General features: G+C 52.3%; 60 protein-coding genes (2 of these 60 running past the window's edge). 31 read left to right on the forward strand and 29 right to left on the reverse strand.

Annotated elements, in window-relative coordinates; genetic code table 11:
- The 7 genes from U5L07_06150 to U5L07_06180 all read left to right on the forward strand — a co-directional run.
- On the forward strand, nt 1-923 hold the end of the coding sequence (locus U5L07_06150) for a diguanylate cyclase (protein ID MDZ7831314.1). The gene continues 3259 nt to the left of window position 1, outside the view; only the last 923 of its 4182 coding nucleotides appear in the window; its start codon lies off the left edge, out of view; its stop codon occupies nt 921-923.
- Nucleotides 924-935: 12 nt separating this feature from the next.
- Nucleotides 936-1088 (forward strand): hypothetical protein, encoded by a 153-nt coding sequence (locus tag U5L07_06155; protein ID MDZ7831315.1) that lies wholly within the window; start codon nt 936-938, stop codon nt 1086-1088.
- 68 nt (nt 1089-1156) lie between these two features.
- On the forward strand, nt 1157-1387 hold the full coding sequence (locus U5L07_06160) for a hypothetical protein (GenBank protein ID MDZ7831316.1): 231 nt from the start codon (nt 1157-1159) through the stop codon (nt 1385-1387).
- Nucleotides 1384-1836: a four helix bundle protein gene (locus U5L07_06165; protein ID MDZ7831317.1), complete on the forward strand. Its 453-nt coding sequence runs from the start codon at nt 1384-1386 to the stop codon at nt 1834-1836. The genes U5L07_06160 and U5L07_06165 overlap by 4 nt, the downstream gene beginning before the upstream one ends.
- Before the next feature lie 56 nt (nt 1837-1892).
- Nucleotides 1893-3059, forward strand: coding sequence for a class II aldolase/adducin family protein (locus tag U5L07_06170; protein ID MDZ7831318.1), 1167 nt, complete (start codon nt 1893-1895; stop codon nt 3057-3059).
- A complete protein-coding gene (locus U5L07_06175) occupies nt 3056-3964 on the forward strand; it encodes a MoxR family ATPase (protein ID MDZ7831319.1) in 909 nt (302 codons plus the stop codon). The genes U5L07_06170 and U5L07_06175 overlap by 4 nt, the downstream gene beginning before the upstream one ends.
- Nucleotides 3965-3972: 8 nt before the next feature.
- Complete coding sequence (locus tag U5L07_06180) at nt 3973-5367, forward strand: VWA domain-containing protein (protein MDZ7831320.1); 1395 nt, start codon at nt 3973-3975, stop codon at nt 5365-5367.
- Nucleotides 5368-5521: 154 nt separating this feature from the next.
- Here the strand turns inward: U5L07_06180 and U5L07_06185 are convergent, their stop codons facing one another.
- The 3 genes from U5L07_06185 to U5L07_06195 all read right to left on the reverse strand — a co-directional run bounded on the left by U5L07_06185 (nt 5522) and on the right by U5L07_06195 (nt 7365).
- Entirely contained in the window at nt 5522-5869 is a 348-nt protein-coding gene (locus tag U5L07_06185; protein MDZ7831321.1) for a cytoplasmic protein, read from the reverse strand.
- Between the two features lie 181 nt (nt 5870-6050).
- Nucleotides 6051-6803: a hypothetical protein gene (locus U5L07_06190; protein ID MDZ7831322.1), complete on the reverse strand. Its 753-nt coding sequence runs from the start codon at nt 6801-6803 to the stop codon at nt 6051-6053.
- A 19-nt stretch (nt 6804-6822) separates the two neighbouring features.
- On the reverse strand, nt 6823-7365 hold the full coding sequence (locus U5L07_06195) for a TIGR00725 family protein (protein ID MDZ7831323.1): 543 nt from the start codon (nt 7363-7365) through the stop codon (nt 6823-6825).
- 326 nt (nt 7366-7691) lie between these two features.
- Here U5L07_06195 and U5L07_06200 point away from each other — a divergent pair, with 326 nt between their 5' ends.
- Nucleotides 7692-8849: an acyl-CoA dehydrogenase family protein gene (locus U5L07_06200; GenBank protein MDZ7831324.1), complete on the forward strand. Its 1158-nt coding sequence runs from the start codon at nt 7692-7694 to the stop codon at nt 8847-8849.
- Here the strand turns inward: U5L07_06200 and U5L07_06205 are convergent.
- Entirely contained in the window at nt 8824-9684 is an 861-nt protein-coding gene (locus U5L07_06205) for an NAD(+)/NADH kinase (protein MDZ7831325.1), read from the reverse strand. The two genes, U5L07_06200 and U5L07_06205, sit on opposite strands and share 26 nt — an antisense overlap.
- Nucleotides 9685-9882: 198 nt before the next feature.
- On the opposite strand from U5L07_06205, the gene U5L07_06210 reads away from it, so the two are divergent.
- On the forward strand, nt 9883-10584 hold the full coding sequence (locus U5L07_06210; GenBank protein ID MDZ7831326.1) for a hypothetical protein: 702 nt from the start codon (nt 9883-9885) through the stop codon (nt 10582-10584).
- A gap of 157 nt (nt 10585-10741) precedes the next feature.
- A complete protein-coding gene (locus tag U5L07_06215) occupies nt 10742-11596 on the forward strand; it encodes a ferritin-like domain-containing protein (protein MDZ7831327.1) in 855 nt (284 codons plus the stop codon).
- A gap of 171 nt (nt 11597-11767) precedes the next feature.
- Here U5L07_06215 and U5L07_06220 read toward each other — a convergent pair whose 3' ends face one another.
- Complete coding sequence (locus U5L07_06220) at nt 11768-12028, reverse strand: fructose 1,6-bisphosphatase (GenBank protein ID MDZ7831328.1); 261 nt, start codon at nt 12026-12028, stop codon at nt 11768-11770.
- A gap of 120 nt (nt 12029-12148) precedes the next feature.
- On the opposite strand from U5L07_06220, the gene U5L07_06225 reads away from it, so the two are divergent.
- The 5 genes from U5L07_06225 to minE all read left to right on the forward strand — a co-directional run bounded on the left by U5L07_06225 (nt 12149) and on the right by minE (nt 16455).
- Nucleotides 12149-12388 (forward strand): hypothetical protein, encoded by a 240-nt coding sequence (locus U5L07_06225; GenBank protein ID MDZ7831329.1) that lies wholly within the window; start codon nt 12149-12151, stop codon nt 12386-12388.
- Between the two features lie 260 nt (nt 12389-12648).
- Complete coding sequence (locus U5L07_06230) at nt 12649-14499, forward strand: acyl-CoA dehydrogenase (protein MDZ7831330.1); 1851 nt, start codon at nt 12649-12651, stop codon at nt 14497-14499.
- Nucleotides 14500-14615: 116 nt separating this feature from the next.
- Nucleotides 14616-15305 (forward strand): septum site-determining protein MinC, encoded by a 690-nt coding sequence (locus tag U5L07_06235; GenBank protein MDZ7831331.1) that lies wholly within the window; start codon nt 14616-14618, stop codon nt 15303-15305.
- A 53-nt stretch (nt 15306-15358) separates the two neighbouring features.
- Nucleotides 15359-16168: a septum site-determining protein MinD gene (gene minD, locus U5L07_06240; GenBank protein MDZ7831332.1), complete on the forward strand. Its 810-nt coding sequence runs from the start codon at nt 15359-15361 to the stop codon at nt 16166-16168.
- Nucleotides 16168-16455 (forward strand): cell division topological specificity factor MinE, encoded by a 288-nt coding sequence (gene minE, locus U5L07_06245; protein MDZ7831333.1) that lies wholly within the window; start codon nt 16168-16170, stop codon nt 16453-16455. The genes minD and minE overlap by 1 nt, the downstream gene beginning before the upstream one ends.
- A gap of 9 nt (nt 16456-16464) precedes the next feature.
- Here the strand turns inward: minE and U5L07_06250 are convergent, their stop codons facing one another.
- Both U5L07_06250 and U5L07_06255 read right to left on the reverse strand, forming a co-directional pair.
- The gene (locus tag U5L07_06250) at nt 16465-17235 is read right to left on the reverse strand and encodes a hypothetical protein (protein ID MDZ7831334.1); all 771 of its coding nucleotides are present in this window, start codon (nt 17233-17235) and stop codon (nt 16465-16467) included.
- Nucleotides 17235-18080: an amidohydrolase family protein gene (locus tag U5L07_06255; GenBank protein MDZ7831335.1), complete on the reverse strand. Its 846-nt coding sequence runs from the start codon at nt 18078-18080 to the stop codon at nt 17235-17237. Before U5L07_06255 ends, U5L07_06250 begins: the two co-directional genes overlap by 1 nt.
- Before the next feature lie 182 nt (nt 18081-18262).
- On the opposite strand from U5L07_06255, the gene U5L07_06260 reads away from it, so the two are divergent.
- Together U5L07_06260 and U5L07_06265 are read left to right on the forward strand one after the other, a co-directional pair.
- Nucleotides 18263-18832: a pyruvate kinase alpha/beta domain-containing protein gene (locus tag U5L07_06260; protein ID MDZ7831336.1), complete on the forward strand. Its 570-nt coding sequence runs from the start codon at nt 18263-18265 to the stop codon at nt 18830-18832.
- Nucleotides 18832-19323 carry a tRNA (cytidine(34)-2'-O)-methyltransferase gene (locus U5L07_06265; GenBank protein MDZ7831337.1) on the forward strand — a complete coding sequence of 164 codons (492 nt, stop codon included), beginning with the start codon at nt 18832-18834 and terminating at the stop codon, nt 19321-19323. Before U5L07_06260 ends, U5L07_06265 begins: the two co-directional genes overlap by 1 nt.
- Before the next feature lie 2 nt (nt 19324-19325).
- On the opposite strand, the gene U5L07_06270 is transcribed toward U5L07_06265, so the two are convergent.
- A complete protein-coding gene (locus U5L07_06270; protein MDZ7831338.1) occupies nt 19326-19688 on the reverse strand; it encodes a hypothetical protein in 363 nt (120 codons plus the stop codon).
- A 339-nt stretch (nt 19689-20027) separates the two neighbouring features.
- On the opposite strand from U5L07_06270, the gene clpB reads away from it, so the two are divergent.
- Nucleotides 20028-22652, forward strand: a complete 2625-nt coding sequence (gene clpB, locus U5L07_06275; protein MDZ7831339.1) for an ATP-dependent chaperone ClpB — start codon at nt 20028-20030, stop codon at nt 22650-22652.
- A gap of 82 nt (nt 22653-22734) precedes the next feature.
- Here clpB and feoB read toward each other — a convergent pair whose 3' ends face one another.
- The 3 genes from feoB to U5L07_06290 are packed head-to-tail and all read right to left on the reverse strand — an operon-like array spanning nt 22735 to nt 25864.
- Nucleotides 22735-24921, reverse strand: coding sequence for a ferrous iron transport protein B (feoB, locus tag U5L07_06280; protein ID MDZ7831340.1), 2187 nt, complete (start codon nt 24919-24921; stop codon nt 22735-22737).
- Nucleotides 24902-25159 (reverse strand): ferrous iron transport protein A, encoded by a 258-nt coding sequence (locus U5L07_06285; GenBank protein MDZ7831341.1) that lies wholly within the window; start codon nt 25157-25159, stop codon nt 24902-24904. The genes feoB and U5L07_06285 overlap by 20 nt, the downstream gene beginning before the upstream one ends.
- A gap of 15 nt (nt 25160-25174) precedes the next feature.
- Nucleotides 25175-25864, reverse strand: coding sequence for a transcriptional repressor (locus tag U5L07_06290; GenBank protein MDZ7831342.1), 690 nt, complete (start codon nt 25862-25864; stop codon nt 25175-25177).
- Between the two features lie 560 nt (nt 25865-26424).
- On the opposite strand from U5L07_06290, the gene U5L07_06295 reads away from it, so the two are divergent.
- The 3 genes from U5L07_06295 to U5L07_06305 all read left to right on the forward strand — a co-directional run bounded on the left by U5L07_06295 (nt 26425) and on the right by U5L07_06305 (nt 31531).
- Complete coding sequence (locus U5L07_06295) at nt 26425-28041, forward strand: carboxyl transferase domain-containing protein (GenBank protein MDZ7831343.1); 1617 nt, start codon at nt 26425-26427, stop codon at nt 28039-28041.
- Nucleotides 28042-28170: 129 nt separating this feature from the next.
- Nucleotides 28171-29664 carry an acetyl-CoA carboxylase biotin carboxylase subunit gene (gene accC / locus U5L07_06300; GenBank protein MDZ7831344.1) on the forward strand — a complete coding sequence of 498 codons (1494 nt, stop codon included), beginning with the start codon at nt 28171-28173 and terminating at the stop codon, nt 29662-29664.
- A gap of 271 nt (nt 29665-29935) precedes the next feature.
- The gene (locus U5L07_06305; GenBank protein ID MDZ7831345.1) at nt 29936-31531 is read left to right on the forward strand and encodes a SidJ-related pseudokinase; all 1596 of its coding nucleotides are present in this window, start codon (nt 29936-29938) and stop codon (nt 31529-31531) included.
- A 20-nt stretch (nt 31532-31551) separates the two neighbouring features.
- On the opposite strand, the gene U5L07_06310 is transcribed toward U5L07_06305, so the two are convergent.
- From U5L07_06310 to U5L07_06320, 3 genes are all read right to left on the reverse strand, one after another.
- Nucleotides 31552-31926, reverse strand: coding sequence for a type II toxin-antitoxin system VapC family toxin (locus tag U5L07_06310; protein ID MDZ7831346.1), 375 nt, complete (start codon nt 31924-31926; stop codon nt 31552-31554).
- 364 nt (nt 31927-32290) lie between these two features.
- Complete coding sequence (locus tag U5L07_06315; GenBank protein MDZ7831347.1) at nt 32291-32593, reverse strand: hypothetical protein; 303 nt, start codon at nt 32591-32593, stop codon at nt 32291-32293.
- Nucleotides 32571-32834, reverse strand: coding sequence for an AbrB/MazE/SpoVT family DNA-binding domain-containing protein (locus U5L07_06320; GenBank protein MDZ7831348.1), 264 nt, complete (start codon nt 32832-32834; stop codon nt 32571-32573). Before U5L07_06320 ends, U5L07_06315 begins: the two co-directional genes overlap by 23 nt.
- Nucleotides 32835-34007: 1173 nt before the next feature.
- On the opposite strand from U5L07_06320, the gene U5L07_06325 reads away from it, so the two are divergent.
- Nucleotides 34008-36266 carry a PAS domain S-box protein gene (locus tag U5L07_06325; GenBank protein ID MDZ7831349.1) on the forward strand — a complete coding sequence of 753 codons (2259 nt, stop codon included), beginning with the start codon at nt 34008-34010 and terminating at the stop codon, nt 36264-36266.
- 786 nt (nt 36267-37052) lie between these two features.
- Here U5L07_06325 and U5L07_06330 read toward each other — a convergent pair.
- From U5L07_06330 to U5L07_06355, 6 genes are all read right to left on the reverse strand, one after another.
- Nucleotides 37053-37367 carry a CcdB family protein gene (locus tag U5L07_06330; protein MDZ7831350.1) on the reverse strand — a complete coding sequence of 105 codons (315 nt, stop codon included), beginning with the start codon at nt 37365-37367 and terminating at the stop codon, nt 37053-37055.
- Entirely contained in the window at nt 37367-37618 is a 252-nt protein-coding gene (locus U5L07_06335; protein ID MDZ7831351.1) for a type II toxin-antitoxin system CcdA family antitoxin, read from the reverse strand. Before U5L07_06335 ends, U5L07_06330 begins: the two co-directional genes overlap by 1 nt.
- A 463-nt stretch (nt 37619-38081) precedes the next feature.
- On the reverse strand, nt 38082-38723 hold the full coding sequence (locus U5L07_06340) for a hypothetical protein (protein MDZ7831352.1): 642 nt from the start codon (nt 38721-38723) through the stop codon (nt 38082-38084).
- Nucleotides 38724-38749: 26 nt separating this feature from the next.
- Nucleotides 38750-39286 (reverse strand): ORF6N domain-containing protein, encoded by a 537-nt coding sequence (locus tag U5L07_06345; GenBank protein ID MDZ7831353.1) that lies wholly within the window; start codon nt 39284-39286, stop codon nt 38750-38752.
- A gap of 102 nt (nt 39287-39388) precedes the next feature.
- Nucleotides 39389-39679, reverse strand: coding sequence for a CRISPR-associated endonuclease Cas1 (locus U5L07_06350; protein MDZ7831354.1), 291 nt, complete (start codon nt 39677-39679; stop codon nt 39389-39391).
- A gap of 216 nt (nt 39680-39895) precedes the next feature.
- A complete protein-coding gene (locus U5L07_06355; protein MDZ7831355.1) occupies nt 39896-40786 on the reverse strand; it encodes a methionyl aminopeptidase in 891 nt (296 codons plus the stop codon).
- Nucleotides 40787-40970: 184 nt separating this feature from the next.
- Between U5L07_06355 and U5L07_06360 the strand changes: the two genes are divergently transcribed.
- Together U5L07_06360 and U5L07_06365 are read left to right on the forward strand one after the other, a co-directional pair.
- Nucleotides 40971-41219, forward strand: coding sequence for a hypothetical protein (locus tag U5L07_06360; GenBank protein ID MDZ7831356.1), 249 nt, complete (start codon nt 40971-40973; stop codon nt 41217-41219).
- A gap of 36 nt (nt 41220-41255) precedes the next feature.
- A complete protein-coding gene (locus U5L07_06365) occupies nt 41256-41444 on the forward strand; it encodes a conjugal transfer protein TraB (GenBank protein MDZ7831357.1) in 189 nt (62 codons plus the stop codon).
- Here U5L07_06365 and polA read toward each other — a convergent pair.
- Genes polA through U5L07_06380 form a run of 3 tightly spaced genes read right to left on the reverse strand, consistent with a single transcriptional unit; the run spans nt 41441 to nt 45493 of the window.
- Nucleotides 41441-44122: a DNA polymerase I gene (gene polA / locus U5L07_06370; GenBank protein ID MDZ7831358.1), complete on the reverse strand. Its 2682-nt coding sequence runs from the start codon at nt 44120-44122 to the stop codon at nt 41441-41443. The two genes, U5L07_06365 and polA, sit on opposite strands and share 4 nt — an antisense overlap.
- Nucleotides 44112-44759: an HAD-IA family hydrolase gene (locus tag U5L07_06375; GenBank protein ID MDZ7831359.1), complete on the reverse strand. Its 648-nt coding sequence runs from the start codon at nt 44757-44759 to the stop codon at nt 44112-44114. The genes polA and U5L07_06375 overlap by 11 nt, the downstream gene beginning before the upstream one ends.
- A gap of 5 nt (nt 44760-44764) precedes the next feature.
- On the reverse strand, nt 44765-45493 hold the full coding sequence (locus U5L07_06380; GenBank protein MDZ7831360.1) for a DUF1573 domain-containing protein: 729 nt from the start codon (nt 45491-45493) through the stop codon (nt 44765-44767).
- 165 nt (nt 45494-45658) lie between these two features.
- Between U5L07_06380 and U5L07_06385 the strand changes: the two genes are divergently transcribed.
- The 5 genes from U5L07_06385 (at nt 45659) to U5L07_06405 (ending at nt 49908) form a co-directional block, all read left to right on the forward strand.
- Entirely contained in the window at nt 45659-45949 is a 291-nt protein-coding gene (locus tag U5L07_06385; protein MDZ7831361.1) for a four helix bundle protein, read from the forward strand.
- Nucleotides 45950-45952: 3 nt separating this feature from the next.
- Nucleotides 45953-46150, forward strand: a complete 198-nt coding sequence (locus U5L07_06390) for a hypothetical protein (protein ID MDZ7831362.1) — start codon at nt 45953-45955, stop codon at nt 46148-46150.
- Between the two features lie 172 nt (nt 46151-46322).
- Nucleotides 46323-47381 carry an AI-2E family transporter gene (locus tag U5L07_06395; GenBank protein MDZ7831363.1) on the forward strand — a complete coding sequence of 353 codons (1059 nt, stop codon included), beginning with the start codon at nt 46323-46325 and terminating at the stop codon, nt 47379-47381.
- Between the two features lie 14 nt (nt 47382-47395).
- A complete protein-coding gene (locus tag U5L07_06400) occupies nt 47396-48544 on the forward strand; it encodes an MFS transporter (protein ID MDZ7831364.1) in 1149 nt (382 codons plus the stop codon).
- Nucleotides 48545-48651: 107 nt separating this feature from the next.
- Entirely contained in the window at nt 48652-49908 is a 1257-nt protein-coding gene (locus U5L07_06405) for an FAD-dependent oxidoreductase (GenBank protein MDZ7831365.1), read from the forward strand.
- Nucleotides 49909-49943: 35 nt separating this feature from the next.
- On the opposite strand, the gene U5L07_06410 is transcribed toward U5L07_06405, so the two are convergent.
- The 6 genes from U5L07_06410 to U5L07_06435 all read right to left on the reverse strand — a co-directional run bounded on the left by U5L07_06410 (nt 49944) and on the right by U5L07_06435 (nt 55048).
- Nucleotides 49944-50201 carry a hypothetical protein gene (locus U5L07_06410; GenBank protein ID MDZ7831366.1) on the reverse strand — a complete coding sequence of 86 codons (258 nt, stop codon included), beginning with the start codon at nt 50199-50201 and terminating at the stop codon, nt 49944-49946.
- 324 nt (nt 50202-50525) lie between these two features.
- Entirely contained in the window at nt 50526-51698 is a 1173-nt protein-coding gene (locus U5L07_06415) for an MltA domain-containing protein (GenBank protein MDZ7831367.1), read from the reverse strand.
- Between the two features lie 40 nt (nt 51699-51738).
- Nucleotides 51739-53184 carry a DNA recombination protein RmuC gene (rmuC, locus tag U5L07_06420; protein MDZ7831368.1) on the reverse strand — a complete coding sequence of 482 codons (1446 nt, stop codon included), beginning with the start codon at nt 53182-53184 and terminating at the stop codon, nt 51739-51741.
- 213 nt (nt 53185-53397) lie between these two features.
- Complete coding sequence (gene moaC, locus U5L07_06425) at nt 53398-53883, reverse strand: cyclic pyranopterin monophosphate synthase MoaC (protein MDZ7831369.1); 486 nt, start codon at nt 53881-53883, stop codon at nt 53398-53400.
- Nucleotides 53884-53907: 24 nt separating this feature from the next.
- Complete coding sequence (locus U5L07_06430; protein ID MDZ7831370.1) at nt 53908-54267, reverse strand: molybdenum cofactor biosynthesis protein MoaE; 360 nt, start codon at nt 54265-54267, stop codon at nt 53908-53910.
- A gap of 160 nt (nt 54268-54427) precedes the next feature.
- Complete coding sequence (locus U5L07_06435; protein MDZ7831371.1) at nt 54428-55048, reverse strand: molybdenum cofactor guanylyltransferase; 621 nt, start codon at nt 55046-55048, stop codon at nt 54428-54430.
- 327 nt (nt 55049-55375) lie between these two features.
- On the opposite strand from U5L07_06435, the gene pyrR reads away from it, so the two are divergent.
- Entirely contained in the window at nt 55376-55918 is a 543-nt protein-coding gene (gene pyrR / locus U5L07_06440; protein MDZ7831372.1) for a bifunctional pyr operon transcriptional regulator/uracil phosphoribosyltransferase PyrR, read from the forward strand.
- Nucleotides 55908-56364, forward strand: partial view of a MogA/MoaB family molybdenum cofactor biosynthesis protein gene (locus U5L07_06445; GenBank protein ID MDZ7831373.1) — the 5' portion only. The gene runs 68 nt beyond the window's last position; 457 of the gene's 525 nt are visible here — the first part of the coding sequence; its start codon is at nt 55908-55910; its stop codon lies beyond the right edge, outside the window. Before pyrR ends, U5L07_06445 begins: the two co-directional genes overlap by 11 nt.

Here is a 56364-nt window from a genome sequence, read left to right on the forward strand (position 1 = left end):
AAACCGAAACCGAACCGGATCGCTTAAATGATATCGCGCAGCTCTGCTATGAGGCAGCGAAAAATTTTATCCTGTTCGGCGAATTTTCTCTGGCCGCATGGGTAACGACCCATATCAGCCGGCACCCCGAGCGCAGCCGGATCAAAGCCCCTGAAATGCCGGCCAATGTCCTGGAGGCCGCGATTTACGGCCTGGCCGCCGGGGACAACCAACAGCAGCAATCCGCTTTTGAACTTTTAAGCAGCATGGGCACAGCCGTTCGCCCCTATCTCTTAAATGTAATCAAGCAGGATATTGATCTCCGGGTGCGGCGCCTGGCCGCCCAGCTGATCAAACATCAGGGGCCGGAAGGCGCTGCCGCCGTCAAACGCGCACTGACCGGGGAGCATTTTGCCGAAGACCGGGCCCGCATCCTTGACGTGATTGATGCGGTGACCGAGGATATCCAGACGGAATTATCGTTTGCGCTCTCGGATGCCAAAAAGGTGGTGCGCCGGGCCGGCGGCCGGCTGGCCGAGCGTATGAACAGTCCGGCGGTCCGCCGAATGCTCGTTGAGCTGGCGCAGCGGGAAAACCCGGAAACCGCCGCTGCGGCCATCAATCTTCTGGGCCGGTTAAAGGATCCGGAGGCGGCTGATACGCTGACCCTGATCCTTGATCAGTCAGAGAACGAGGCGGTGATGACCGCTGTCTGCCGGGCGATGGGGCAAATCGGGGATGACGCTTTTATCCTGCCGCTTCAAAACGTGCTGCGGGCCAGGCGGGGCATCCTGTTCAGAAAATCGCGCTCCTCCCAGATCCGGGTGGCAGCCGCCTATGCGATCGCCCAGATCAATGATTCCCGGAGCGAAAAAATTCTAAAAGCCCTGAAAAAGGACAAAGACCCCCGGGTTCGGGAAGCCGCCCGGAATCTGACGGATTAGGTTTTAAAAACCATGACAACAAACCATCGCGACTATATTATCTGCCCGCATAAAAAGGGGCAGCCCCGCAAACATATCGCGGTATGCCGGAGCTGCCGCCACAAGGCCCGCTGCAAGGCCTACCAGGCCTATATCCAGCCGCCGCTGCCCATATTTGCCAACTGAGGAACCATTTTCCACGCACCTTCCTGAAAACATTAAATCTCTTGAGCCGATGAAATGACACGGTTAATTTGTTCTGTATCCAAATCGAAATCGCTATCGGGATCGGGATCGAAAAAAATATGACCCTTGGACACGAAAAACTGGACGTCTATCGCCTTTCAATAGGCTACGTTGCATGGGTTTACGAGAAGGCCGACAGCCTGAACGGAGTCCATCGGCCCGCCCGGGATCAATGGCTTCGGGCCAGATCCAAATCGAAATCGCTATCGGGATCGGGATCGGGATCGAAAAAAATATGACCCTTGGACACGGAAAACTGGACGTCTATCGCCTTTCAATAGGCTACGTTGCATGGGTTTACGAGAAGGCCGACAGCCTGAACGGAGTTCATCGGCCCGCCCGGGATCAATGGCTTCGGGCCAGCCAGTCGATACCGCTCAATATCGCCGAAGGTAATGGCAAGACCGCGGAAGCCGACCGAAGGCGTTATTTCGAAATCGTTCGTGGCTCCGCGCTTGAGTGCGCGGCGATTCAAGATGTGCTGGTTGTCGGCAAGGCGCTGGACAAGATGGAAAGCCGGAACCGCAAGGATGAACTCGACCGTATGGCCGCGATGCTCAGCCGTCTCGGCGGAAGAGGATACCAAGTTCGAGAGGATCAGGAAGTCTACAGCATCGATTTCGATCCCGATAGCGATTTCGATCCCGATTTCGATCCCGATAGCGAAGAAAACGAATCCCAACCTTAGCGTTAACAGGACCGGGGGTATGGATTTGCGATTAAAACAAATTAGCCGTGGATGAAATGACAGCACCCTTTGACACATGCATTGAACGTTTCGTAAAAAACGGGCTGGCTGCGCCCAAAGATGTCCTGATGGGGGTGGCCGATCCAAAACCCCGCTGGAGCCGTGGCACCCCTGATGTTTTACTGCTTTCGCCGCTTTTGAACGGCTCATCCATTCGGTCATTGATAAAGGCCCGGCCGTCTGAGCCCTACCTCTCTATTATTGATTACCTCGTACAAACCTCGCAAGGCACCATCTATCCCCGGGATTGTGAAACCCGGCTGTTCCTTCATGATCTGCCGGTGGCCGAAGCCACGGACCCCGCGCACCTGGCCGAACTCTTAAAATCGCGCAAGGCCGTTATTCTGCCTGGCGGTGAAATTCTGGCCGCAAGCCCTGATGAATTGACAAAGGCCTATGTCACCCTGTCCTCGGTCTGCTTTGCCTGCTTTGTCAAATTCTTCTCTGATTTGCGAACCGCCCGGAAAACCGGCAAAATTAAGCAGACGGACCGGGAGATGCTGGCAAACGTCCGCCGGCTGCTGGACCCGTTGCCGGCATTTGCAGGGGCCTTAAAAAAAGGCCCGTTTGATTCCGAAGAAACGATTCTTGCGGCCATCTGTGAAGCCGGCAGGCAGGTGGTGGATCTCCGGCTGGTGGATTCCTGTTTCGGCAACATCTCCTACCGCTCGGGCGACCAGCTATATATCAGCCAAAGCGGCACATTCCTGGATTCCCTGGAAGGCGGCCTCACGCGATGCGCTACAGACGATCCCGCCCATGCGCCGAAAAATGCATCAAGTGAGCTCCCGGCCCATCTGGGTATCATCCGGCAGACCGGATGCCGGGCCATACTGCACGGCCACCCCCGTTTTTCCGTTATTTTATCAATGGACTGCGATGTCCGGGACTGCCCATACCGGGGAAAATGCCACCGCTTCTGCCCCTATGAGCGGAAGGCCTGCGGCGATATTCCGATCGTCTCAGGCGAGGTGGGCGGCGGGGAATACGGGCTCTGCCATACGGTGCCGAGTGCCATCTGTGAGGCGCCCGGGGTTATTGTATACGGCCACGGGGTTTTTACCTGCGATGACACGGATTTTAACGGCGCGCTGGCAAAGCTCATTGACATTGAACGGCGATGCTGCTTAGAATATTTTACTTTTATGGGGATGAATATATGATATTTAAAAGCGTTGAAGATGTTCAGCAAAAACTGGAGGCGGTAGACTATATTCCGTCGCGGGAAATCGCCACGGTGGTCTATCTGGCCGTGGCCGCCGGCAAACCGATTCTTGTCGAAGGCCCGGCCGGGGCCGGTAAAACCGAACTGGCCCGGGCGCTTTCCCGGTGCCTTAACCGCGATAAAATCCGGCTGCAGTGCTATGAAGGCCTGGATGAAGCCAAGGCCCTTTATGAATGGGAATATGCCAAGCAGCTGCTCTATACCCAGATGATCAAGGAGAAAATAAACGACCTGCTCGCAGACACCGGCTCCATTGCCGAAGCCGTGGACCGGATTGCCGAGCAGGAGGACGCCTTCTTTTCAGAACGGTTTCTGCTGGCCCGCCCCCTGCTGCAGGCCATCACAGCAGAGCATCCGGTGGTGCTCCTGATTGATGAGGTGGATAAATCCGATCCGGAATTCGAGGCCTTTCTGCTGGAGCTGTTGAGCGAATTCCAGGTCTCCATCCCGGAAATCGGCATCCAAAAAGCCCGGCATATCCCGCTGGTCATACTCACCTCAAACAACTACCGGGATATGAGTGATGCCCTGAAACGCCGGTGCATCCATCTCTACATTGATTACCCCCACCGGGAGCTTGAAAAACGAATCATTACTTTAAAAATTCCCGGCATTGAAGAGCGTCTGGTGGACAAACTGGTGGATACGATCAACCGCATCCGGGATATGGATTTAAAAAAACGCCCCTGCATCTCGGAAACCCTGGACTGGGCGCAGGCCCTGATGATCCTTCAGGCAAAAGACCTCTCTCCCGAGGTTTTGTCCGACACACTGAACGTGATCTGCAAGTACCAGGCAGACACCAGCCTGGTCCGCGCCCATATGGACAGTCTTTTTCAATAGTTTTTGCCATGCTGGATCTGGTCTTAAAATTTGCTGCGGCCTGCCGGGAGGCGGATCTTCGGGTATCCACCGCGGAACTTATCGACTGCACGAGGCAGCTCGAACTGATCGATGTGCTGGATGAAAACCAGTTCAAAGCCGCCCTGCGGACCAATTTCGCCAAAAGCCGGCGGGAGCAGAAGAACTTTGACCGGCTCTATCACCTGTTTTTCCATGAAATGCGCCAGGATTTAAAAGCTGATCCCGAACACCCGGAGGATGGGCTTTTATCCAAAGATTTGACCGAACTGCTGGATCATATGACCGAACGTACGGCAGACAATCCGCTGGATCAGGCGATCATGGATTTTCTGGCCGGCGATCCCATTGCTTATTTAAAAGAAATCCAGCGGGTGGAAAACCAGACCGAAGCCCCCCGCCAGCGGCTGAAATCCAACCTGGGCCAGCTGTCAAGCCGCCTTGAAATCATGCTCCGCCTGAACAAGGCCAGGGGGCAGATCCGCGAACTGTTGAAGGAAGATCCGGATACGTCGCCATCCACCCGGCGCAGACAGGCGATTGATCATCTGAACCAGCGCTTAAACACCGCCAACCGAATGCTGACCGAGGATACCAAACCTTACAACGAAGCCCTGCAGCAGATAAAAACCCATGATATCCACTATGCGGACCTTGGCGAAAAGCCGTTCGGCTCCCTCACCGCCGCTGAAATTCAGGATATGCGCGACGGCATCGAGCAGCTCGTCCGGAGATTAAAGGATGCGGCCACCCGGCGGTATGCCTCGCGGAACAAAGGCATCCTGGATGTCAAAAAAACGCTTCGCTATGCCGGCCGGTTTCAGGGCGTGCCGATTGAGCTCAAATTCAAAAACCGGCCCCTTCGGAAGGCCAAAATCGTTACCCTATGCGATGTTTCCGGGTCGGTCTGGTCCGCGGCCCGGTTTATGCTCAATATGATCTATTCCCTGCAGGACTGCTTCAGTGACGTAAAAAGCTTCGCCTTTGTCTGCTTTCCCACCAATATTACCGATATTTTCGAAAAAAATGAGGTCAACCGGGCCATTGAAAAGGTCATGACCGACACGGACATCCCCTTTGATTCGCTCACCGATTACGGGGAAGTGTTTCACCAGTTCCACCGCGACCATCTGCACATTTTAAACAAGCGGACCACGCTGATTATTGTGGGCGACGGCCGCTCCAATTACCACAATCCCCGGGAAAAGCTGCTGGAAGAGATGCGGGCCAAATGCCGCCGCGTAATCTGGCTGAATCCCGAACCCGAGGAGTTCTGGGGCACCGGCGACAGCGAAATGCAGACCTACAAGGCTTACTGCCATGAGGTCCGCGCCTGCCGGAACCTTAATCAGCTGATCGATTTTATCGAGGATTTAGTTTTATAATATTTTTGAAAAACTAACAGCCGCAAAGTCAGGATGGCAAAGAAAAAAGTTCAAGATCAAGGCGCGCAAATCCCGAGGAATGCAGCGTACATAGGAGTACGTGAAATTCCGAGGGATGCAGCGCAACGCAGATATTGGACTTTTTGCGAAGCCATCAAAAGCTGATGATTTCATATCCGTCCGCCCGGTAACCAGCCATTCCCGGATGGCCGGACATGTCATCCAGCAGAAAAAGCCCCTGGGCTTCGGCGTCCTTCAAGGTGCCCATTTTGTTTGAGCAGGCCCGGCACGCGCCGGCCACCAGCCCGCCGTCATTTACCTTCTGCCACAGCTGATGCATCGGGTGCTCCGATTTGGCAAGCTCCGGAATCAGCTGGGTGGCCGAGCCTTCAATAATGATTTTCGCCTCATTTCCCTTTTCCTTCATATCCAGGGCGTTTAACAGCACATGGATGAAGCACATGGGATCGCCGTTGAATACAAAAAGCGCAAATTTTGTCATTTTTAACTCCTGTTGGTTCAGGTATTGGGTATTCTTTATAACGTCTTAATCTTAATCCAAAAAACCGTCACAGCTTCCGGGCAAGCCCAATATCTGCGTATGGCTGAATTCCTCTGTAATTGCGCGTTATGATCTTAAACTTTTTTCTTATCCATCATCGATTCGACTTCTTAAGAGACCGTCATTTCTGCTTCTTTTCGGAATATCCGGACGGAATTTCGAGATGCCCCGCCGGTGCTTCGGCCTCCTTATAATCCAGGAGTTCAGTGGTGGTGGTTCGCTCTTTTCCCATGATCTGCTGGGTGGATAGGGTTTTAACCTGAACGCCCTTGATTTTCTTCATCTCCGCCTGAATCTTTTTAAGCCCCTTCTGCATGCCCGGCATGGCCGCCATCAGGGCGGTATTTAATCGATCATAGAGTTCCTGATCCACGTTTAAATCTTTTGTGGCCCATATCTCATTAACACTCTTACCCATCATTGTATCCATCGTCACCCGATACTTTTTGCAGTCCCACCCCCGAATGGTTTGGCTCTCCCCGGTGGCAGTCACCGATACATCCATCTTCATCATATTTTTCATCATCCCCTGCATCGCAGCTTTCTCTTCCGGGCTTTGGCCCTTTACAGACTGTTCCATCATCTTATCCATGCCCATGGGCCTTACCTGATATGTATTATCCGTGTGATCCAATAGGATAATCTTTTCTTCATCAAGGAGCATAATGGTTGATTCCGCCGCCGTATCAGTCCGGATACCCTCTGACGTGATCCAAATCTCCGAGACCACATCCGTTGCCGGCTGTTTCTGGCCCATTATGGTGACCGCATCCGTATGCTGCTCCTGTTTCAGATAAACGTCCGCATAACTCGCCTGGGCACCTCCCAGGGCGATAATTAAAAAAAATATAACTGTTTTGACCAATCGATACATGGGCTGCCTCCTTTTCTTTTCAATCATTTTTATGTATAAATTTCTCCGTTAATCGGGAATAAAGCATTTGGACCGCTGCCTCCGCATCCGGGGCGATATGAATGGGCTGTATTTTTCGGTAATCCAGGCAGCCGTCCACCAGCATATTGCCGACAGCCTCCGTGGTATGCCCGGCCGCCGGCACCATAATCACAGGCTTTTTGGATATATAGGCCATGGAAATTTCGACGAGCGTTCCCGCCCCGCCGGCAATGGCGATAATGCCGTCCACGGAATGAATCAGCGGCGCCATCTTGCCGAGTTCGCCAAGACCCGTCATGATATGGATGTCAATATATGCCCCAAGATGGACATATGCCGCTTTGCTCTCCGAAGGAATCAAGCCGACGGTCAACCCGCCGGCCTGCTTGGCGCCCTTCATCGCCGCCTCCATCACACCGGTCGAACCGCCGGTAAACAGCACATCCCCACGGCCGGCAATGAGCTCTCCGGCCCTTTGTGCAATCTGATAGATTTCCGGCGCCAGTCCATCTTCCCAGCTGCCGACCACACCAATCTGCATATCTGTTTTTCCTCCGGAGATATAAAAACCGTCTATTTCCATGGATAATCATGATATACATAAACAGCCAGCAAAATCCTAAATTGAGCGTTCCAAATTTTTAAAAAGGAATTTTTTATATATTTTTAATATGTTGAATTATTTTTTGGATTAAAAATTTGAAACCCTCCGGGATTTTCAATTTTACCGCATCTACTGCGTCAAATGATGTCTCGCATAGGCCACTATAGCTCGACATCATTTTCCTTGTATCTGCGGCAAACTTGAAAAATCGCTCAATTTAGGAAATTAAAAAAAAACTTAAAAACCCTTTCCAATGGGCCTCTATGACCAAATTGACAAATATTGAAAATCATTACAGCCGCTTCGGCCGAAACATGGTGGCCGGCCTGCCGGCACTGACGCATAAGAGGCCGGGGTTCTCGGGTATCTGGCAAAAAATGGCGGCAAATCAGATGTTCGGCCTGTGCCTGCCAAAGGCCTTCGGCGGACAGGGCGGAAATTTAAAGGACCTGGCCGGCGCGGCAAGCGCCCTTGTTTCGGCCGGCGGTGACATAGGCATTGCCATGAGCTGGCTGATCCATGAAATCATCAGCTGCCGGCTTATCCATGCATTCGGCGACGGCCGCCAAAAAAAGGAAATGCTGCCGGATCTGGCAGCCGGAAAAATGACGGTAAGTCTCGCGGTGTCTGAACCGGACATCGGGGCCCATCCTAAATACCTGCAAACCGAGGCTTCTTGTGAAAGCGGAATATGGACGCTAACCGGTCAAAAAACCTATATCACAAACGGGCCCATATCAGAGCGCTTCATTGTCATGGCCAAAACCGGCGTGACGGACGGTAAAAACCGGTATACCGCCTTTCTGGTGCACAAGGACACCCCGGGGCTTCATATCCATGATCCGATGGACCTGCCGTTTCTTAAATCCTGCCCGCACGGCGGCATTTCCCTGGAAAACTGCCAGATCAATGAAGCCCCGATCCTTGGGCCGAAAGATGACGCTTATGAGTCAATGGCCGTGCCGTTTCGAAACATTGAAGATGTTTTGCTGATGAGCCTGGTAAGCGGCGGATTAAATTTTGAGATAGACCGGCTCGGGCAAACCATTGGCCACCACCAGGACCTTCATGAAAACAAAGACATCTTGTTTAAATTGGGGCACCTAAAATGCCAGACAGATGGGATGAATGCCCTTGCGGACAGGACGGCAGAAATATTTCTCGAAAATGAAAAGGATATGCGGCTAAGCAGCCTGCCGAGTTTTCTGCGCAGCCAGGCAAAAGAATTTCAACGGCAAATAAAAGAATTGACAGCGGATTTAGCGGGCTTTGCGGATCTGGCGGAACTGCCCATCGCCCGCGATATTGACGGCCTGCTCACCATCGGCCGGCAGGCCGCGCAAAACCGTATGATTAAAATGGGAGAAAAATTCGCTTCAGATGTCAAACAAGAACCTAAATCCGGCCGCCGCTCCACCTGAGCTTCGCCTTCAAAATATCAAAATAATTCTGGCCCGGAAAAGAAATGATATTTACCGGATGCGGGCTCTTGGCGATGTGGATCACATCCTGGTCATCAATGGCAAGCCCCACCTGACCGTCAAAAGTCAGCACAATATCGGAGGTTTTCTCCCCCAGCCGAAGTTTTATTTTATCATCATTGGGCACAATCATGCAGCGGTTGGTCAGGGTAAAGGGGCAGATCGGGGTGATAATGGTGCCCTGGACCGCCGGATGGATGACCGGCCCGCCGGCAGCCAGGGAATAGGCGGTGGATCCGGTGGGCGTGGCAATAATCAGCCCATCGCTTTTATAGGTGGTTAAATAATGGTCATTTATATAGGTTTCAATGTTGGCCAGCCGGGCGAGCGCCCCTTTGTTTATGACCACATCGTTTAAAACACTCTCACTGGCGATTGCCTCCCCGTTTCGAAAAACATCAACATGAAGCCGGCACCTTTGGTCAAGGCTATATTCATTCTTTAAAATCTTCTCAGCCGCATCATATAATTCCTCTTCCACGGTTTCCGCAAGAAATCCGATATCCCCGAACTTTACACCGATCAACGGTACCGCCTGTTCCCCCACCCACCTGGAGGCGCTTAAAAAGGTGCCGTCCCCGCCGAGCACAAAGACGCAATCCATACCCGCCGGCGCGCCGTTTTTAGCGACCGGTTCCTTGTCTTCCCGGTATTCCGGGAAAAAGGTTTCTTTCCGGATGACACCAATGCCTTTACCTGAGAGCCACTGCTCGAATTCATCCGCCTTTTTAAGGGCCCTGTTATCCTTTTTTACGTATAACCCGATCCGCTTCACACGCCGAACCCCTCATGCTTAATTCGTCTTAAATTTATAATACTCTCCAAAGCTTTAAAAATTGCAGTTTAACGCCTACAATATATGCCGGCAAGATTTTTTCGCCAAGCCATATTTTTATTTTCCTTGACTGCGATAATAAATTCTCCTAATTTATATGTATTAAATATTTTTTAATACCCTAAACAAGGTTTAAATATGCGACGTTATTTCATCCATGTAACACTCATTCTTTCCCTTGCATTGATTCTATCGCCCCGGGCTGGCTTCTGTGAGCTTGAAGTCATGACGGATGCGGAGCTCTCCGCGGTATACGCCGGAGCCTTCGGAACCAACCACCCGATTACCGGTTTTTCAAATTTTATCATTGATGATCTTGACGGCGACAATTTGGAGGATGACACCCTGGCTATTTTCAACATCTACACCACCACTTACATGGAAATAGACTCCCTTAAACTCGGGTATCATGATGAATACGACTACAAAAACCCCAGCCCCACCGCCGGTTGGGATCAAAACTGGGAGAATATCCAAATTGGCGGGGATTACGAGGACCCGAGTCAGGACTTCCAGGGCAGGGAGTATTACCTGCGGGCGGATTTTCAAAACATTGGTGAACCTGAAAATCGTACCTTAGAAGCCATCGCCTTTGGCGCCAATGATGTTTCAGGTGAAATTTACGCCAACTTTATCAGCTTCAGCGGCTATATTGACAATTCAGATGACAACTCGCCGGAATATAACGGCCACCGGATGAACCTGGGCAACGCCACCATCACCGCCGGGAATTTAGACGGCGGTGACGATGCCTCGGAATTTGAAATTTCTCTGTCTCTGGACGGCTACGACAAGGGCTACTGGGTAAAATTTTCAGAGGCCACCGTGACTCCTGATTGATAAAAACCAATTTAGCGTTAGTATTTAAGCCGGGGAGCACAAATGTGTTTTCCGGCTTTTTGTTTTTTAAGGAACTGCTCGCACTCAGTTAATACATAACTATATAAATCAATTCGCAATTTAAATGCTTTAAAAAACATCAAAACAGGAGGCAGAGATGAAAAAACAGGAACTGATTCAAATGTTAAACAATGACATGGCCGAGGAGCACGCCGCCATCATCCGCTACCTGGTACACAGCTATCTGGAGGGGGAGGACACCCCCATCGGCGCCAAACTCCTCTCCCGGTCACGCGAGGAAATGTGGCACATGCACTGGCTGGGTATGGTTGTCGGGGATTTAGGGGGCATGCCCAATCTGATCCCGGCCAAATATCCCTTTGATCCCACCAATCGAAAAACCATTTTCAAATCCTATGTGGATTATGAGACCAACCTGGTGCCCCACTACAAGGCAGAGGCGGAAAAAGTGGATGACCCCCACATCAAGCGGGTGCTGATGCGCGAGGGCTGGGAGTCTGACATGCATGCGGAAAAATTTCAAAAAATGCATGACAAACTGTCACCCGCGGATGCAGAGGGGCTTCCCGGCGAGGAAAATGAACTGCCCGAGCAATTTGTCGAGACCCTTCAGCAGCTTGTTGAAACCAAATACAATCAGATGCTCCAGAGCCTGCACAATGCCTGGACCTTCCAGAAAAGCGGCCTATCCGCATGGCAGATCATGGATTTTTCCTATACCAAGATGAAACAGCTCGCCCATCTTGCCGAAGAAGTGGCGGAAAACGGCTTTGAGCCAAGACTCAAGACCCAAGGGGCGATCCAGCCGGCGGACATCGGCAAAGCGCTTCAACACGCGCTGGAAAGCGTCCGGGAAACCAAGGATCGCCACATAGCCCTTAAAAACGACCCGGAAGCCCAGAAGCACGGAGGGCTCATGTCCAACCTGGATCTTTCCATCAACCAGGAAACCTATATAGCCGAAGAAATTGAAGGCTGGCTGAAAAAATAGTTGAAAGATCCCCCCGGGAATGAGCCTAAAAGGAACTTTTGTTGCGTACTTGAAGGCACTAAAGGAAAAAGGGGAATATAGATTTCAGGTGTCAGGTTTCAGGGAAAACGATAAACCTATACTGAAACCTGAACACTGAAACCTCGAACCCTTCTCTACTGCTTCTCCCCCCTAATCCAACGGCTCCCACCGGCCTTCCAGCTTCTTCATCACATCCGGCATGGTGGTGTATTCCATGGCCTCCATGGGCAGCCGGTGCGGCTCAAACGGGCCATGGCGCCGCAAGAGATCCGCGAGCTCATTAGTCTTTTTCCGGGCCCGGTCAAACCCCGGATCATCAAACATATCCCGGGGCCCCACCAGATGCCCGCCGGCCAGCTGAAACCCCAGCGCAATCACCCGGGGCGGCCGGCCGCACCGAGAAAAACCAATAGATCATAGAGTTCCGCCGGCGCATCAAAAAATATCCCATGCCAGCTGATGGATGTCCCGGTTATCAGTTCCGTTGCGGTGGGTCATAATCAGTTCCAGATCATCCCCGCATGCGGTGACATGATAATCGATAATCTTCTCCTGGTGCTGCGCCCCTTCCAGGCGGTTATCCGCCTCCTCGATCAGGTCGGGGTGTATGGCCGAATGGCCGACATATCCGCCAACATCCGCCTTGATAACGCTAACAGTAATTTTATTGCCCTTTTCTGCCTCCTCTGTTTAGTGGTTCACAAAATGTATATCCTGAGAAGCAGTGCGCTAAAAACAGACTTTTTTGACAAATCCCGGCGGAAAATGTGATAAACCGGTGAACACGTTGGATATAAAGACAGAATCAACTGCGGGTTTCAACAAAATATGCTGAAACCAGGGAAAACAATTTTTATAATAAATATAGTCAGTTCTTTTAAGACTGCAACAAATCCATCCCGCCGGCGTTGCCTGATACGCCATCACGCTTGACTTCAACCGCTGAGTATTCTAATGATTCATGCGAATATGAGAAATCTTTAGCCCCCGATTGATGAAAAAAATTTTGAAATAAAAGGAGACACCCGATTATGGCACAACTGATAGCAGACCGCAGGGATGTGGATTTTGTGCTCCACGACCAGCTTGATATCAAGGAGCTCGCCAAACACGAAAAATTTGCGGAATTTAACAAAAAAACCATAGACATGATCGTCACAGAAGCCCGAAACCTGGCCATCAAGGAAATTCTGCCCACCCAGAAAATAAGCGATGCCGGCTGTGAATTTGATAACGGCACCGTGCGGGTGCCGGAGGAATTTCACCGGCTCTTCAAGCTTTACAAAGAAGGGGAATGGCTGGCCATGATCGATGATCCGGAATGGGGCGGCCAGGGGATGCCAAAGACCGTATCCCTTGCGGCCAATGAATATTTTTACGGCGCCAACCCCGCCTTTATGCTCTATCACGGCTTAACCCACGGGGCCGCCCAACTGATCGAAACCTTTGGCACGGATCAACAGAAGCAGGCCTACCTTAAAAAACTCTACTCCGGCGAATGGTCCGGCACCATGCTTTTGACCGAACCCAATGCCGGCTCGGATGTGGGCGCCCTTGAGAGCACGGCGGTCAAAAACGATGACGGCACTTATTCAATTACCGGCACTAAAATTTTTATCTCCGGCGGCGAACACGATATGGTCGAAAACATCGCCCATCCGGTGCTGGCCAGGATTGAAGGCGCACCCGCCGGCACCAAAGGGATATCGCTTTTCCTGGTGCCCAAATACCGCGTCAATGACGACGGAAGCCTGGGGGCATTCAATGACGTGGTCTGCACCAACATCGAAGAAAAAATGGGCCTTCACGGAAACTGCACCTGCACCCTGGCCCTGGGCGGCAAGGGCAACTGCATCGGCACGCTGCTTGGCGAGGAAAACAAGGGCATGCGGGCCATGTTTCTGATGATGAATGAGGCCCGCCAGCTGGTGGGGCTCCAGGGCTTTGCCACGGCCTCGGCGGCCTACATGTATGCCGCAAGTTACGCCAAAGAGCGCATCCAGGGCAAGCACCTGCTGGCCGGAAAAAGTCCGGATGCCCCGGATGTAGCCATTATCCAGCATCCGGATGTCAGGCGGCAGCTGACCCTCATGAAAGCCTATGTAGACGGTTTGCGCAGCCTTATCTATTACGGCGGGCTTACCTATGACATGGAGCATCTGGCCGCCGATGAAGCCGAAAAGGAAAAATATGAAGACCGGTCCGCCATTTTGACCCCCATTATCAAGGGCTACATAACGGATAAAGCGCTTGAGGTAACCAGTCACGCCGTGCAGGTTTACGGCGGCTACGGCTATATCAAGGAATATCCGGTGGAACAGCTGATGCGGGACTGCCGGATCTTCATGATTTATGAGGGCACCAACGGCATCCAGGCCATGGACCTGCTGGGCCGAAAGCTCGGCATGAAAAAAGGCCAGCCGTTTTTGGATTACTTAAGTGAAATGCAGAAGACCACGGATGCGGCCAGAGAAATTGAAGCGGTCAAGGCCCTGGCGGAAAAAGTCGAGGACAGCATCTCACGGCTTAGCGAAATCGCCCTTTATCTGGCAAAAACCGCCATGTCGGACAACATCCTTAATGCGTTTGCTTTTGCCCACCCCTTTCTCGAGGTAACCGGAGACGTAAGCGTCGCCTGGATGCTTCTATGGCGCGCCACGGCCGCCTCGCGAAAGCTTGAAAAACTGGCCAAAAGCAGCGATCCGGCCCAGATGAAAGAGAAAGCCGAAAAAAACAAGGATGCGGGCTTTTATTACGGACAGATCAAAACCGCCGAATTCTTTATCATGACCCAGCTGCCGATCACCATGGGCAAGTTAAACGCTATTGCCGCAAGTAACGGCGCAGCCGTGGAGATGCCGGAAATCGCCTTAGGGGGATAATTTTTCTTTTCATCCTTCGATATTTTTATTGTTGACATATATATTGTACTTTTAATATAGAGATATACTAAATATATGGTTATATCTTTTTTCCAACCTGAACGGCGCAAATTTTTATGGATTCAAACGACGATCTCCCTGTAAGACTCAAAGGCGTTGGTGACAGTCTCTGGGTGACCATCGACCCCACGCAGCCGGTTGAACGGCTGCAGGCGGCGCTGATTAAACCATTCGAGCGGCTGAAACATCTGGCGGTCAATGCCCGCGTCATTATTGATTCCGGAAACTCAACGGATTCGGATCAGCTAATCCGCGACCTGGGCGAATTTTTAAAGGAACGCTTCCAGGTGGGTCAGGTTTCCAAGCCCCCGGAAAAGAAAAAGACCGTCAATAAGGAACGCATCCGGAATCAGGACCTGGGCAACGCCTGGCACCATTATCGCAGCGAGGCCCTGATGATCGCCGGGCGGGTAAGATCCGGCCAGAAAATTGTGGCCAAAAAGCATCTTATTATCATGGGCGACTTAAACCCCGGCGCCGAGGTCGTTGCGGGCGGCGACATCCTGGTGATGGGCACGCTTTCCGGCAAAGCCCAGGCCGGGCAGCCGGACAACGAAGATGCCATCGTCATGGCCCTTCAATTCCGGCCCACCCAGATCCAGATCGGCGGTATCGTTGCGGCCGGGCTTGACTCAGGCGGAAGGGGCAATCCGGAATTCGCCTATATTGACGATCAGGCCATCGTGGTTGACGACTATCTGAGCAACAACCCGTTCAAACAGCTCACATGGCCGGAAGTGCGATAGGTCAAATGCCCATAACAATTAACCCCAATCAAATTTAAAAAAAGAGGTGTATTGTGGAGGGTAAAGTCATTGTTATGACATCGGGAAAAGGCGGTGTCGGCAAAACCACCGTCACCGCGTCCATCGGCGCCGCCCTTGCCCAGCAGGGCAAACGCGTCGCCATTGTGGATATGGATATCGGCCTTCGGAATATGGATGTGGTCATGGGCCTTGAAAACCGCATCGTCTTCAATGTGGTCGATATCATCCAGGGCCGCTGCAAATTAAAACAGGCCGCGATCAAAGACCGCAAGATTGACAACCTTTTTTTGATCCCCGCCTCTCAAAGCGATGATAAAGAGGTCATCAAACCGGAAAACATGGTCTGGCTGACCAACAAACTCCGCAAGGAGTTTGACTTTACCCTGCTTGACTGCCCGGCGGGGATTGAGCACGGGTTCAAAAACTCCATTGCCGCAGCCGACGAGGCGGTGGTCATCTGCACCCCGGATGTCTCCGCGGTCCGGGATGCAGACCGCGTGATCGGGCTCCTCTATGCACGCTCCATCACCCCGAAGCTGGTGGTCAACCGCATCGTTCCCAAGATGGTGGAAAGCGGGGACATGTTGAGTCACGAGGATATCGTGGATGTTCTCTCCATTGATCTGGTGGGCCTGGTGGAGATGGATGAGCTGGTGGTCATCTCCAGCAATACCGGCACCTCGCTGATTTCCAACAAAGAGTCAAAAGCCGGCATGGCTTTTCAGCGTATCGCGATGCGGCTCAACGGGCATCCGGATCTGCCCATTGAGAATCCGTTGGCGCAGAAGGGATTCTGGAAAAAAATCGGTAAAAAGCTTGCTCGAAAAAACAAGGATGCCTAATGAAATTCAATGATCTGCTGAAAAAACTGATCAATAAGCCGGAAAGCAAGGAAGTGGCCAAAAAACGGCTGAAATTCGCCCTGGTCTATGACAAGCTGGAGGTCACGGATAATATGCTGGAAAACCTCCAGAAAGAACTGCTGGAGGTGATTGGCCGATACTTTGAGATCGACCGGGAATCGATGAACTTAGACATTCAACGATCGGACGACTACTCCGCCCTGGTCTTTAACACACCGATCGTATCCGCCAAACATCAGCAAGAGCGGGGGTCCTCAGCCGCATAGAAACGGCATTTACGTGGAAAGCCCCATTTCGGTTTTCATGTACGTATAGAGCTCCTCGCCGATGGCCAGGCCGATCTCAATGAACTGGGGGCCGTACCGCCGGCCGGTGGGGGAGCGGAAAGTATGCCGAATCTTTCTTAAAAAGTCCAACCCCCGCGGATAAATGAGCATAAACCGCTCCGGCGAAATATTGGCGGCCGCCACCATATCCCAGACCGTGTGGATAAAGTTGTCCGGTCCGAACCGGAACTTATCCGAATCATAGAGACAGTCGGATAATATCCGGCAGGCAGCGCCAGGCTTTTCCATGCACTCGCCAAAGGCCTCATGGTTGGCAATGGCGATACAGATGGCGCTGATCTCCTTTTCCGAAAACGGATAGTCCGCCAGTACCTTGCGGGCATATATGGCCCCCTGCCGGGCATGTTCCTTCTGCTTGCGCCGGATATCATGCAAAAGCCCCGCGCAATGCGCCATCCGGAGCTGCCGGGCGACCGTATCGGCTGAAAAATCGGCTGCGCGGCCTTCAATGGCCACCAGAGCCCCGGCATCCAAAGCCACCTTGCGGGCATGGGCCATCCCATGGCCGAAATCATTCTCAATCGCCTCTGCCAAAAACGTTTTCAGCTGATGCACCGTGGCATCCGATTGAAAATATTCGCCTGACTGCGCCACCTCAGCCGAAAAATCCTGATAAAAATCCGGCGTCGGCTGCCGGGCGGCAATTTTACGCGCCTCCCGGCGCAGCCGCTCGATGATCCCATTCATTGAATCAGCCATCATTCACCCATCAAAAACAGCCGGGCCGCGTTTTCCCCCATCATCTGTTTTTTGCCGGCCTCGCTGATCCCGCTTTTTTCAATCTCACGAAAGTACCGGTCCGGCTTGATCAGGGGATAATCCGTCCCCCAGAGGATCTTATCCGCCCCGGCCGCCTGCTCGGCCATCGGATAAATTTCCGGGGTATATAAAAACGGGGATGCGGCTGTATCAAAATACACATTGGCCAATGCCTCCCGGACCTCCTTTTTCATCAGCATATAAAAAAACAGCCCCCCGCCCCAGTGGGCCAGAATAATCCGGTTATCCGGAAAGCGCCTGATCAGCTCATAGATCTGGGCCAGGGTATTCGGGGTCTTGCCCGGATACATATGCCCGATGGGCTCATTGGTATGGATCATCACCGGCAGATGTTTTTCCCGGCAAAACGCCATCACCGGCTCAAGCCGCGCCAGGGTGCCGGATTCAAATCCGGACTGGTAAAACGCAAGCTCGCCCACGCCGGAGAGTCCCCCGGCGATGCAGCGCTCCACCTCGTCAAGCGCGTCTTCGGCAAACACGTCCAGGCAGCACAACCCCTTGATCCGGTCCGGATACCGGGCCACAGCTTCCATGATATAATCGTTATGGGGTTTAAAAATCTCCGGGGCGTGCCAGGGAAACCCAAAGGTGACCGCCCGGTCAACGCCCTGGGCGTCCATTTCCGCCACAAGCTGATCCGCTGTGACAAGCTTTGATTTCGGCGAGTCATAAAGCAGCTTGAACTCCGGCTCACCGTCAAAATAGGCTTCCCGTTTATCACGAATGAAATCCGGGAAGATATGGGTATGCGCATCAACAATCATAACGAACCGTCTTTCTGTCCCTCAATTAACAAACCTTTTGGCTTGACCTGCTTCACTATTTTCCCATATAAGTATCATGAAAAGTATAATAAATTGTTCAGGTAATGAAAACCTAAATCGAGCGTTCCAAATTTTAAACAGAAAATTTTTATATTCTTTTATATGAATGAGGGAAGCCGCTTATGAGTATGTCCAAACTGTTATCGACTTTCGAAGAACCCGGCAAGATCAACACTCAGCAAACGCTTGAATTCGCGTTTGACCGCGGCAGGGAACTCGGCATTACCGAAGTGGTGGTGGCATCTTCTTCCGGTGATACCGCATACCGGGCGCTTGAGATTTTCAAAGGCTTCAACATTACGGCGGTGACATATCATTGCGGCTTCAAAGAGCCCTTCCAGAATACCATGAAGGATGATGTCCGGCGGGATCTTGAAGAGGAAGGCATGAAAGTGGTGGAGGCCACTCATGCCCTGTCCGGGGTCGAGCGCGCGCTTGCCAAAAAATATACCGGCATCTATCCGGTGCTTCTGATGGCGGACACGCTGCGCCTGTTCGGACAAGGAACCAAGGTGGCGGTCGAGATCTCAGTCATGGCCGCAGACGCCGGGGCGCTTACCGGAAACGACATCATCGCCATCGGCGGCACGGGCAAAGGCGCGGATACGGCGCTCCTTCTGAAACCGGCCCACCAATCCAATTTTTTTGATATCCAGATCCGGGAGATTATCTGCAAGCCGCGAACCTTTTAATGCCGCAGACATACGAGCGTCATGTGGTTTTGGTTTCCCCGGAAATTCACTGGAATACGGGCAATATCGGCCGCACCTGCCTGGGGGCCGGAGCGCATCTGCATTTAATCAAACCCTTGGGCTTTTCGCTGGCCGATCGTTACGTCAAGCGGGCGGGCCTTGATTACTGGGATCAGGTCAAGCTGTCCGTGTGGGAGGATTTTGCCGTATTTGCCGAAAACACCGGCATGGCCCCTTCCGAAGCCGCGGTTTTTACAAAAACCGGCCGGCAGCCGGTATGGCAAGTTTCCAAGACCGCCGGCCGGCTGTTTTTGATTTTCGGCTCCGAGACCCGGGGCCTGCCGCCCAAAATCCAAGAGGCATTCAGTCCCGATCAGACCTACCACATCCCTATCGGCCAGGGCATCCGCAGCTTAAACCTCTCCACCGCCGTCGGCATCGCCTTATACGAAAGCCTGCGGGAAGCGCCCAACTTTCATTTTTGGTCCTGAGATTATTTGCGCATTTTGGAAAGCGTCCGCTCCGGATGCTTCTCCAGATGCCGGTAGCGCTTACAGGCCACCTCCGCCATGCGATTCAAAAGATCGGACAGGTCTGAACTCCCCCATATATCGGCAAACTCCGGTTTGCCGCGAAGCCGCTTACTCAACTGATACCCGGCCGCCTTGTCCGGCGTCAGCTTAATATCGCTTTCTTCAAGCCAAATTTTATCGGAAAAAACCTCACTGAACAGCATACCGACCATATAGACGAAAAAATTTTTCACATCCTGAGTAGATTCCGCAGAGCTGATCCGTTGACGATAATCGGGTAAAATTTTGCGTTCATACTTGGTAAACGACAATTGTTTGGTCATTTCCTGCTCCTTGGAAAAATGGGGTTAATCATATCGGCTGCACCGAAGCCGATGAAGAATCCGGGGGGATTGATCTGAATCCAGGGCGAACAGGCGATTGTTTTTGTTGCCATGCTGCAACGGCGGGATACTCCGAAAATCGACTGTATGGTTTGAAGTGAATGAGTTTGTAACACGCTATATTTTTAATTTAATCAAATCCGCGGTTAAAATCAAACAAAAATGTATTTGCGTTTTTCATCCGGATACCGCTGTTGACATTTACCCCTCCGTGCTTATTTTAACTTACTGAAAAGTATTGAAAATAAAATATAGCAGCCAAAAAGGAGGGCTATATACATGCGATTTGATAAATTTACGATAAAATCTCAGGAACTCATTCAAGAGGCCCACTCAAGGGCGTCCCAATACAAACATCAGCAGATTGAGCCCGAACATTTACTGGCGGTCATGCTGGATGACCCCAACGGCATTGCCGGCTCGATCATGCGCAAAATCGGCGTCACCCCGGACAATGTCAGCAATGAGCTAAGCTCCCTGATGGAGAAGCTTCCCAAAGTCGAGGGGGCGGCCGGGGAGAGCTATATATCCCAGCGAACCCGGAAGCTCCTTGAAAAGGCGTTTGAAGAAGCCGATCAGATGAAGGACCAGTATGTCAGTATTGAGCATATTTTTCTGGCCATTGTCGGGGAAAAACAGAGCAGTCTGGCCCAGATGTTTTCCCGATACGGCATCAAACGCGATGCCATTCTTCAGGTACTCTCCGATATCCGGGGCAATCAGACCATTACGGACCAGAATCCGGAGGATAAATACGAAGCCCTGGAAAAATACACCCGGGATCTCACCGAAGAGGCCCGGCGGGGCAAACTCGATCCGGTGATCGGCCGGGATGATGAGATCCGCCGGATCGTGCAGGTGCTGTCCCGGCGGCGGAAAAACAACCCGGTTTTGATCGGCGAACCGGGCGTGGGCAAGACCGCGATTGTCGAAGGGCTGGCCCAGCGGATCGTGGAAGGCGATGTGTCCGAATCCCTTAAAGACCGCCGGCTGATTGCCCTGGACATGGGCACCCTGGTGGCGGGCGCCAAATACCGGGGCGAATTCGAAGACCGGCTGAAGGCGGTGGTCAAGGAAGTTGAAAAGGCGGAAGGCAAAATCATCCTGTTTATCGACGAGCTGCATACCCTGGTTGGCGCAGGGGCCGCCGAGGGCGCGGTGGATGCCTCCAATATGCTCAAGCCCGGCCTGGCCCGCGGGACACTGCGGTGCGTGGGCGCCACCACCATCAGCGAATACAGAAAGCACATTGAAAAGGATGCGGCCCTGGAGCGCCGGTTTCAGCCCGTATTTACGGATGAGCCGTCCAAGGAGGACACCATCTCCATTCTGCGCGGCTTGAAGCAGAAGTATGAGGTCCACCACGGGGTAAAAATCAAGGATTCCGCCATCGTGGCGGCCGCTACCCTGTCTGATCGCTATATCACGGATCGCTTTCTGCCGGACAAGGCCATTGATCTAATCGATGAGTGCGCCTCCCGGCTCCGGATTGAGATTGACAGCAAGCCGGTGGAAATTGATGAAATCCAGCGAAAAATCCGGCAGCTCGAGATTGAACGCGAGGCATTGAAAAAGGAAACGGATAAGGCGTGCAGGGAACGGCTCAACAAACTGGACAAGGAACTGGGAAACCTCAAGGAAGAGTACAACGAGATGAACGCCCACTGGCAGAATGAAAAAGAGGTGATCCAGGAAATCCGCACCATTAAATCCGAGCTCGATCAGCTGACCACGGAAGAGCAGAAAGCCGAGCGTGAGGGCAATTATGAAAAGGTGGCAGAAATCCGCTACGGTAAGCGAAATGAGCTGCGCACCCGGCTTGAGGGAAACAACGCCAAGCTGGCGGAAATCCAGGAACAGCACAAGATGCTCCGCGAGGAAGTCAGCGCCGAGGACGTGGCCCAGATCGTCTCCAAGTGGACCGGCATACCGGTTCAGAAGATGCTTGAAGGCGAACGCGAAAAGCTGGTGCGCATGGAAGAGCGCCTGCAAAAGCGGGTGGTCGGCCAGCACGAGGCGGTCCGCGCGGTCTCCGACGCTGTGCGCCGGGCGCGCTCCGGGCTGCAGGACCCGAACCGGCCCATCGGCTCCTTTATCTTTATGGGGCCGACCGGTGTGGGCAAGACCGAGCTGGCCAAGGCGCTGGCCGAATTCCTCTATGATAATGAACAGGCCATTACCCGGGTGGATATGTCCGAATACATGGAAAAGCACGCCGTATCCCGCTTGATCGGTGCGCCCCCGGGATATGTCGGCTATGAGGAGGGCGGCTATCTGACCGAAGCCGTTCGCCGGCGGCCCTATTCCGTGGTGCTTTTTGACGAAATCGAAAAAGCCCATCCGGATGTGTTCAACGCCCTGCTCCAGATCCTGGATGACGGCCGCATGACCGATGGCCAGGGGAAAACCGTGGATTTTAAAAACACCCTGATCATTATGACCTCAAACGTGGGCAGCCATCTGCTCCAGGAATACAGCGAGTCGCGGCGAAAAGAAATGGAAGATCAGGTCATGCAGGCGCTTCGGGCCAATTTCAAGCCGGAGTTTCTGAACCGGATCGATGAGACCATAATCTTTCACAACCTGAGCCACGAGCAGATCCGCTCCATCGTGGACATCCAGATGATGTATCTGCAGAAGCGGCTGGCTGAGAAAAATATTGAACTGGAGCTTGCAGATGAGGCCAAGGATATGCTGGCCGAACGGGGATTTGACCCGGTATACGGCGCGCGGCCGTTGAAGCGGACCATTCAGCAGTATATTGAGAATCCGCTCTCCATGGCCATTCTCAAGGAGGATATCCCCGAATACAGCCGGATTCGGGCCAAAATAGAAGATGATGCCATCGGCTTCGAACTGGTGGAACGCATGCCCGAAGCCGAAGAGGCCTATGATGCGGCCTGATAGAGGTAAAAGGTATTAGGTATTAGGTTTTAGCTGAAGATGGGGCCGGGGGGGCAAAATTTAACCCACCTCCCCGGCCCTTCTAAGCAAATCCTAACGCCAGCCCGCCCTGATAGACAATAAACGATGCAATCCAGGCAACACCCGTGGTGTAGGCCACATTAAAAAACGCCCACCTGGCCGAGCCGGTCTCCCGGGCAATCACGGCGACAGTGGCCAGACAGGGCACATAGAGCAGCACAAAAATCATCATGGAAAACGCGGAAAGCGCTGTCATGCCGGAATTGAGAAGGGCATTGCGAAGCACCTCGGATTCCGCGTCACCCTCATCCACGGCATACAAAACCCCCATGGTGCTCACCACAATCTCCTTGGCCACAAACCCGGTTAAAAGAGAAACACTTCCCCGCCAGTCTATGCCAATAGGCTCAAATACCGGCGCAACCACGTGGCCGATCCGCCCGATGTATGATTTACGCGCCTTTTCAACGGAACGGGCTTTTTTAACATCCTGGATAAGTTCCTGCTGTTCGCTTTCCAATACCGCAGCCTCTCCCGCCGGGGCCTCGCTGATTTTTTCCGCATAAACCGCCTGGATGCGTGTGATTTCTTCATCATAATTCCGGGCATAGTCAATATCCCGGGGAAACGTGGACAGTGCCCAGACCACCACCGATCCCACCAGAATGATACCGCCCATTTTCTTTAAAAACATCTTGCTCCGATCCCACATGTGGATGAGCAGACTCTTTAACATCGGCATCCGGTAGGGCGGCAGCTCCATCACAAACGGCGCCTCAACCCCCCGCAGCAGAACAGAGCGGAACAAGCGGCCGGTCAATATGGCCACCACAATTCCCAGCAGGTAAAGCCCGAAGATGACGGTGCCTGCCTTTGCGGCAAAAAAAGTGCCGGCCAGCACAATATAGACGGGAAGCCTGGCTGAGCAGGACATAAACGGGGTGATCATGATGGTCAGAATTCGGTCTTTTCGGCTCTCAAGGGTCCGCGTGGCCATAATCGCCGGCACATTGCAGCCAAAGCCCATGAGCATGGGGATGAAGGATTTGCCGTGCAGCCCGATCAAATGCATGATCTTGTCCATTAAAAACGCGGCCCGGGACATGTAGCCGGTATCCTCAAAAAGCGAAATGCAGAAAAACAGCAGCAGGATATTGGGAAGAAAAATAATGATGCTCCCCACGCCGGCGATCACGCCGTTGACCAGCAAATCCTTGACCATCCCGTCCGGCAGCAGCCCGCCCACAAAACCGGATAAAAGCCCGACCCCGGCATCAATCCATTCCATGGGGTAGGCGCCCAGGGTAAACGTAATCTGGAACATGGCCCAGATAAAAAAGATAAAAATCGGAAACCCCAGAAACCGGTTGGTCAGCACCAGGTCGATGTTCCGTGAGACATCGACCCGCCGCAGGCTGGTGTGGGTGACCGCCTCCCGCATGATGCCGGCAATAAACCCGTAGCGCTCATCGGTCATCACGATTTCCACGTCCTCGTCAAACCGGCCCATCAGTTGGCCGCGAAGCTTTTGGGCGACTTCAATCACCGACTCTGCGCCCGCCCCCATTTTCTGCCGGAGCCTTTCCTGGACGATTTGGTCGTCTTCCAGGAGCTTGACCGCTATCCAGCGCGGATTGTAGGGAAATGATTCATCGGTGTGTTCATTGACCGCATCTTTTATTTCGGCAATCGCCGCCTCAATATCCTTGCTGTATCTGACTTTACGTTCATCCGGGGTGCCGCTTGAGGATTCCGCCTGATCAATGACGGTCTGGATCAGCTCGTCCAGCCCTTCCCCTTTGTTGCCAACCGTAAATACCACCGGTACGCCCAAAAGCTCGGACATGGTTTCCGCATCGATATGGATGCCCCGGGATTTGGCCAGATCCGCCATATTCAAAGCAAAGATGACGTTGCAGTCCAGCTCGCGAAGCTGGTTGGCCAGATAAAGGCTTCGCTCCAGGTTGGAGGCGTCGATAATATCGATGACCACATCGGGATTTTCTTCAAGGATAAAATCCCGGGCCACGATCTCTTCAATGGAAAACGGGGTGAGGCTGTAGGTGCCCGGCAGGTCGATGACTTTAATATCATAGCCGCTGCGGTGGATTTCCCCTTCTTTTTTCTCCACCGTCACGCCCGGCCAGTTGCCCACCTTCTGGCGGGTGCCGGTCAGCTTGTTAAATATGGTGGTTTTACCTGAATTGGGATTGCCGGCAAGCGCGACCCTAAGCAGTTTTTTCGGCATATGGCCCCTCGCGGCTTTCCCTGACCACCTGAATCTCCGCTGCCTCCTTTACCCTGAGGGACACGTGAAAATCCTTGACAATAAGCTCTATGGGATCTTTCAGGGGGGCATATTTTTCAATATAGACATCAGATCCTTTGGTCAGCCCCATTTCCAGGAGGCGGCGGCGCAGCCTGGGTTCGCCGCCGATACCAACAATTTTTGCGGTTTCACCTTCCCGCATCTCACTTAAACGCATGATGATATCCAGCCTCTATTTTTCAGATGCCGTTTCCGGCACAACAATAATCTTCTGTGCCAGGCCGCGGCCCAATACGTATCGGTTGAAATCCAGGGCCACCACCAGCTGGCCGCTGCCCGTATTACTGATGACCTCGATGCGGTCATCCACCCGAAAGCCCATGCTCAAAAGCCGCATCCGGGCATTGTGGCCGCCGATAAATTCCTTTATTTTCAGCCGCTCGCCCGGTTTGGCCATAATCAGGGGCATGGACTGATTCCGGGTCTCCATGCATTCGGAACAGATGCCGTATATGTTCATCTGATGCTGCAGCATGTGAAATCCGTAGTCCGATACAATCCGTGACTGGAGCTCTTCGAGCTTATCATTTTTGAATTCAATAATCTTGCCGCATTTGGTACAGATCATATGGTCATGATGCTGCCCCAGATGGCGGTGCTCATATCGGACATCCCCGTTTTCAAACCGGATTTTCTGGGCAAAACCGAAATGGCACATGAACTGCAGCGTCTCCTCCACAAAGTCCGGAGAAAAATCGTCCCCCTGCGCCTTGAGCCGCTCAAGCAGCTCAGCCGCTGTCACATGGCTTTCGGTTTTTAAAAAAACTTCGAGAACCTTATAGCGATCCTCAAAGCGATCAACATGTTCGTCTTTAAACAGTTTTTCAAACTGCTTTTTCTCATATGTATGGAGCTGTGTCATAGGGCTACCTGCCGGAACTGATTTTAGAGAATAGAGTTAAATATTACAGGCCTTTCATCTTGTCAATAAAACTGACATAATATAAAGCCTGCATAATACAGGTCAAGGTGCAATCCCGGAACGCCACGGTGAATTTGTTCTGGCGAACAACCCCATAACCATGGGGTTGTTCGCATTTAAGGTCGGCACGGTGGCCGACCCTACAAAATGTCGGCATTCTCGCGGGCCACCGTGCCCACCATCAATTAAGGTCGGCGCGGTGGCCGACCCTACGACGGTTATCCGCCGGCCCAACTCATTCTTGTCGCGTAGGGCGGGCCACCGTGCCCGCCTGAAAAATAGATAGAACAAATTTACCGTAACCGGGACGCCGCCAAACTTAAACTTGACTTTTTGCGGCCGGAGAAATTAAAGTTAAACTCGATTGTTGAATTGAATTCATTTTTAAAATCAAATTCATGTTTTTCAAATAAGCCCATCCCTATTATACTAAATAATTTGTTACAGGTATCAGAGAGACACACACAAACAAAATCGCTGCAAACAGCCGGAGGCTGAATATGGAAGCCATCAAAAGCCGGGTCAATGTCAACAGCTCGGAATACCGAACCAATTACAGCCACATGGCATCCCTGGTCGAGGATTTAAATAACGAAATAAACCGGGCCGCCCGGGAGCGCCCCAAGGAAAACCTGGACCGTCTGGCCGCAGAGGGCAAACTCACCTGCCGGGAGCGGATTGATCTGCTGCTGGATCACAACACCCCGTTTCTTGAGATCGCCCCGCTGGCCGGGCGGGATATGTATGACGGCAAAATTCACGGCGCGGGCATCGTTGCCGGCATCGGTGTGGTTTCCGGAAAGGAGACCCTTATCCATGCATTCGATCCCTCCCTTATTGGCGGCAACATCTACCCCATTGCCATCAAGAAAACCCTGCGCTGCCAGCAGATTGCGCTCGAAAACCGGCTCCCCATCGTCTATCTGCTGGACTCCCTGGTCCCCTACCTGCCCCTGGAATTCGAGGTCTTCCCGGATGTGGCCGACGGGGGGCGTGTCTATTACAACCAGGCCATGCTTTCAAAAAAGGGAATCCCGCAAATCGCCGGCGTATTCGGGGTTTGCACCGCAGGGGACGCCTATATTGCCGCGATGTCGGACGAAGTGGTGCATGTCAAAGGAAACGGCGCCATCTTTTTGGGCAGCCCGCCGGTGGTCAAAGCCGTGACCGGCGAGACAGTGACCGCGGAAGAACTCGGCGGGGCGGATATGCACTGCAAAAAATCCGGGGTATCGGATTACTGTGCGGCAGATGACGCAGAGGCGATCCATATCATTCGAAACATTACGAAAAACCTGCCGGCCGTGGAAAAGACCAAGGTGTCCATGCAGGTGCCCGCTCCGCCCGCCTATGATCCCAGGGAGATTTACGGCATCGTGAGCCGCGATTTGTCCCGGCCCTATGAGGTACGCGAAGTGATTGCCCGGATCGTGGATAAAAGCGAATTTCTGGAGTTCAAGCCCCTATACGGCCAGACCCTGGTCTGCGGCTGGGCCTATATCCACGGCTATCCGGTGGGGATTCTGGCCAACAACGGGGTCCTGTTCTCCGAAGGCGCGGAAAAAGCCGCCCAGTTTATCCAGATATGCGACCGCCGGCAAACGCCCCTGGTATTTCTGCAGAACATCAGCGGGTTCATGGTGGGAAAAGCCTATGAACGGGGCGGCATCACCAAACACAGCCAGAAAATGTTAAACGCCGTGGCCACCGCCACCGTGCCGAAATTCACGGTGATGATGGGCGCCTCCTACGGGGCCGGCAATTACGGTATGTGCGGCCGGGGCTGCGGCCCGAGGTTTTTGTGGAACTGGCCCAATACGGAAATCGGGGTCATCAGCGGGAGAAAAGCCGCGGAAATGCTGGTTACCACTAAAAATGATCAGTTGACCAACGCCGGAGAGCCGCCCATGACCCAAAACGAGGCAAAGGCGATCCGCAAACGAATTATTGAGAAAGCCGCCCAGGAAGGCAATGCCTATAATTCAACCGCCAAAATCGGGGATGACGGCATTATAGACCCGGCCAAAACCCGGGATGTTCTGGGGCTTTCCATTTCCGCGGCCCTGAACGCCCCGATCCGGGATGATGTGATGGGCTACGGCAATTTCAGAATGTAGTCGTCTTACTATTAATCTTAATCAGATGTCATTTCGAGCGCCAGCGAGAAATCTGGCATTTAATCATCGCAGAAAGATTTCTCGTCGCTGCCGCTCCTCGAAATGACAGTTTAGGAGATTTCAAAGGAAATGTTTAAAAAAATCCTAATCGCCAACCGGGGGGAAATCGCGGTCCGCATCATCCGCGCCTGCCGGGAAATGGGAATCGCCACGGTGGCCGTATTTTCCGAGGCGGATGAAAAGGCGCTTCACGTCCTGTATGCGGATGAAGCGGTCAGCCTCGGCGAGACCCCGGCGGTCAAAAGCTACCTAAATATTGATAAAATCATCACCGCCGCCAAAACCACCCGCGCGGCGGCCATCCACCCGGGATACGGCTTTTTATCGGAAAATGCGGAGTTCGCCCGAAAATGCGCGGAGGCCGGGATTACCTACATCGGTCCCTCGCCCGAGGTCATCAGCAATTTGGGGGATAAAACCACGGCGCGACAGATTATGATGGACAGCGGCGTGCCGGTGATCCCCGGCACGCCCGGGGCCATATCCGATCCCACAGTTGCGGCCGAAGAGGCCAAAAAAATCGGCTATCCGGTCCTGATCAAGGCCGCGGGCGGCGGGGGCGGCAAAGGCATGCGGGTGGTCAACTCCGAAAAAGAAATCAAAGACGCCTTTAACCGGGCCACCAGCGAAGCCACGGCCGCATTCGGAAACGGCACGGTATACATGGAAAAATACCTCACCGCCCCCCGGCATGTCGAGTTCCAGATTCTGGCCGACAGTTACGGCCATGTGATCCACCTGCTGGAGCGGGAATGCTCGATTCAGCGCCGGCATCAGAAACTGATCGAAGAAACCCCCTCTCCGGCCCTCACCCCGGCAATGCGGGAGGAAATGGGGGCGGCCGCGGTGGCCGCGGCCCGGGCCGCCGGATACGTAAACGCCGGTACCGTGGAGTTTCTGCTGGATGAGGACGGCAGCTTCTACTTTTTAGAGGTAAACACACGGCTTCAGGTGGAACATCCCATCACTGAGCTGGTCACCGGCGTTGATATCGTCCGCCGGCAGATCGAAATCGCGGCCGGCCAGCCTCTTGATATGGACCAGGCGGACGTTGTCGGCCGTGGCCATGCCATTGAATGCCGGATATATGCCGAAGACCCGGAGAATAACTTTTTCCCGTCTCCCGGCAAAATCCTTTATCTGCACGAACCAAGAGGGCCGGGCATCCGGATCGACTCCGGGGTCTATCCCACCTATACCGTGCCCGTGGCCTATGACCCGATCCTTTGCAAACTCATCGTCTGGGACGAGGACCGGGAGCATGCGATCAGCCGCATGATCAGCGCCCTGTGCGACTTCGTGCTTTTGGGCATCAAGACATCGATCCCGTTTTTATTAAAAATCCTGCAGTCCGAGCGATTCATCGAGGGCAATGTGGATACCCGCTTTATCGAGACCCAGCTCATCCACACCCTGCCCAGCAGCCGGTATACGGAAACCGCCGGGCTTGCCTTTGTGGGCGATGAAATCACCCGTAACCCCCGCACCCGCTCGCTTACCCCGGCGGAAAGCCGGCCGCCCACGCCCTGGCAGTCCTTAGGGCAATGGCGGATGGTCGGTTAAACTTTTGGGAGGCTTCCATGTTTAAATACCTGTTCCACCCGATTATGATTAACCGGCTGGAGATCAAAAACCGGATCGCCTATCCGTCCCTGGGGCTTTTGTACTCCTATGACAGCAAGTTCGGATGAAGGGTCGGCACGGTGGCCGACCCTACGACGGGCAGATTTTTTCCCATGCGTAGGGCGCGGGCCACCGCGCCCGCCTGAAAAATTTTTCCCATGCGTAGGGCGGGCCACCGTGCCCGCCTGAAAAATTGGGGTTATTACATTTAATGTACACCTGGAACCTGGAAAGTGAACGGCTTGAGGCCGAAACCTATCTTTCGGGCCGGCGGGCGGATTTCACCGCCACCTACATGAAGGTGGCCAACCTTCAGTTTATTATCGAGCAGCAGCCGGAAATCATTCAGCCGGGCACTATCAACGCCCTGTGCTGCGTACTTGAGGGCAACGAGCACAAAAGCCAGCGGCAGGTATTCTTTCTTTTTAAAAAAGCGGCAGAGGGTCTTGCCGCGATCATCTGCCAGGCCGCCACCGCTGAACTGGCAGATCAGGCGCGAAAGACCCTTACCCATATCCTGTGCACCCACACCGGCCCGGCCTTCCGCGCAGCCGCCGAAGCCATGGGCGCTTTGCCGATAAGCATCAATCCCCCGGCATTTGACTGCTCCCAGCCGCCCGACCCGGCCGTTCAGCCGGTGCAGCATCTGGCGGATCTCCTGGGCAAAGGGCCGCCCCGCGCCATGCGATGGATGGGCCGAAACCTGGTGCTATCCCTGTCGGAGAATTCCGGTGAGCGGCTGGTTTTCAAATTCGCACGATCCGGCCAGCCCCTCTCCGATCTGACCCTGGAAACCCGGTGGATGCGTTTTATGGCGGCTCTTGAGCTGCCCGCCGCCTACCGGTTTGGCATCCCCAAGCCCCTGGCCCGGCCCGAACATCTGATCTACCGGTTTCATCCCGACGCTCTGGATATTCCGGTATCCCTGGATATTGATAAAAACCGCTATGCCATCGGGTTTTCGGTGCCCAAGGCCTATTTCCAATATCCCAATCATGCCGCAGAGGCTAAAATCCCTGACATTGACGCCTGTTGCTCCATTTTATGCAAAAACGCCCGAACTTTGGGCCGCCTGGCCAGCCTCGGCATTATCCATACCGCGCCCATTCCGCTTTTCCATAACCGGGTCCAGCGCCACCGCCGCGAGGATCACGGCCTCTATGAATGGCGGCGGGGCGGGCGCCTGGACCAGTGGCTGGCCTCGTGCCGCTACCCCAACATCGGGGCCAGCGGCATCCGGGATTTTGAACATTTTATTGCATTTAACGGCCCGGGCCGAAGGCTCTACGACCACATCGGCGCCCATGTATTCAGCCTGATCCTGATTGCGGGCAGCTATTTCCGGAACCTGGATGAAACCCGGATCGGCCTGGATGAAAACGGCGCCCCAATAGACGTTCGGGCCTTATTCGATCGGAAATGGCTGACCCGGGTGCTGAGCGAGATATTTGACAATTATTATAGCGGCTTTACCGGACTTCACTACGAAAGCCCCTATCCCTGCGATTTGGAGCATTTAAGCCGCCGGCTCATAGAGGAAATGGGGGTGGACCGGCACATGGAGGAAACCCTGCGCGTGGCCGAACAAAATTCGATGACCGGCGATGAATTTCATGCGTTTCTGGCAAACCGTGGATTTACGAAAGAGCAGATCGCTGACGCCGAAAAAGGTGAAGCGGATATCACCATCCTCACCGGCCCGCATTTAGGCGGGTTCAACCAGCGCATCTCCATCCCGGAGCTCACCGAATACACCGCCGCCCTATCCGCCCTCTGCATTATGGACCGGTATTGGCAGTCAAAATGAAATGCAATGAAAAATTTATATCAGGTATCGGGAGCCTCAAAAATCCGATAGACCAGGCCGTTAACTTTTTCAAAATGATGATCGAAAGTCACAAGTTCCGCACCGGTTTCCATGGTTTGGGCGGCAATCCAAATGTCGTTTGAGGGTATTGGCGTCCCTTGTTCTTTGAGCCGGGCGGCAATCCTCGCATACCTGTCTGAGGTGATTTCAGTCAGATTGATGATTTCTACGACCGGATGTTCAAGGAAGCGATTTAATTCCGCCATATTCTTTTCAAATCGGGAGCCCCTTCTGAAACCGAACAAAAGCTCCCCCAGCACAATAGGCGAGATAAAGATTGAATGCGAGCCCCTCCCGCAGTTCCCACGTAGGGTGGATAAGCGCAGCGCATCCACCTAAATCGATAAGCCGCTTATGCGTGGGCTCACGGAACTTTTCCGCCTTATCCCGCCTGATTTTATCCTAAATTGAGCGATTTTCAAGTTTGCCGCAGATACAAGGAAAATGCTGTCGAGCTATAGTATAGTGGCCTATGCGAGACAGCATTTGACGCAGTAGATGCGGTGAAATTGAAAATCCCGGAGGGTTCCAAATTTTAAACTAAAAAATGCTTCAACTCCTTCCCGGAGTTGGAGCAACGGGTGTCGGGAATTGGAGCGAGCCGAATTGATTGCCTTTTTTCAAGAGAAGACCTATTCCTAAATGCTGCTTGCTGGGTATTAAAAGCAATGTTCTGGCGTTAGACTGCAAAAAGAAAATTTAATGAGGAGTTTTATAAAGATCGTCGTGGTCCAGGATGCGCAAAAGATTTATGGGGAAGGTCCAGTCCGGCGCGCCATTCTCCCGATAGGCCGAAGGTTCAAAGGATATCCGGTATTTTAAGTCCACACGAGCTGACCAGGCACTTGGATCATTGGCGATCCGCTCAATTTTCAGTCCAGGATGAAGGGGATTGGCTTCCAGAAACTTCAAACATTTGGCGATTTTTTTGATTAACGCCGGATTCTTTTTGAATTTTTCAAGATCCGCGACGAACTTTTTATTCGGTATCAGTTCCGGCATCGGCAAGTTCCTCGTCAAACCATTCCGGGAATGTGGCCGGTTCGGATTCTCTAGCCTCTTTAATTTTTAATGTGCCGGCATCGCTGAGTTTGATACTGCGATATATTTCAACCGGAAAAAGCGTGATGGCCCCGCCGGGTGCCACTGTCAGCTCCAGGTGGGTTCCTGACCGGATACCTAAATCCTTTCGCACGGAAGCCGGCAAATTGATACTGCCTCTTTTGTCGATGGTTACGAGCATAATGTCCTCTTTTGGGAGATCGGTTAAAGCGTAAATTGCTTTAAAATTAAGATATGCAATAAATGTCAAAATGTCAAGATGACAAAATTATGTTTTTTCAATGTGATATTGATAGAGGAGTTGAATCGCAATTGGATAAGGCCATGTCGGTTAATTATCAAATGACTTGATTTTAATCTTGCCCATATTCTCCCATGGTTTTGGCGGTGTTACCCGCCATAATATGAATTCAGTATTACCAATTTGAGTGGCAGCCCATACGGTAGTGATTTCTGATGGTATTTCCGGGGCTTTTTGAGGAAGACGAGAGCCTGACATAATCTTCCATGCAAGAAAATTTGTTTTGGCGTCAATCAAAATAAATAAATGACGTTCGGGTTTGCCTGAATTTGTCAATTTCTTGATATTATCAGTTTTATCAAAACTCTTTTTTTATTTGATTTTCAAAGTATTCCAAATTAACCAAGCCACCGCCTCCGGAGTCTGTTAAACAGATTTTTGGCCCGGATGTTTCATATGAGAAACCGGCCTCAACATATAAGTCTTTACATATATAGTAAATACCATCGTGATTTACAGCATCATCTAAAAAAACCGATGAATCCCCTGTCGTTCAATCTCAGCCGATTTTGATCATTGGATGTTTCAATCCTTGTTTTCCTGGAAGGTTCCCGTCAATAAATGCCTGCCCGCAGCGCGGCGGCATAGGCATAAAGTTTCAACCCTTGGTTTTCCTGGAAGGGGTGGCGTCTAAAGAAACAATCCACCTAATGGTAGAAGAAGTTAAATGCTGCGGTATTTGAAACAATAATTTCCTGAAATAAATATTTAATTGAAGGTGGTCCCTAATTCAATATATTGTGGTCCAGATAAACCTATGAGAATGAGGACTCTGTTTGGAGTGCTCAGCGGTCCTAAAATTCGCATAGCTGAAGTTTATAGCCGCATGTTGCACTGAACCCCCCAATAAATGTCTCCCCGTCATTTCATATTTTACCATTGCCACCAATCCGTTCAATTCTTAATATATAGTAATAACAATCAGAAATATGTTTTACTCACAGGATGTTCAAGCAGATAGGCATCCCAAAGGGTTTATAAAGATACTTATTGGAAAACCATTCAGGCCATATATTCCCGATGGACTTCTTGATCTAACCCCGGGAGCTCGTTATGACGGATGAAAAGAAAAACATCCCCCGATCACTATCCAACGCGACCTCATTCCATGAGCCTTCACAAATCCACGAACAAGCAGAGCAAAAGGCCAAATCCATGCACCTTTCCGACATAGATGCCATGACGCGTGAAGAAATTCGGCAAATCGTTCATGAAATGCAGGTAAAGCAGCTCGAGGCCAATCTGCATGCCGAGCAATTGAGCAGCCAGCTTGAAAAAACCATTGCCCGGGCCGAGCTTTCGACGGCGTTGGACGCACTTTCTGCGCACCTGGCGATTACCAATGAAGCGGGAACAATTACAGCCGTAAACAGCGCCTGGAGACAATTTGCCCATTCTAACGCGGCAATATTGTCCAAAACTGGTGAAGGTGTCAATTATTTTGATATATGCGACAACGCGATCGGCCCTGATGCCGAAAATGCCGCTGAATTTGCCAAAGGCATGCGAGCTGTTCTGGATGGCGGAAAAACCGATTTTGCGATGGAATATCCCTGTCATTCGAGCACAGAGCAGAGATGGTTTATCGGAAGGGTAACCCGGTTCGCGGCCAATGAGGAAACACGGCTGGTTGTCGTGCACGAAAATATAACGATGCGCAAGCAGGCCGAAGAGTTGCTGCGCGAAAGCGAAGAACGGTTTAAAACCATGTTTCGGGAATCTCCGGTTTCAATAATCGTTCACGACAAGAAGACCGGCGAGATAGTAGACGCGAATGAAGCCGCCTATACTGCCTATGGATTTTCCTCGCTGGACGAACTCAAGGCCAATGAATTCTGGCTGGATTCCCCGTATTCTGCGAAAGAGGCGTTGGACTGGATTCATAAAACCGTTTCTGAAGGCATGCAGCGTTTTGAATGGATGAACCGCAAGGCAACGGGGGAAGTCTTCTGGGAGCAGGTCAGCCTGAGAGCGGTGACGATTAACGGTATCGACAGGATTCTGGCAACCAGTGTTGATATTACCGACCGGAAAAAGATGGAGGAGGCGCTGCAAAAGAGTGAAAAAAAATTCCGCCGCTTGTTTGAAGGATCAGAGGAGGGAATACTTGTAGCCCGCGGGGGTATTATCGAGTTCGCCAACCCTGCTTTGGAGCGCGTCCTGGGATATCCCACAGATAAAATTGTCTCAGACCCCTTTGTATCTCTCATCCATCCTGATGATCGGGAAATGGTTCGTGATCGACACTTCAGGCGGATGCAGGACCAACCTTCTGAGGAATCCTATGAATTCAGGGCTATTACCTCGGACGGGACTGTAAAATGGATCCATATAAATGCTCAGCTTATCGACTGGGATGACACCCCGGCAACCCTGAGCTTTCTCCATGACATCACGGATCGAAAGCATGCCGAACAGCGATTAATGGAAAGCGAAGAGCGGATGCGGGGCATTACGGAGTCAACAGGGGATGCGATCATCATGATGGATAACCAGGGCGCGATTTCTTTTTGGAATCCGGCGGCGACAGAAATACTGGGTTACCGGCCCGAAGAAGCCATCGGGCAAGACCTGCACGAAATGTTGGCGCCCGAACGCTATCATGAAGCAGTAAAATCTAACTTACCGGCGTTTCTGGAAACGGGTTGGGGCAATCTGGTGGGGAAAAAATTAGAATTGTCGGCGTTGAACAAAAATGGGCACGAGATCGCCGTTGCCCTTACGCTCTCGGCAGTTTTTCTCCAGGGGCAATGGCATGCAGTGGGTGTTCTCCGCGATATCACAGAACAGAAAAATATGGAAAAAGATCTGACCCGGCTGGCTGATACGGACGACTTGACGGGCCTTTTTAATCGCCGGGTATTTTTGGAAAGGCTTGCACATGAAATAAGCCGCTGCAAGCGTTACGGTAAGGCCGCCGTGCTGATGATGCTGGATTTGGACCATTTCAAAAAAGTCAACGACACCTATGGGCATGCCGGCGGGGATATGGTTCTTCGCGAATTTGCACGAATCCTCATGGAAACCGTTCGCGAAACGGACGTTTCCGGCCGCATGGGTGGTGAAGAATTTGCTGTGCTTTTGCCGGAAACAACAATCGATGCTGCAATGCCGGTGGCGCGACGGATTTTGCACCTGATCCGGGAAAGTGCTGTAGTGATAGATGGCGAAGAGATCCGATTTACTGCCAGCATCGGCCTGGCACAGGTGCATGCAGATGACACCCACCCGGAGCCCATGCTTGCAAGGGCAGATGCGGCCATGTATCAGGCCAAGGACAAGGGACGGGATAGAGCGGAAATAAAAAATTGATTAAAAAGCATCAAACCCGCATTCATCACATCTGAATTACCCCGATCCCCCCAAAAGGAGTCATGGATGAACATTGCATCATTCTTCGAATGGATTGAACGACACCAACGGGCGAGGTCCATGGCGCCGAGGCCCTGATGCGATGGCGCCATCCGGTGCGGGGAAATATTCCGCCGGGGGAAACTGAAATTCCCGAAAACCTTGATCAGAGTAAAAAAGCACATCGGTCGAACCGGTGGCGTGGCGAGAACAAGCCCCATAGAGAAGCTCATCGGAGAGCTTATCCCCGTGAATGCATGTACTTAGCTTTTTTTGAAAATTTTGAAGCAAGTCCACAATCCTTGCCTTAATGTTGATCAATAATTTCAATAGGTGAGTGAAGAATGTAAAAAGGCGCCAGCAGCTATCCTGTAAAAATGGCGCATACAATATGTGGTAGTGACCTGCGGCGGACCAAAGGCCGGCATTACTGCCTTTTCTGTTTGAGAGTGCTGAGCGGTCCTAAAATTCGCATAGCTGAAGTTTATAGCCGCATGGTGCATTTTCTGAAATTTGATTACCCAGAAAAATCCAGTGCCTATTATTTCGATCCCTATTTCGATCGGGATAGACCAAGATTAATCTGTATATAAGCGGCATTCGCCGCCTACTATAGCAAACCGGCCAACCAAATTCTGAAAATTAAAGAAACAAACTGGAGTTGTGACCATCTCGCTTTAAAACAGATAACGCACTTTGCTTTCCGGGGCGGGTACGGCAGGCGAGATTATCAACCGTTTCAGAACGTCAGAAGCCGGTGAGTAAAAAATCAAGTGCTGCAATTATCTCATCGCGCCGATCTTTAAGGGTGCCCGCCTTTTGCCCCATTGATTGGACCGAAATACCGGCTAACTCGGAGGTAGACATAATAACCAGGGTTTCATTGACCGTGAATTCGGGATTGAGATGCCGGAGAGGTTTTCCCGCAGCCGAGGCATTTATAAGAGGCACAACCACTCGTGTTGCCAGCGTATCGAGCAAGTCGGCCTGAACATCGAGCAAATAAGGAATTTCTTGATTTGTTTCCGGGTTGGAATTTCCATACACATCGAATTGAGCCATCAAAATTTCTTCAAGCCTTCACTGAAAACACCTTTTGTCTGGATGCGATGATTGTAGGCCTCAATTGCATCTCGATTCTCTTTCTTCCATTCATGCTGTTTTGCCTCGGCCAGCATTTCTATAAGATGATTTTCCAGAACATTTGAAAGGTTTATATGGAGCTCTTTTGCCTTCATGAGAAGATCGCTGTTGATGCTGAGATTGGCAGCCTTTTTTGGCGCGTTGGTGTTATAAAAATTAACTACTTTCATGTGACCTCCTTGTGCGCAAAAATTATGCGCATATTATATCCATGTAAATGTATTTTGTCAAGATCTTGCTGTGAAAGTGCTGGAGATTCTTGAGTAGGAATAGTTATATTGGAAGGCTGGATCTCTAAAATCTGGGTCGATCAGAATCTCAGCCTTCCTTGCTAATATATTCATCAGCGGAGCCAGCCTGATAAATCAACATTGTAAAAAGAAAGAGTCAGCTATACATTAAAATGCAGCCATACCACATATGGTGGTTTCCATAGGCAGCAAATTTCGCTCTATCTGCCTTTTATCTTGTCACCATAATCGTTGTTGCAATTCCGATTTGACCTATAGCTGGATTTTGGCATTCCCCACAGGCGTAATGATGACCTCTAAACGAAGTACCTAACTGTTCCATCACATATTAGACGCCGAGGCGGAGAAAGGTTGTTGACAATAGATGCCTCCAGCGATCTCTTTAGGGTAAACGTAAGAGCAAGATTAAGACGAAGGGGGTAGTGAGTATGCCGGGGGCAACACCAATTTTAATTGATTCGCCCCCCCCGGAAAGCGACGGAATTAAAGGTTGCACCGCCCGCTTAAACGTCCAGATGATTGGAAATGCCAAAGGCCTGAGTGAAGCAAACCACGATCTATCCTTTTTGCTCCGAATCTTTCTAAGCTGCCAGCGCCTCGGCATCAGCCGATCTCTTGTTCTTCCAGTTTTTTTCTTGTTGATAATAAGATCGCTGATCCAAGGAATGCGGACTTCAATCCCATCAATGTTGACCGGGATTGAAGTTTTGTATGTAGGTTCAAACCGGAGTCCTGATGCGGCTGTGATAATATCAATGCGTCTCGGAGCGACGCCTATTTGAAAAATAGTTCCATCTGTCTGAAGATCTTGCCTGGTCAGATTGTGCAAAAGCGCGCCGAAACAGCGCAATTCCCGAAGGACCGCTTCGGCGTTATCAGGCGACGGCATCACCCAGATATCGATGTCCATCGTGGCCAGGGGATAACCATGGGCGGCTTTTTCATCTACACTTGCTTTAAATGGGTACCCCTTTTTAGAATATGATTTCGCCGGTATCAGTAATCCCCAGAGCCTGTAATCCATTAAAACTGCCCATACGATTGCAGAAACTATCCCGTTGTTGAAAAATAATTGCTGACTTTTTCCTTCACCGTAAACCCGATTTTCTTTTTCGGCTCGCTTTCCGGGTTCAGCAGTTGGTCCAGCACTTCGAATACCACCTGAAACCGCTCATCCGTCTGTTTGCGTAATTCTTTAACTTCCTGCTTCAGTTCTTCACTGGCTGAAATCATGTGACGGATTTTCGTAAAGGTCCGCATGATTTCTATATTGACCTTGATGGCCCGATCACTATTTAAAACGCTTGAAAGCATGGCAACCCCTTGTTCTGTGAAAGCGAAAGGTTTATATCTTGCGCCGCCCCAACTTGAGGTCACAATTTGTGACCTCAAGTTGGTAAATTCCTCTTTGCTCATCTCGAACATGAAATCAGAAGGGAATCGATCGATATTTCTTCTGACCGCCTGTTTCAATACTTTTGTTTCGACCCCGTATAGTTCGGCAAGGTCTCTGTCGAGCATGACTCGGACACCGCGGATGAGATAGATTTTCGAAGCAATCGCTTCAGATGAAATCATTTCCGACATTTCAATCCTCTTCTTAATCCTAATCTGTTTGCAGCGAATTCTTTAAGGTCACAATTTGTGACCTCCAATTGCTTCAAAAAAACTGCGACAGCACATCATCATTCACCAATTCCCGGCCAAAGCCCTGTCCCCGTACTTAAATCCGGCGGAAAGCTCTCTGGCAGAAGGGGAAAAGATAGACGATGTTATTTTTCTGCCGGTAAACAGGTACGCCCTACACTGTGTTCCAAGGGCGAGGTTGACGGCCTGGGTGGAGAGCATGGCCTTGTTAGTCAAGAGAATGGATTCGACTTTTCGGGGGGATACGTCGAACTTCTTTTCTTCCTGCTTCAGCCTGAAAATCCCGTCTTTTTGAGTTACGAAAGTCCCGGGTGTATTTATGACAAGCTGCATAGGCAAAAAACCGTGAAGTGATTAGCAGTGAGCGGATATCTTTTGAGAGCATGGCGTATTTTTTGACTTCGATCAAGGAAAAATCCATACGAGATGCGAAGATGTGAATAATAAGCCGGTTTTACCCTCATCCCGACCTTCTCTCAAAGGGAGAAGGAGACAGAAGGAAATTTAGAGTAAGATTAAGAGTAAGAGTAAGAGTAAGAGTAAGACGGTTTAAAGGCCAAACGGGGTCAGGCTTTCAAAGCCCTCGTCGGTGATCACAAAGGTCTGTTCGAACTGGGCGGAGAGCTTGCGGTCTGCGGTAATGGCGGTCCATTGATCGTCTGCGATGAACAGATCGGCTTTTCCGAGGTTGATCATGGGTTCCACGGTAAAAACCATGTTGGGCACCAGCATGATGCCGTTTCCTTTTTTGCCGTAATGCGGGACCTGGGGGGGTTCGTGAAATTCATACCCCACCCCGTGGCCGACGAATTCGCGAACCACGGAACACCCTGCGCTTTCCGCATATTTCTGGATCGCCCAGCCGATGTCGCCGACGTGGTTGCCGGGCGCAAGCATCTCCATGGCGGATTTAAGGCTTTGCGCAGCCACGCTGACGATTTTTTTGGCCGCCGGCCCGGGCTCGCCCACAAAATAGGTCTTATTGGCATCCGCATAAAATCCGTTCAGGCAGTGGGTGACATCCACATTCAGGATATCGCCGTTTTTTAACTTATAGTCGCCGGGGATGCCGTGGCAGATCACTTCATTGACCGATGTGCAGATGCTTTTAGGAAAGCCCCGGTAATTTAAGGGGGCGGGCACAGCGCCGTGTTTTACCGCATACTCATGGGCCAGGGTGTTTAATTCATCGGTTGTAACTCCGGGCTTGATTTGGGCTTCGACCAGATCCAGGGTTTCAAGCACGAGTTTGCCGCAGGTTCTTATCTGTTCGATATCCTTTTCGCTTTTGAGCCGGATATTGTATTTATCCGCATATAATTTTTTATAATCCACCGGCCGCGGGGTTTCGGCATTCATGCAGCATTTTTTGTATTTCTTGCCGCTGCCGCAGGGACAGGGGTCGTTCCGGCCGATTTTTTTTCCCTCGTTTCTGAGCATTTCATCTTCCTAATGTCAACTATCATGGACGCCAAGAGAGGCGATCGATTGAATAATCTTTAAAAATTTGAAGGGACAGTATAGAAACCCGGCTCTCAGGTGTCAAGTAATGGATTGTATCAATCAGGGCTCTTTGATATGAATGCAGTTGATGAAACTTTAAGATTCCTCGCTGACGCTCGGAATGACAGTGGCCGAGGGTTTTTCGCTGACGCTCGGAATGACAGGTGCTGAGGGTTTTTCGCTGACGCTCGGAATGACAGCGGCCATTTGGTATGGTTGGGTTTTTAAAAACTTAAGATTCCTCGCTGGCGCTCGGAATGACAGCGGCCGAGGGTTTTTCGCTGACGCTCAGGATGGCAGGTACGGAAAATTTAGTGGCATCGGCAGTATAAAGAGCTTCCGTGGATTTTGGGACCATTTTTTAGATTAAGATTAAGACGTAAAATAGGATAAATGAGGGATATATATGGCCTATAAACAGGAAGAGATGGTCTTGAAAACCGTAAAGGAGATCGTGGTCAAATTCATTGAAGTGGGCAATATCTCGCCGGCCAGCTTCCACGACCATTTCCGAAATATCTATAAGACCGTGGATGCGGCGGTAAAGGACGCGGAGCGACGGCCCGCATCAAAAGAGGAGGGCGGCGGCGACTAATGGGCCTCCGCCCAGTCGCTGCCCACGCTCCCATTGACCTTGAGCGGCACCTTAAAGGACCAGATGGTCTCCATGATTTCTTTTACCCCGGTTTGGACGCTCATCAGTTCATCCGGCGGCACCTCGAATACCAGCTCATCATGTACGGTCAGCAGCATGGCCGAGCGCAGCTCCTGATCGGTTAAAAACTGATCCGCCCGGATCATGGCCAGCTTGATCAGATCCGCGGCGGTTCCCTGAATTCGTGTATTCACGGCGGTTCTTTCGGCAAAAGCGCGGAAGTTCTTGTTCTGGCTGTCAATATCCGGCAAAAAACGGATGCGCCCCAGCTCGGTGGACACCTGTTTTGTCCGGCGGGCGGACTCGATGGTTTCGTCAATAAAGCGCTTGACCCCGGCATACCGCGTAAAATACTGGTCAATGATGGTTTGGGCCATTTTATGGCTGATACCGAGTTCCCTGGATAAACTGTAGGCGCCCATGCCGTAAATGATGCCGAAATTAATGACCTTGGCCTGCCGCCTGAGCTCGCTGGTGACCGAAACAGGGTCCGCATGAAACACCTCGGCTGCAGTCCGGGTATGCACATCCTCGTCCGCCTGAAAGGATTCAATTAAAATCTGATCATCCGAGTAATGGGCCAGAAGCCGCAGTTCCACCTGGGAGTAATCCAGGGAGACAAATGACCAGCCATCCCTGGGGATGAAGGCCCGGCGCACGTCCCGGCCCGCCTCGGTGCGGATGGGGATGTTCTGCAGATTGGGGTTTGATGAAGAAAGCCTTCCGGTGGCGGTGACGGTCTGGTTGTATGAGGTATGAATCCTCGCGGTTTCCGGGTTTATCAGATCAAACAGGGCATCCACATACGTAGATTTTAACTTTGCGAGCGAGCGGTGATGAAGAATCAAAGCCGGCAGCTCATGGCGTTCGGAAAGCGCGGTCAGCACATCCACATCCGTTGAGTAGCCGGTCTTTTTCTTGGTTTTCTTTTGGGTGGGCAGCTTTAGTTTTTCAAACAAAATCCGGCCCAGCTGCTGGGAGGAGTTGATATTAAATTCCTCGCCCGCCTGCACATATATGGCCGCCTCGGTCTGCTCAAGCTGGGCGGCCAGATCCTTGGAGAACTCCCGGAGCCGGTCCTTGTCCACCCGGATGCCGGTCTCCTCCATTTTCATCAGCACCCGGATCAAAGGCATCTCAACCTTTTCAAACAGGGGCATCAGGCCGGCTTCCGCCAGCATGGGCCGGAAGATATGGTGGGCCTGAAGGGTGACATCCGCGTCTTCGCCGGCATATTCAGTGGCCTTTTCGATGGCCACCTGGTCAAAACAGTCCAGGGTATGATCGCCCTCACGGACCGCCTCCTGGTAGGAAATCATTTTATGCCCCAGGTAATCCAGGGCGATCTGGTCCAGGTTATGCACGCGTTTGCCCGGATTGATGAGGTAGGAGGCCACCATGGTGTCAAACACCACGCCGGCCGGATACACCCCGCAGCGCCTGAATACCATCCAGTCATACTTGATGTTCTGGCCGATTTTGTGGATCGTTTCATCTTCCAGCACCGGCCTTAAACGCTCAAGCACGGTCTGCCGGTCCATCTGATGCTCCGCCCCTTCACCCACATGGGCGCACGGGATATAGAACGCCTGATGCGGCTCAAGGGCCACGGAAATGCCCACCAGTTCGGCAGCCATGGGATTTAAATCCGTGGTTTCCGTGTCAATGGCAAAAATTTCCGAGGCCCTTAACGCGGCGATTAAATCGGCCAAAGCGGCTTCATCCCGGATGGCCTGATAGACATGCGCCTTCTCCTCGGCCTCGGCCGGATAATCCTTCTGGAGCTGCCGGAACTCAAGCTCCTGGAACAGCCGGCCCAGCTTCTGGGGGTCCTCCGGCCGGCGCTTGAAGGCTTCAAGGTCATAGGGAAGCCGGGCATCGATTCGGATGGCGGCCAGATCGCGGCTCAAAAACGCCTGCTCTTTGTTGGCCAGAAGCTTTTCCCGCTGTTTGGGGGATTTGAGGGTGTCGATCCGTTCATACAGGTCCGCCATATCCGTATAGGTTTTCAGCAGATTCAGGGCGGTTTTCTGACCGACGCCCGGCACCCCGGGAATGTTGTCCGAGCTGTCCCCGGCAAGCCCCAGCACATCCACCATTTGAGGGGGCTGAATGCCGTAAGTCTCCCGGACGCTTTCGCGGTCAATATGGATATCCTTCATGGGGTCCCAGATAATGCAGTTTTCCGTGATCAGTTGAACAAAATCCTTATCCCCGGTCACCATGATCACAAAAAAGCCGCCCTCTTCAGCGATCCGGGCATAGGTGCCGATCAGGTCATCGGCCTCATAGCCTTCCTGTTCAATAATCGGGATGTTAAAGCCCTCGGTAATGGCCTTGATATAGGGAATCTGAATCGCCATTTCCTCGGCCATGGGCGGCCGGTTGGCCTTGTAGTCCGCATAGATCTCATGGCGGAAGGTCGGGGCCTTGCTGTCAAAAAACATGGCCGCATAGGCGGGACTTCGGTCATGGATAAGCTTGATCAGCATGCGGGCAAAGCCGTAAGCCGCATTCGTGGGCAGACCGGTGGAGTTGGAAAGACCGCGGATGGCATGAAACGCCCGGTGGATGTAGGCGGTGCCGTCAATCAGATATATGGTCTGTTTATCCGTCATTTGACCCGACACGATCTGCCTGCGGCATGAGAATGCCGTCCAGTTCGGAAAGCCGGCGGATATGGTAATCACCGGGGATTTCGGAGTTGCCGTATGCCGCAAACGGCACCCCGGCCGCAAAAGCCGCCTGGGCGTCAACCGTTGAATCCCCTACATACAGCATTTCCGCCGGTGCGGCGTCAAAATGGGCCAGGACTTTAAGAAGGGAATCGGGATGCGGCTTGGGGTGATCCACATCCAGGGCGGTGACCACCAGATCAAAATAATGGGCAATACCATGGACTTCCAGCACCCGGCCCATGGTGTCCGAACGGTTCGTGGCCACAGCCAGGGTCAAAACCGAACTGTATTTCTCCAGCACGTCAATCAGATCCGGTTCCATTTCCATATGGGGGATAAACGGCCCATAGCCGGTCGCTTTCCGGTATGCCTGGGCGTTTTCGTAGGATTCGGCATCCGGAAAAAGATTGGCCAGGGCCTGATCCACCGTCTGCATCTGGGCATAGGCGAATTGCGCCTCGGTCATGGGCGGCCGGTTCAAATGGGCCAGTATTTGATTGTAAAAGGCCTTATTGGCGGCCTCTGTATCGAACAACACCCCGTCGCAGTCAAATGTTAAAATCCGGACGCTACCCATAGGCGCTACTGGGCGTCCCCGGCCTTTTCCCGGATATCGCCGGTGACAACAACGGATATGGGGGCATGATCGTCTCTGCTGGTTAAAAGCGTAATCCGGTCATAGTATCGGCCGGGCGTATCCTTGATATTGGTAATTTTGAGCTCATAGGCCGGTTTGCCGGAAACTTTGGTTTCCTTTAGTTCATGCGTGATCTCGGTGCCTTTCATGGCCGAGACCTTTAGTATTCTGAAAGCCTCTTTGGTTTCCGGAATAATGGTGACCGTCTGCTCGATGGTCTCTTCTGTACTGCCGGTTAAGATAACGCGCTTTGGCTTAACGGTGGCGAATTTTTCGACCTCACCCCGGACCCATAAGCGAATTTCCTTATTTTCCGGATCATTGGTAATCACCCGGGCGCTTTTTTTCAGTTCCCGGCCCCCGTAGCCCTTGGTGCTGACTTTGACTCTTATTTTTCCCTCACCACCGGGAGGGATCTGTCTCGTATAAGAGACCGTGGTGCAGCCTCACCCGGTGCGCACGTTTTCGATATCCAGGGGGGCATCCCCCGTATTTTGGATAACAAAATCATGGATCACATCGTTTCCCTCCAGCACGGTGCCGAATTGATAGCTTTCTGCGGGGGCCACCGCCTTTGGCGCGGTCTGCTCCGCTGCGGCCGAAACCGCCAGAAAGCACAGAAGGATGCTGATGAGGCCGGTTTTAAAAACAATTGATCTGAAATTACTGTTCATAACAACTCCTGCTCAAACATGTTTGGATTTGAATGCCTGTCACAATAAAATAACCTGATGCGCAGGCTTTTCAATAAAGCCCTATGTAAACGGATGAAATAATTTGTTCAATTAGGGAATATTCGGTTCAATGTCAAGGCTCAATGCTTGACCTTCACGGCTAATTTGTTCTGTATCCAAATCGAAATCGCTATCGGGATCGGGATCGAAAAAAATATGACCCTTGGACACGGAAAACTGGACGTCTATCGCCTTTCAACAGGCTACGTTGCATGGGTTTACGAGAAGGCCGACAGCCTGAACGGAGTCCATCGGCCCGCCCGGGATCAATGGCTTCGGGCCAGCCAGTCGATACCGCTCAATATCGCCGAAGGTAATGGCAAGACCGCGGAAGCCGACCGAAGGCGTTATTTCGAAATCGCTCGTGGCTCCGCGCTTGAGTGCGCGGCGATTTAAGATGTGCTGGTTGTCGGCAAGGCGCTGGACAAGATGGAAAGCCGGAACCGCAAGGATGAACTCGACCGTATGGCCGCGATGCTCAGCCGTCTCGGCGGAAGAGGATACCAAGTTCGAGAGGATCAGGAAGTCTACAGCATCGATTTCGATCCCGATAGCGATTTCGATCCCGATAGCGAAGAAAACGAATCCCAACCTTAGCGTTAACAGGACCGGGGGTATGGATTTTGCGGTTAGAACGAATTTAGCGTGGCCACACCTTTGGCTGCCGGAATAAAATTGCCGGAACCCGATCATTCTGTTAGATTCAAAATCAAAATGATCAGCCAGGGCTCATAACATTCGCTGGAATTTCAACCAAGGAGGGGAAAAAATGGAAACGCTGCAGGGACGGGAGATGCCGCGGGCAGTGGTCATGATGATCGCCGGGGCCTGCTTTGTGATAATTATCGCCGGTATGAAGGCGGCGGCAGATATCCTGGTGCCGTTTTTTCTGGCGATTTTCATTGCCATCATATTCACCCCCCCTCTTTTCTGGATGCAGCGCAAACGGGTGCCCACCATTATTGCCATCATATCTATCATTGCCCTCATGGTGGCCATCGGTTATCTGCTGGCCCGATTCGTGGGCGGATCAATCAATGAATTTACCAGCCAACTGCCCATATACCGGGAAACGCTCATTGCCAAATCAACCAGCCTTCAGAGCTGGTTAAACAAGATGGGAATTGAGATCACCGACCAGATGCTCCGCAAACATCTGAATCCGGGCATTGCCATGCAGATGGCCGGAAAAACCCTGACCGCCCTGGGCGGTGTGCTGACCAATGCCTTTCTGATTCTTCTTACCGTCATATTTATTCTTTTTGAAGCGGCCGGATTTCCGAATAAAATCCGGGCGGCCCTGAAATCGCCGGAAAAATCCCTGTCCAATTTCGGCCAGTTCACGGAAAGCGTAAACCGCTATCTGGCGTTAAAAACCCTGCTGAGCCTATTGACCGGCGTACTGGTCTGGATCTGGCTCTCCATTCTCGGGGTGGATTACCCCATTTTATGGGGGTTGGTGGCTTTTCTGTTCAACTATATTCCCAATATCGGCTCCATTATTTCGGCGGTGCCGGCCGTTCTTTTGGCGCTTATCCAGCTCGGCCCATTGCACACCCTTTTGACGGCAGTGGGCTACTTTGTGATCAATACCAGTATCGGCAACTTCATTGAACCGCGTTTGCAGGGCGGCCGGCTGGGCCTTTCCACACTGGTGGTATTTCTTTCCCTGGTTTTCTGGGGCTGGGTGCTGGGGCCCGTAGGCATGCTGTTATCCGTGCCGCTTACCATGGTTTTGAAGATCGCAATGGGCAGCAACGAAGAGACCCGCTGGCTGGCGGTCATGCTGGACAAAGAGGTCCTGGACAAAACGGCGGCGGTTGAATAAGGGGCTGATCCCGCATGCGATCGGTCAAATACATACTTGCCCCGCAGTATTTTTTATACTTCGGCATACTTGGCATCTATCTGCCGTATTTTAATTTATACTGCTACCACCTGGATTTCACCGGTTTTCAGATCGGTGTGCTCTCCGCTATCCGGACTTTTGCCACCGCGCTTTTCCCCCTTCTCTGGGGCGCGCTGGCCGATCGCTTTCTGATCCGCCGGCCCATCTACCTTTTCTGTGCACTGATCAGCGCAGGCGTCTGGTCGTTTTACCTGTTGACCACCGATTTTTATGCCATGCTCGCCATTACGGCATTTTACGGCATTTTTCACGCCCCTTTGATCTCATTTCTCGAATCCTTTTCCATGGATCTGCTGGGAAAGGAGAAAAACAGCTACGGCCGGCTGCGCGCCTGGGGCTCCATCAGTTTTATTCTGACCGTAATTATTGTCGGCCGGGCCATCGAGGCGTCCTCGACCCATATCATTCTGGTGCTCATCCTGGCCGGCAAACTGATGTTTTTTATGATCGCCGCGCGCACCCCGGCGCCGGCATCATCCCGGCAGACCACATTTTCCGCGGGCGCCCGGGCGCTTCTTTCCAAACAGGTGATTCTTTTTTTAACCGCTGCTTTTTTAATGCTGTTAAGCCACGGCACGTATTACGGGTTTTTTTCCATTCATCTGGAGAACCTGGGGTATAAGGGGACATTTATCGGCATTGCCTGGGCGCTTGCCTCGATCGCCGAAATATTCGTGATGATTAACTCCGAGCGGATTTTCCGGCGGTTTTCCTATGAGTATGTCTTGATCCTCTCTTTTGCCGTGGCCGGGCTGCGCTGGCTGGTTATGTTTTTCGCCGCATCGGCGGTTCTGATCCTGTTAACCCAGCTCCTGCACGCCTTTACCTACGGGGCGTTTCACGTGGCCAGCATCCTCTACATCGACAAACTGACCCCCAGCGAGGCCAAAACCCTGGGCCAGGCGGTCAACAATGCCGTTACTTACGGCCTGGGGATCATGCTGGGCTTTTTCATCAACGGCTACCTCTTTGATATCATCGGCGCCCAGAGCCTTTTTGCCGTAAGCGGCGGGCTGGCGATTCTGGGCGGCGTTTTGATGCTGTATAACCTGAAGCACCGGACCAGCTCGGCGCAGGCTTGAAAGTTGGCGAGTAAGATTAAGAGTAAGATTAAGAGTAAGGCGATAAAGACGGTAAAAACAGTTATGAACAGCTTTCAACAAAACTATTTGGCAAGCAAAGAAAATAAATGAAGATGGAAATTATGGATACACGTCCCCGGGTCATCATCATCGGCGCCAGTTTTGCCGGTCTTAAAGCGGCACTTCAACTGAGCGAAGAATACGCGGTCACAGTAATCGATAAAAGGCCCTGGTTTGAATTTCTCCCGAACATTCATGAAATTATTTCAGGCATTAAAACACCCGCTATGCTGCGGTTTTCAAACCAGGCCATCGTGAGACAGGCCGGCCATGGATATCTGTATGACACTGTCACAGAGATCCTGCCGGAAAAAAGCCGGATCCGCACCCGGCGGGGGAACGAACTGGCTTATGATTTTTGCATCATTGCCGCGGGCAGCGCCATCAACACCTATGGGGTTCCGGGCGCAGATCGCTATGCGATGCCCTTTAAACAGGTTTCCCACTGCCGTGCGATCAGCCGGCAACTTAACCGGCTTGCCCGAACCCGGAAAGAATTCTTCATAAACATTGTGGGCGGCGGTCTGGAAGGGGTTGAGACCTTGGGGGAAATCCTTCGCGGCTACAGAAGGCATCCGGGACTTCGGGTCCGCATCATTGAGCGGCAGGAAAAGCTCTTATACGATGCGCCGGCGGATGTTGCATCCGTCATCAAAAAGCACTGCCGGCCCTATGCGGTTGAATTTTTAACCGGCGAATCCGTTAAAGAGGTATCGGCGGACGCTGTTACGCTCTCAAGCGGCAGTCAGCTCGAATCCGATGCCACGCTATGGACCGCAGGAATCAAACCCTGCCCGTTTTTAACCGCATCCAACCTAACCGAACAATCCGATCAATGGGTGCCGGCCAATGAGTGTCTTCAGCATCCGGTCTATAACAATGTATTTGCGGCAGGGGATGCCGCGGAGCTGCCTCAGCCATTATCCAAACAGGCCTATCATGCCATTGATATGGGGGCCACGGCGGGAAAAAACGTCATTCGGCAAAGCATAGGCCACCCCCTGACACCTTTTACGCCAAGCGCCAAACCGATGCTCGTTGCCTTCGGCGATTTGGACACATTTCTCATAGCCGGCAAAATCGTGATGGCCGGTGCGGTGCTTGGGGCCTTGAAGGAAGCGGTGTTCCAGATGGTGATGACCGAATTTGATCAAGCCGTTTTTTGGAAAAAAGCCCTTCATCTATCCACCCGGGCAAGGATCTCGGGGATGAAGATCGTATGGCCGTTCTTATGGTCGCCGTCGGCCATGCTCCGGCTGGGAAAAATTCGACCCCTGCGTCAACGGATGCCGGCAAACCAATAACATGCTGGGACATATAAACCTAAATTGAGCGTTTTTTAAGTTTGCCGCAGATACATAGAATACGAAGCACTGTGAGCCTTGAGCTGTGCCGCACCCCCACTTTGAAAAAGGGGGGATTGGGGGGATTTGTATTGGGCCATGATGACAAATCCCCCTAAATCCCCCTTTGCCAAAGCGGGACTTAAAGGAAATTGCCCTTTTTTATAAGCCTTTTTCAAAGCCAAAAGCGCTGAGTCTTTTAAACTGTGAACTATGAACCGTGAACTGCTTAAAGCATAAAGCTTTGATTTCATTTACCTTACACCTTATACCCGATACCTTAAACCGTTAAGTTCCTTAGAAGTAATCCCCCCGGGCTGCCGCCCGGGACCGAGCCTATAAGTAACTTTAAAGGCACTAAGGCACGATAAATTTGTTCTATCTATTTTTCAGGCGGGCACGGTGGCCCGCCCTACGAATGGGGAAAAACCCGATCCATCGTAGGGTCGGCCACCGTGCCGACCATAACTTCTTGATTTTATTGACCTTACACCTTAAACCCGATACCTTAAACCGTGAAGTTACTTAGAAGGTGCGCACGCAGACCCTGGCTGAGGCCCAATACAACAAAACAGTATCTATTTGGGCAATAAAATAAAAAGCTTTCCCGGATGCTTCAGTCTGCCGGCGGCGGTTTCGGCGTAATGGCCGCCGCCCCAGAAAATATCCACCCGGCCGATGCCACGGATGGCGTCACCGGTATCCTGGTTTAGGACAAACCGGGAGAAGGGCTGCCATTTTTTCACCTTGCCGGATTGATCGAGCACCGGCTTTTCCGTCTGAATAAACGCCAACGTTCCGCGGGGATAAACGCTCTGATCCATGGCAATGGAGCGGCCGGGGGTCAGTTCAACATCAAGGCATCCGGCGGGCCCGCCGGGCGCTTCTTTGAAAAACACATACCGCGGGTTGTGGGCAAATATGGCCGCCTGTTTTTCCGGATGGTTCTCCAGATAACGGCGAAGGGACTGCATGGTCAGGTTTTTGCGGGCGATTTTTCCCTTATGGATCAGATATCGGCCGATGCTTTTATAGGGATGGCCGTTTGATGCGGTATAATGGACATTAATGCGCTCTCCAGACGGCAGCCGGACGATGCCGGAGCCCTGAACATGGAGAAAAAACAGATCCACCGGATCATCCACCCATACAATCGGCGCGGCGGTTTTTTTCAGGACTGGTCTGCTTTCAATGGTTTGGCGGGTATAATAGGGGACCACCCCGCCATCGGCACACCGGCCGACCACCGGGGTTTGGGGGCAGGTCTTGCAAAAATCAGACGGTTTAAAGGTGACCAGATCGGAGGGCCGGGGATACACGGGGTATCGGTATTTATCGGTTTTATCTCTGCTGCCGTTTAAAACCGGGATGTAGTATCCGGTATACAGCATGCCGCCGGGCTTGTTGTTTCGGGTCACCGCATAAACATGGAAATGCCGGGTGATCCATTTGTTTAAGGCTGTCTGGGCGGGGGTTTCCGCCAAAAATGCCAGAAATCCGGACAGCCCCGCTTTCAGCTCACCGCTCCGGTACGTCTGACCCGCAAATTCGAATTCACGGGAATCCGGAAGCTTTTCATAATACGCAAGGCTTGACTGGATGGCGGGAGATAGCCGGGCCAGGTCCAAATCATCTGAAAATCGGGGGAGTTTATCCCGGGAAAGCTTCTGGATGTCGGCTTGCCCCGCAGTCGCCTGGGAGACCGCCGGCAAAACCGGCAAAACGGCGGATAAAAGAAAAAAGATCGACACAAAAACCCAAATCCTGGGGTATCCGATTTTGCGTTTCTTCCTATTCATCGTCTTCCTCGGCATCGACATGCCTGGGTTTGTCATCAACCGGCGAAAGCTCGGGAAGCGGCTTGCCGTCATTCAAGCTCACGCCCATCTCCTGGAGCCGTCGGGCGGCGGGCATGACCCGCTTTTCCATGGAGCCGACGGTTTGGTTGAATGTACCCACGCTCCGGTCCAGGTCCCTGCCCAGCTTGTTCATATGGTTTAGCATTGAATGAAACCGGTTATACAGTTCATTGCCGAGCTCGCTTACCGCCCGGGCATTCTCCGCCGCGGTCTCCTGCTTCCATCCGTAGGCCACGGCCTTTAAAAGCGAAATCAGCGTGGTCGGGGTGGCGAGAATTACCCCCTTTTCCGCGGCATCCTCGATAAGGTTCGGCATCTTTGTCAGCGCGGCGCTGAAAAAATTCTCGCCCGGCATAAAAAGTACGACAAACTCAGGCGTTGGGGCAAACTGTGTCCAATAGCTTTTCTGGGAAAGCTTCTGCACATGGGTTTGAACATGGCGGGCGTGCCGGGCAAGCATTTCCTCGCTCTCCTCGCGGGATTCCACTTCAAGGGCATCCAGGTAGGCGGTGATCGGGACCTTTGAATCCACGACCACCCGCCGGTCGCCGGGCAGCTGAATCACCATGTCCGGCCGAAGCCCTCCGCCGCCGGTCTGGCTGGACACCTGTTCAAAAAAATCGCACCGGTTCTGCATGCCCGAGATTTCAACCACCCGCCGCAGGGTGATCTCCCCCCAGCGGCCGCGCACATGGGGCATACGCAGCGCATTGACGAGTTTTCCGGTCTCCCGCTGGAGTTCGCTCTGGGTCTGGACAAGAGAAACTACCTGCTGGGACAGCTCGCCATAGGCTTTCTCCCGCACCCGTTCCATGGACCGGACCTCTTGATCGTATTTTTCGAGTTTATCGGCAATCGGCTGAACCACTTCATTGACCGCTTTTTCCCGGGTTTTTAATTCCTGCTTCGCGGATTCCAGATACCCGGAAAACTTGGTACCGGCCAATTCCAGGAATGACTGGTTGTTCTCTGAAAGGGCGCGGGCGGCCATCGCCTCAAAGGAATCCGCCATCCGGGATTTGACCTCTTCGATCATTGCCGATTTTTCCGAAGCCGCCGCCCGCTCTTTTTCAAGGATCGTCTCAAGTTCGGCGATGCGCCGCTGATATTGGGCCGCCGCCTGTTGAAGGTCCCGGATTTCGTCTTCGCGGCTGGAAAGGGTGTTTTTTAGTCCGCCAATTTCTTCCAGACGGGCGTTGGCAGACGCCAGGGCATTGGAGGCATCCAGAAATTTTTCATGCTGGGCCTCAAGCGCCTGCCGGGCGGCGCGCAGCCGGCGGGACAGGATCCCATGCGTAATCAGCCAGGCCGTCAAGCCGCCGGCCAAAAACCCGCCCAGCGCATAAAGCGCCAGTTCAATCCACGGGGCTATCTGCATAAACCCTTTTTCAAAATCATTGCTCGATTCATATGTATCCCTGCCCGCAGTTCGGCTTATGACGATTCCATTAACTTAAGAGCGAAATTCGGCTCGATTGCCATTTCGAGCGCCAGCGAGAAATCTTATTATTATATGGTTTTTCAAGATTTCTCGTCACTCGCGTTCCTCGAAATGACAGCATCGAAAGGCTAAAATTAATGACATCGACTCTTATGAACTTTCAGGCCGGATGTAGGTGCCGCTTTTTCCGCCGGATTTTTCCATGAGCCGAATCCCGGATATGGTCATTTCCCGGTCGATGGCTTTGCACATATCATAGATGGTCAGGGCCGCCACGGACACGGCGGTCATGGCCTCCATTTCAACGCCGGTCTGCGCAAACACCCGGGCTGTGGCCTGAATGCGGATCGAATGGCTCTCATCCTCAGGAATAAAATCCACGCTGATCTGCTGAATGTCCAGGGGATGGCAGAGCGGGATCAGATCCGGGGTTTTCTTGCCGGCCATGATGCCGGCAATCCGGGCGGTTTCCAGGACATTGCCCTTATAAATCGTCCGGCCCATAATCCGCTCAAAGGTCTCCGGCCGCATATAGACCCGGCCCTCAGCCACGGCCGTCCGGCGGCTGGCGGTTTTTTCGCCCACATCCACCATCCGGGCCCGGCCCTGTTCATCAAGATGTGTAAATTGCGCCATTATCCGACTCCCTATACCTTACACCTAAACATAATCTTCCGTCTTATCCGTGACCGTCTTCTTGACCGCGGTCAACGTCCGCTCCAGCACCGGGATTACATTATCCCGGATGTCGCCGGCCACCACCAGACGCATGATCTCATCGCCAACGGAAAGCGGCACGTTTTCCACAATTTCCACCCGGATATCCAGGATGCCGGGGGAGCGCTTTTCCTTTTCAATAATCTGCTCCAGCTTTTCATGGTCCACCGCCACGGTTAATCCGGATACCGCGCGGCCGTCTCTGGAGGTGCCCCTCACGATGCCGGTATGCGAAAGGATCATACCGATCCGGTCCGCATCCGGCCGCATCCTTATTTCATCAATGATTGCCTGTATATCCATTCTCTGCCCGCCTTCTTTTCCAATGATCACGTTCGTTCTCAGTCCCGCGTAAGCGGGACGGTTCTCGTACTCGTACTCGAAAACATTCAATACCGATTACGATTACGAATCAAAAGTTACTTTCTGCAAAAACACCGCACCGGCTGAATAATTCGCTTCTCTATGGCGAATCCACCGGGCCGTACCATGATTGCGCTTTTTCCAAATCATCCGGTGTATTAATATTAAAAAAGGATTGAAGCGCCGGATCCGCCTGCCGGAGCGCCGCTTCCGGGACTTTCTTAACCCGAAAGGATTTAAAAATTCTCTGGATTTTAAGCTTTTCAGTTTGAATGTGCCGCTCCATTACCGGCAGGCAGGTCTTTGCATACACCGCGCACATGGGCTCCAGGCCGGTCCGGGTTTCCGGAATCACCACCCCGGCGTTGGACTCGATTTGTTGAAGGACCGTACGGACCAGACTTTCCCTTAAAAACGGAATATCACAGGCCGCCACAAACACAAAGGGGTTGCGGGCATAAAAAAGGCCGGCATGCACGCCGGTAAGCGAGCTTCTCACCGAATACACGTCTGTGACAATAGTGGCATCGAATTCCAGATAATGCGTCGGCTCATTGGTCACAATAAGAATTTCGTCAAAAATCGGCCGGAAGATATTAAAAATATGATCAATCACCCGCTGGCCGGCGATTTCCAGAAATGCCTTGTTTTTACCCGAAAACCGTTTGCTTAGGCCGCCGGCGAGGATCACCCCGCTGCACGCGGTATCTGAATCTGCCATAAACTGCTTGCGCCATCCGCTAAGTCCGTTTCAGTCAATTGAGTCGCTCTTTCCTCTATATGAAAAAACGCAGGCAAAATCAAGTCGGTCGGCACGGTGGCCGACCCTACAATATGTGATCATTATCGCGTAGAGTAGGGTCGGCCACCGTGCCGACCTTACACGCGAACAACCCCATGGTTATGAGGTTGTTCGCCAGAACAAATTCACCGTGGGTATCGAACCCGGCTAATTTATCAGAATCCGGACACTTTTGATAAATCTTGATCTTGCTTCTTTTGCTGTTGTATTCTATGCCTTAATTTAAACTTTATGCGGGATAGAGCCATGAGTGAGAACCAAATACTACTGGATGCGGCCGATATGGACCGGATCGTAACCCGCATCACCTACGAGATTATTGAAAATCGTAGTGATATCGGCGATCTGGCCCTTGTGGGGATCCATACGCGGGGCGTGTTCCTGGCCCGGCGTATCCAGGCCAAGCTCCGGGCGATTGAATCCGTCACCGTAAATGCCGGGGATATGGATATCAATCTGTACCGGGATGACTGGACCCGCATCAGCCAGCAGCCGATTGTGCGAAAGACCGACATATCCTTTTCCGTTGATGAGAAACCAATTATTTTAGTGGATGATGTCCTGTTTACCGGCCGCACCATTCGGGCGGCCATGGATGCGCTCATGGATTTCGGCCGGCCCGGCCGCATCGAACTGGCGGTATTAATCGACCGCGGGCACCGGGAACTCCCCATACAGGCCAATTATATCGGCAAATACATCAAAACCCGGCCGGATGAAGCCGTAAATGTGCGGCTTTCCGAATGCGACGGCATGGATCGGGTGGATCTGATTTCAAATGGGGCATAAAGAACACAAAAAGGGGGCGCCCGGGCACCTGCGGGTGGGCATCCTCACAGTCTCCACCACCCGCGGTCTGGCCGATGACAAAAGTGGACACTGGATGAACCGGCATGCCAAACGGGAAGGCCACACTGTGGTGCTGCATGAGGTGCTTGCGGACAATCGGTTTGACATCGCCAGAAAAGTGGCGGATATCGCCGCCCGTCAAACGGTGGATCTCTTAATTATCAACGGCGGCACCGGACTCAGCCCCTCGGATGTGACCATAGAGGCTGTAAAGCCCATGTTCGGCAAAGAACTGACGGCTTTTTCCCCGGCATTCACCCAGCTCAGCTTTGAAGCCATCGATTCGGCGGCCATTGTCTCCCGTGCCACCGCCGGGATCATCCAAAAAACGGCCGTATTCTGCCTGCCGGGCAGCATCAACGCCTGCAAGCTGGCCTGCAAGGCGC

The organism is Desulfobacterales bacterium, from assembly GCA_034520365.1.
Taxonomy (GTDB): Bacteria; Desulfobacterota; Desulfobacteria; order Desulfobacterales; family Desulfosalsimonadaceae; genus M55B175.

Coding starts and splice junctions, on each gene's coding strand:
- U5L07_06155 (MDZ7831315.1), top strand. CDS start 936: ATGACAACAAACCATCGCGACTATATTATCTGCCCGCATAAAAAGGGG.
- U5L07_06165 (MDZ7831317.1), top strand. CDS start 1,384: ATGACCCTTGGACACGGAAAACTGGACGTCTATCGCCTTTCAATAGGC.
- U5L07_06170 (MDZ7831318.1), top strand. CDS start 1,893: ATGACAGCACCCTTTGACACATGCATTGAACGTTTCGTAAAAAACGGG.
- U5L07_06175 (MDZ7831319.1), top strand. CDS start 3,056: ATGATATTTAAAAGCGTTGAAGATGTTCAGCAAAAACTGGAGGCGGTA.
- U5L07_06180 (MDZ7831320.1), top strand. CDS start 3,973: ATGCTGGATCTGGTCTTAAAATTTGCTGCGGCCTGCCGGGAGGCGGAT.
- U5L07_06185 (MDZ7831321.1), bottom strand. CDS start 5,869: ATGACAAAATTTGCGCTTTTTGTATTCAACGGCGATCCCATGTGCTTC.
- U5L07_06190 (MDZ7831322.1), bottom strand. CDS start 6,803: ATGTATCGATTGGTCAAAACAGTTATATTTTTTTTAATTATCGCCCTG.
- U5L07_06195 (MDZ7831323.1), bottom strand. CDS start 7,365: ATGCAGATTGGTGTGGTCGGCAGCTGGGAAGATGGACTGGCGCCGGAA.
- U5L07_06200 (MDZ7831324.1), top strand. CDS start 7,692: ATGACCAAATTGACAAATATTGAAAATCATTACAGCCGCTTCGGCCGA.
- U5L07_06210 (MDZ7831326.1), top strand. CDS start 9,883: ATGCGACGTTATTTCATCCATGTAACACTCATTCTTTCCCTTGCATTG.
- U5L07_06215 (MDZ7831327.1), top strand. CDS start 10,742: ATGAAAAAACAGGAACTGATTCAAATGTTAAACAATGACATGGCCGAG.
- U5L07_06225 (MDZ7831329.1), top strand. CDS start 12,149: ATGATAATCGATAATCTTCTCCTGGTGCTGCGCCCCTTCCAGGCGGTT.
- U5L07_06230 (MDZ7831330.1), top strand. CDS start 12,649: ATGGCACAACTGATAGCAGACCGCAGGGATGTGGATTTTGTGCTCCAC.
- U5L07_06235 (MDZ7831331.1), top strand. CDS start 14,616: ATGGATTCAAACGACGATCTCCCTGTAAGACTCAAAGGCGTTGGTGAC.
- minE (MDZ7831333.1), top strand. CDS start 16,168: ATGAAATTCAATGATCTGCTGAAAAAACTGATCAATAAGCCGGAAAGC.
- U5L07_06250 (MDZ7831334.1), bottom strand. CDS start 17,235: ATGGCTGATTCAATGAATGGGATCATCGAGCGGCTGCGCCGGGAGGCG.
- U5L07_06255 (MDZ7831335.1), bottom strand. CDS start 18,080: ATGATTGTTGATGCGCATACCCATATCTTCCCGGATTTCATTCGTGAT.
- U5L07_06260 (MDZ7831336.1), top strand. CDS start 18,263: ATGAGTATGTCCAAACTGTTATCGACTTTCGAAGAACCCGGCAAGATC.
- U5L07_06265 (MDZ7831337.1), top strand. CDS start 18,832: ATGCCGCAGACATACGAGCGTCATGTGGTTTTGGTTTCCCCGGAAATT.
- U5L07_06270 (MDZ7831338.1), bottom strand. CDS start 19,688: ATGACCAAACAATTGTCGTTTACCAAGTATGAACGCAAAATTTTACCC.
- clpB (MDZ7831339.1), top strand. CDS start 20,028: ATGCGATTTGATAAATTTACGATAAAATCTCAGGAACTCATTCAAGAG.
- feoB (MDZ7831340.1), bottom strand. CDS start 24,921: ATGCCGAAAAAACTGCTTAGGGTCGCGCTTGCCGGCAATCCCAATTCA.
- U5L07_06285 (MDZ7831341.1), bottom strand. CDS start 25,159: ATGCGTTTAAGTGAGATGCGGGAAGGTGAAACCGCAAAAATTGTTGGT.
- U5L07_06290 (MDZ7831342.1), bottom strand. CDS start 25,864: ATGACACAGCTCCATACATATGAGAAAAAGCAGTTTGAAAAACTGTTT.
- U5L07_06295 (MDZ7831343.1), top strand. CDS start 26,425: ATGGAAGCCATCAAAAGCCGGGTCAATGTCAACAGCTCGGAATACCGA.
- accC (MDZ7831344.1), top strand. CDS start 28,171: ATGTTTAAAAAAATCCTAATCGCCAACCGGGGGGAAATCGCGGTCCGC.
- U5L07_06305 (MDZ7831345.1), top strand. CDS start 29,936: ATGTACACCTGGAACCTGGAAAGTGAACGGCTTGAGGCCGAAACCTAT.
- U5L07_06315 (MDZ7831347.1), bottom strand. CDS start 32,593: ATGCCGGAACTGATACCGAATAAAAAGTTCGTCGCGGATCTTGAAAAA.
- U5L07_06320 (MDZ7831348.1), bottom strand. CDS start 32,834: ATGCTCGTAACCATCGACAAAAGAGGCAGTATCAATTTGCCGGCTTCC.
- U5L07_06325 (MDZ7831349.1), top strand. CDS start 34,008: ATGACGGATGAAAAGAAAAACATCCCCCGATCACTATCCAACGCGACC.
- U5L07_06330 (MDZ7831350.1), bottom strand. CDS start 37,367: ATGGCTCAATTCGATGTGTATGGAAATTCCAACCCGGAAACAAATCAA.
- U5L07_06335 (MDZ7831351.1), bottom strand. CDS start 37,618: ATGAAAGTAGTTAATTTTTATAACACCAACGCGCCAAAAAAGGCTGCC.
- U5L07_06340 (MDZ7831352.1), bottom strand. CDS start 38,723: ATGGATTACAGGCTCTGGGGATTACTGATACCGGCGAAATCATATTCT.
- U5L07_06345 (MDZ7831353.1), bottom strand. CDS start 39,286: ATGTCGGAAATGATTTCATCTGAAGCGATTGCTTCGAAAATCTATCTC.
- U5L07_06350 (MDZ7831354.1), bottom strand. CDS start 39,679: ATGCAGCTTGTCATAAATACACCCGGGACTTTCGTAACTCAAAAAGAC.
- U5L07_06355 (MDZ7831355.1), bottom strand. CDS start 40,786: ATGCTCAGAAACGAGGGAAAAAAAATCGGCCGGAACGACCCCTGTCCC.
- U5L07_06360 (MDZ7831356.1), top strand. CDS start 40,971: ATGACAGTGGCCGAGGGTTTTTCGCTGACGCTCGGAATGACAGGTGCT.
- U5L07_06365 (MDZ7831357.1), top strand. CDS start 41,256: ATGGCCTATAAACAGGAAGAGATGGTCTTGAAAACCGTAAAGGAGATC.
- polA (MDZ7831358.1), bottom strand. CDS start 44,122: ATGACGGATAAACAGACCATATATCTGATTGACGGCACCGCCTACATC.
- U5L07_06375 (MDZ7831359.1), bottom strand. CDS start 44,759: ATGGGTAGCGTCCGGATTTTAACATTTGACTGCGACGGGGTGTTGTTC.
- U5L07_06395 (MDZ7831363.1), top strand. CDS start 46,323: ATGGAAACGCTGCAGGGACGGGAGATGCCGCGGGCAGTGGTCATGATG.
- U5L07_06400 (MDZ7831364.1), top strand. CDS start 47,396: ATGCGATCGGTCAAATACATACTTGCCCCGCAGTATTTTTTATACTTC.
- U5L07_06405 (MDZ7831365.1), top strand. CDS start 48,652: ATGAAGATGGAAATTATGGATACACGTCCCCGGGTCATCATCATCGGC.
- U5L07_06410 (MDZ7831366.1), bottom strand. CDS start 50,201: ATGAAATCAAAGCTTTATGCTTTAAGCAGTTCACGGTTCATAGTTCAC.
- rmuC (MDZ7831368.1), bottom strand. CDS start 53,184: ATGCAGATAGCCCCGTGGATTGAACTGGCGCTTTATGCGCTGGGCGGG.
- moaC (MDZ7831369.1), bottom strand. CDS start 53,883: ATGGCGCAATTTACACATCTTGATGAACAGGGCCGGGCCCGGATGGTG.
- U5L07_06430 (MDZ7831370.1), bottom strand. CDS start 54,267: ATGGATATACAGGCAATCATTGATGAAATAAGGATGCGGCCGGATGCG.
- U5L07_06435 (MDZ7831371.1), bottom strand. CDS start 55,048: ATGGCAGATTCAGATACCGCGTGCAGCGGGGTGATCCTCGCCGGCGGC.
- pyrR (MDZ7831372.1), top strand. CDS start 55,376: ATGAGTGAGAACCAAATACTACTGGATGCGGCCGATATGGACCGGATC.